We start from the raw sequence: 57671 nt of genomic DNA, 5'->3' as shown, positions 1-57671 counted from the left end.
TCCAGCAGCGGGCCGAGCCGGTGCCACTGGCCGGTCTGCTGGAAGCCGACGGCCTGGCCGATCGCCTCGCGCAGCGCGGAGGGCGGGCCGGGCACCGGGGGCACCTCGGTCGCGGCGATCTTCGCCAGCACCTCGCCGCGCGCCCGGCGGGCCTCGGCGAGCGTCAGGTCGGCGCGCTGGAGCAGGTCGGCGACCTGCTGGAGGCGCTCGTGGGACTCGTCGCGCAGCCGCAGCAGGCTCTCCAGCTCGACCCGCACGTCGTCCAGCCGGCGGCCCATCCGGTCGAACCCGGTGGTGTCCACGGCGCCGGTGGGGGAGGCCCAAGCGGCGTCCTCGGCGGCCCGGCCGCGCTGCGCGGGCACCCGGCTGGGCCGCCACAGCGCCAGCGGGTCGGCCACCACCAGGGCCCGCAGCGCGGTCAACTGCCGGGCCAGGTCGTCGAGGTCGTCGGCCAGCGGGTGGCCGCCGGGGCGCACCCCGACCGAGCCGGCCAGCATCTGGACCCGGCCGAGTTCGGCCAGCAGCAGGTCGATCCGGGCGGGCAGCGCCGACCAGACCGCGTCGACGGCGCTCACCACCTCGATCACCACCGCGTACCAGCCGTTCATCCGCTCCAGCAGCTCGCCCAGCGTGACCTGCTCCACCAGCCGGGCGGAGGAGGCCAGTTGGCCGGACGGGTGGGGGAGCCGGCCGCCGGAGACGGTCACCGAGCGGCCGGCCAGCAGCTCGCCGAGCTCGGTGAGTTCGGCGGCGGTGGGCCGGGTGCGCCGGGAGCGGACCGCACGGGCGGAGGCCAGCGCCTCCGCGTACCGGTCGAACAGCGCCCACAGCAGGGCCACGCCGCCCTCGGCGACCGCCCAGCGCTCCCGGGTGCGCCCGGACAGCTCGGCGCCGGTCAGCAGCCGCAGCCCCGGGTGGTCCTGGAGCGCCAGCAGCGCCGCCTCGACCGCGTCGCGCTCGGCCCCCAGCCGGGCCAGCGCGCGGTCGACCTCCTCACGGTTCATCACCGGGCGGGTCGTTCCGGCCAACGCGGTTCCTCCTCTCGGCCACGGTCGTGGTGACGGGGCGCCGGTCCTGTGGAGGTCCGGGTGACGGCCCGTCGGCCGCCAGTCTCCCCGACGACCGGCACCGGGCGGACGGCGGTCCCCCGGATTCCCGTTCCGGGGCGGCCGTCCGCCCGCCGCTCCCCGGGCCGTCACCGCTGCCGTCACCGCCGCCGTCCCCCGGGCCGCCACCGCCGCCGTCCCGCCGCTCACCACGGCCGGTACGGGCCGGGATCCCCCATGGTGGGCCGCAGCCACTTGTCGTAACTGGCTTGCCAGCCACCGCTGTTGCGCCAGTCGACGAGCACCTGGTTGACCCAGGCGACCAGGTCGGTGTCCTGCTTGTTCATGCCGACGCCCATGTACGTGGGCAGGAAGGAGCCGTCGACCAGCTGCATGGTCTGGTCCTGGGCGACCATCGCGTAGGCCAGCGAGCTGTCCGACAGGGTGGCCTGCGCCTCGCCGAGCTCCATCAGCACCAGGCAGTCCAGCTGGTTCTCGGGCGTCAGGACCTTGCGTGCGCCGTGCCGGTCCTGGTCCAGCGCGGCGGCCGAGGAGGAGTTCTCCGCCACGCAGACGTCCTTGCCGCGCAGCGCCTGGTCCACGGTGCCGGCGTGCGCGGACTTCGGCGCCACCACCCGCTGGGAGACGTTGAAGTACGGCGCGGAGAAGGCGATCTGCTTCAGCCGGTCGCAGGTGATGGTCATCGCGCGGGCGATCATGTCGACCGGCCGGTCCGGGGCCTGGAGCAGGGCGACCCGGTCGGCGGTGGCGACGGCCTTGAGCCGGACCTTGTCCGGGTCGCCGAGGACCGACCCGGCGACGGCGTGCGCCAGGTCGATGTCGAAGCCCTCGATCCGGCCGGTCTGGGAGTCCCGGTAGCCCCAGTTGTAGGCGCTCTGGTCGATGCCGACGATCAGGTAGCCGCGCTCGCGGATCGCCCGGATCCGCGACCCGACCTGCTCCTTGGGCGGCAGCGACGCCCCGGTGTCGCAGCCGTCCGCCTCCACCGCGTTCCCCGGCGCGTTACCCGGCGCGTTCTCCGATGCGTTCTCCGGCGCGTTCTCCGGCGCCCCGGCCGCGAGGTGCACCAGTGCCTCCCCGCGCCCGCCGCCCGCCCTACCGCCCGCCGTACCGCCCAGCGGGCCGCCCGCCCCGGCGGCCGAACCGCCGGTGCCGAGCAGGCCCGCCAGCAGTGCCCCGGCCGCGAACAGCGTTCCGATCCTCGCTCCGCGCATCCTTCGCTCCCCCGTCACCGGTACTCGGCCAGTCGGCGGCCGAGGCCGCGCACCGTGCCGCCGACCGCCAGCGCGGCCAGCAGGCCCGCCGCCGCGGCCTGGACCCCCAGCGCGCCGTCGATGCCGCCCGCGGCCGCCTCGAACGCGGCCTGCTCGGCCCGGGCGGCCTGCTCCCACTGCTGCCCGGCGGCGTCGAACGCGGCCCGGGCGGTGTCGTCGCGGCCCGGGGCCAGGGTCGCGCCCAGCGCCTGCTCGTACGCGTCCTTCGCGCTGCCCGCGCCGAGCTGCCCGGCCGCCGCGTGCCGCTGCTGCCACACCTCGAACCAGTGCCGGGCGTCGGTCAGGTGCTGCCGGGCCCGGTCCGGCGGCGCGGCCAGCAGGCCCGCCACCGAACCGGCGCCGCCGGCCGGGTCGGCCAGCGTCCCCGCCAGCGCCTGCCAGTCGCCCTCGAACTTCTTGGTGGCGCCGCGCGAGACCAGGTCGAGGACCTCCGCGGTGTGCGCCCGCAGCGCCTCCACCCGGACCCGGTTCAGGTCGCGCAGCGGGGCGATGCCCTGGGTGCGGGCCCCGTGCAGGCCGGTGCCGGCCGACACGGTGCCGGCGGCCGTCCACACCAGCGCGGTCAGCACCGCGGCCGAGGCGGTCAGCAGGCCCGGGTTGAACACCCGGTTGGTGCGCCGGAACAGCACCACCTGGTAGTGGCCCAGCGCGCCCAGCAGCAGCACGCCCAGCACCAGCGCCGCCCACGGCACCGCGGCCGCCGCGTCGTAGTCGCCGTCCAGGGCGGCGGCCTCGGCGTCGGCGAGCCGCTGCGCGTTCGGCAGCACCTGCTCCTGCAGGTACGCGGAGGCGTACCGCAGGTAGGCCCCGCCGAGCGGCAGGCCCTCCCGGTTGATCGCCCGGGCGCTCTCCACCAGGCCCGCGTAGCGCGGCAGTTGCCGGCCCAGCTCGGCCAGCAGCCGCTGCGCCTCGGCGGAGGTGCCGCTGCGCGCGGCGGCCTGCGGGATCAGCCGGGCCGCGGTGTCCAGGTCGGCCTGGTACTGCGCGTGCACCTCGGGCGGCTCGGCGGACGCCATCAGGAAGCCCGCGGCGGCGGTCGCGTCGGCGTCGGCCAGCGAACGGTAGAGCTCGGCCGCGTCCTGGCTGAGCGGTTCGCTGCGGGACGCCAACTGCCGGGCCGCCGCGGCCCGGTCCGCGGACTGCCAGGCCGCCGTGACGCCGAACAGCAGCGTCAGCGCCACCAGCACCGCGGCCGCCGTGCGCAGCCGCCCCGGCGGGGTGCGGGCCGCCCGCCGCAGCCGCGCCAGCGGGCCGGACGACCGCCCGCCCGGCCCGCCGCCGCCAGGCACCGCGACCGGCCCGCCGGCGGGGGCGGGCGCGAGGACGCTCCCCTGAGTCTGTGCGGCCACCGTTCCCCCCTCGGCTCCACCGGCCACGTCTCCGGGCAGTATCACCACGCGGAACGGCCGCCCGGCCGGAGTTGGCCTGCTGTTCGCCGGGCGGTGACCGACTTGTGCCCGACGGACCGCGCCGACGGCTCCGGGCCCGGAGGCCCGACGGGTGACGGGTGACGGGTTCGGCCGCCGGGCACCTGACGGGCTCGGAGCCGATCGTCGGGGCGCCGACCGCTTCGGGCCCGGCCGCCGGGTGCCTGACGGCTCGGTGCCTGACGGGTTGACGGGTGACGGCTCGGGGGCCGGACGCTTGGCGGTTCGGACGCGGTCGGCAGGTGTCTGACGGGCTCGAAGCCGATCGCCGGGGCGCCGACGGCTCCGGGCCCGGACGCCGGATGTCCGCCCGGCAGCCTCGCGCCCGCCCGGCAGCACCCCGGCGTTCGTCCGGCCGCCCTCCGCCTGCCCGGCCGCCCCACGCCTGTCCGGCAGCACCCCGGCGTTCGTTCGGCAGCCGCCCGCCCGCCCGGCCGTCCTCCGCCCGCCCTCCGCCCGCCCTCCGACCGCCCGGTACCCGTCCGGGCGGGATTCGCGGTCCTCGTAAGCTGGGCGCCATGCGTCTGACCGGAACCGTCACCCCCGACCGCCCGCTGCTCGTCGTCGCCCTGCCCGAGGAGGCCGCGCACCTCGGCGGCGGCCTGCCGGTGCTGCTGACCGGCATGGGCAAGCTCAACGCGGCCGCCGCGCTGGCCGCCCTGCTGGCGGGGGGCGAACGGCCCGCCGCCGTCGTCAACCTGGGCACCGCGGGCGCGCTCAAGCCGGGCCTCGGTGGCACCCACGAGATCGGCCGGGTGCTCCAGCACGACCTCGACACCGCCCTGTTGGAGGGGCTCACCGGCCGTCCGATGGACGGCCCGATCGACCTCGGCCCGGCCGGGCCGGTGCTCGCCACCGGCGACCGCTTCGTCTCCGCCGACGCCGAACGCGACCTGCTGGCCCGCACCGCCGACCTGGTCGACATGGAGGGCTACGCGCTGGCCACCGTCGCCCGCCGCGCCGGGCTCCCGGTCCGGCTGGTCAAGCACGTCAGCGACGAGGCGGGCGACGGCGCGGTCCGCAGCTGGCAGGAGTCCGTGGACGACTGCGCCAAGCTGCTCGCCGACTGGGCCCGCACCCACCTCGGCTGAAGCCCACCGGGCCCGGCCCGGAAACGACGGAGCGCCCGTCCGGACCGCACGCGGCGGTCGGACGGGCGCCCGGTACGACCTGGGCTCAGCCCTGGTACGGGTTCGCGCCCGGGGCCTGCGGGTACTGGCCCGGCGCCTGCGGGTACTGCGCGGCGGGCTGCTGGGGCGGGTACGGGGCGGCGGCCGGGGCCTGCGGGTACTGGCCCGGGACGGGCGGCGCGGCCTGGTACTGGCCGGGCGCCCCCTGCTGCGGGTACTGGCCGGGAACGCCCGGGCCGCCGCCGAGCAGGCCGTTGACGAAGGTGTCCATCTCGGCCCGCCAGACGCGGTGGATGTTCATCCGGGTCGGCTTCGGCTCGTTCGGCAGCTGGAAGCGCAGCGAGCTCCACAGGGTGTTGCGGCGGACGTCGCTGAGCGAGGCGCGGGCCTGGTCCAGCGGGATCACGTACAGGACTTCCTGCGGGCGGTTGCTGATCCGGGAGGTGCGGTGGATGACGACCACCCGGTGGGTCAGCGTGACGAAGTAGTACTTGATGAACAGCTGGGCGATCAGGCCGATCACGCCGTTCGTCAGCCAGGGGCTCGGACCGGTGACGGTCTGGATGGTGGCGACCGGGCGGTCGTTGGGCTCGATCGAGGCAATCGCCTGGGCGACCTGCTCCTGAATCGTGGACTTGAGGATCGCCATCTGGCGCTGCTCCCGGCTGTTCCAGGCGCACGCCCCCGTCGGACGCGCTGTGAGCGCGTGACTCTAACCAACCGGCCCTGGGGCCTTCAACGGACAGAACAGGCATCCCGGGCGCCATTGCCAGATTTTCACCGAACTGATACCGGGCGCGGGAACTCGTCAGTAATGTGACGTAACGTCACCTCCGGGCCCGGGTTCGCCCGGTGATCCTCCCCCGGCGGGCCGGGCCGGTCGCGCGCTGAGGCTCCGCCAGCCGTTGCGGCCGGTGGGGTCAGACCGTGCCGAACCCGCCGGTCGCGGTGGCGGCGACGAAGGCGGCCCAGGTGGTGGGGGCGAACTCCAGGTGCGGGCCGCCGGGGTCCTTGGAGTCGCGGACGTGGCCCGGGTTCGCGTCGTCGACCTCGATGCACACGCCGCCGTCGGAGTTGCTGTAGCTGCTCTTACGCCACTGGCGAGGTGCTACGGGAGGCTGAGGATCAGGGCGCATCTGCGGTCATTCCTTCCAGCATGGCCCCGAGCACGCGCTCGGTGTCACGGGGGGACAGTGCCTGAGCCCGCAGCAGGTTGTAGAGGGCTCCACGCTTCTTGACTTCCTCGGCTTCTTCGAAGATCCGCCCGGCGTGGCTGCTCTCCTCGTAGGCCACTCGCGTGCCGTCCCTCAGGGTGAACAGCCAGAGCGCCGCCACCTCCGAGTGTCCGCCTGCGGCGAAGGGCAGCAACTGGATCGTCACGTTGGGCAGCTTCGCCGCGTCAAGGACGGCCTGCAGCTGCCCGGCCATCACTTCGGGGCCACCGTAGACCCGGGCGAACGCGCTCTCGTCCAGGATGAACCAGTACTGGCATGCCTGGCTGTTACGCATACGAGCCTGCCTGCCCAGCCTGAAGCGGACTCGCTCCTCGACTTCCTCGGCCGGGCCGAAGGGCAGCCCGGCTTGCAGGGCGCACCGGGCGAACGACTCGGTCTGAAGCAGGCCGGGCATGCTGGGGCTGTAGGACTCGTCGATCAAGGCCTGGTCGGCGAGGGCAAAGAACTCCTGATAGTTCGAGGGACGGTTTTCCCGCCGGGCCAGCGGCAGCAACCGCATGAAGTGACCACCCGTCTCGAAGACCCGGTCCAACTGCTCGGACAGGCCCTCTGGAACGCGGTACTCCCCACTCTCCACCCGGGACAACGTGGCGGGGGAGGAGAGCGCCTCAGCGGCCAGGCGGGCCAGGGACCATCCCCGTTCCTCGCGGAGCCGCAAGACCTCGGATCCGTAGAAGTGACGGACGCTCAGCGCCGGATCAGGTCGCTTCTTCTGGAAGGCCATTGCTGCCCTCTCCTCCCCCACCCGTTGCGCGTGTCGTCCGCAACGGGCCCCAGGAACCCAGGCGTTCCAGCCACCGGGAGGAACGCGTCTCTCCTGTTCAGGTTAGCTCCGGTCGGCAACTCTCGGAGCACAGAACGTGACATTCGCGTAGCGAGGAAACGGGCGGTGACCGCCGGAGCCGGCTCCCCACCCGCCCGCCGGGGCACCCGTCCCACTTGCCGCGCCCACCTCCGGCCGCCCGCCGCGCCCACCGACGGCGCACTGCCCGGCCGGGCGCGCCACCGCTGCTTACGCTCGCCCCGCCCGGACCGGGCGATGGCACGTGCAACGGGAGAGCGGATGACTGGACGGATGCGCACGGCGGTGCGCGGGCTGGTGGCACTGCTGCTGGCGGCGGGCCCGACGGTGGCCGCGCCGCATGCGGTGGCCGATCCGCCGACCGGCGGGACGGTGATCGTCAACGAGACCTTCGAGGGCTCCTCGGTGTCGGACCCGTCCTGGGTGCCGCTGGGCACCACCTGTCTGACGGGTGCCCCGGCGGGCAGCACGCCCGCTCCCGGCGCCGCGCAGATCCCCGCCTGCCCGACCGGCGGCACTCCGGCCGCGCCGGTGCCCGGCGCGCTGCCCGGCTACCTGCAACTGAACGACTCGGCCGGGTTCGTCGGCGGTTCGATGCTGTACCGCCGCCCGGTGCCCTCCTCGGCGGGCCTGTCGGTGACCTTCGAGCAGTACCAGTACGGCGGCACCCAGGCACCCGGTGACGGCATCGGCTTCTACCTGGTGGACGGTGCGACCCCGCTCAACTCGAAGGGCGCGGACGGCGGCAGCCTCGGCTACGCGCAGCGCAACCTCAGCCCGGGCGTGGTCGGCGGGTACCTCGGCGTCGGCCTCGACATGTACGGCAACTTCTACAACGACGGCGAGAAGCGGGGCTCGGACTGCCCGGTCGGCCAGCGGTCGCCGGTCAAGCAGGACGGCCAGGTCGCGCCCAACGTGATCACCCTGCGCGGCCCGGGCGTCGGCATCTCCGGCTACTGCTACCTGGCCTCCACCACCCAACCCCCGGTCGGCAACCCGCCCAGGGCCGCGACCACGCTGCCCGGCAGCCTGGGCGCGCCGTTCGGCACCACCGACCCGGCGGTCGCCAAGCGCACCGTCAACGTGCAGATCACTCCGGCGCCCTCGCCCCGGGTGATCGTCCAGGTGGACTTCCAGGACGGCACCGGCTGGCACCAGGTGCTGGACGAGCCGGCCCCGGCCGGGCTGCCGTCCACCTACAAGTTCGGCTTCAGCGCCTCCACCGGCGGCTCCACCGACGTCCACCTGATCCGGAACGTCAACGCCTCCTCGATCCTGCCGCTGGGTGCGCTCGACCTGGTCAAGCAGGTCGACCGGACCGGTACCCCGCTGCCCGCCGTGATCACCGCCGGGACGGTCATCCCGTACCAGTACGTGGTCACCAACGGCGGTGACATGCCGATGAGTTCGCTGTCCGTCACGGACGACAGGCTGGCACCGGTGAGCTGCCCGACCACCATCCTGCCACCCACCCCCGAGCCCGGCTCGACCGTGGTGTGCACCGGCAGTTACACCGTCACGGCCGCGGACGTCGCCGCCGGACAGGTGGTCAACACCGCGAACGCCACCGCGACCCCGGTGGGCGGCGGCCAGCAGCACGCCGGACCGTCCACCGTCACGGTGCCGCTGACCTCCTCGATGACGCTCGTCAAGCAGGCCGTCACGCCCGTCCCGCACCTCGTCGGCGACGTGGTCGCCTACACCTTCACCGTCACCAACACCGGCGGCTCCACGCTCTCCACCGTCGTCGTCCAGGACCCGAAGATCACCGACGTGTCCTGCCCCGCCTCGGTGGTGCAGCCCGGTGACAGCATCGTCTGCACCGGCAGCCACACCGTCACCGCAGCCGACCTGGTGGCCGGCTGGTTCACCAACACCGCCACCGCCGGCGCCGTCTCCCCGATCGGGCAGACCGTCACGGCCGTCCCGTCGACCGTGACCATCCCGGTGGGCCCCGCCGAAAACTTCGCCGACCTCGGCGTCACCGTCGCCGCCGACCCGACGGTGCTGCCGGTCGGCTCCGCCACCACCTTCACCGTCACCCTGCACAACTACGGGCCGCACGAGGCGACCAGCGCGGTCGTCGCCAACCCGGTGCCCGTCGGGACGACCCTGCTCACCGCGACGCCCGCCGCCGGTACCTCGTACGACCCGGCGACCGGCACCTGGAAGGTGCCCGTGCTGGCCAAGGACGGGGAGGTGCGGCTGACCCTGCTGGTCCGCTTGGACGCGGCCGCGCCGGCCACCGACACCGCCACCGTCACCGGCGCCAACCAGTACGACCCGGTGAAGGAGAACAACACGGCCAGTGCCACCGTCCAGGCGCTCAACGAGACCGACATCGCGATCGGCAAGAGCGTCGACCCGACCCGCCAGACCGTCGGCGGGCAGACGGTGTTCACCGTCACCGCCACCAACAACGGCCCGGCGCCCGCCACCGGGCTGACCGTCGACGACCTGCTGCCCGCCGGGCTGGAGCTGGTCTCGGCCGCCCCGAGCACCGGCAGCTACGCGGCCGGCACCGGGGTGTGGACGATCGGGAACCTCGCCGTCGGCGACCAGGCCCGGCTGCTGCTGACCGCCCGGGCCGCCGAGCCCGGCGCCCGCACCAACACCGCCGAACTGGGCGAGCTCGACCAGGAGGACACCGACCCGTCCAACAACAGCGCGAGCGCCACCGTGACCGTCGACGCCCCCAGCCCGTCGCCGAGCCCGAGCCCCAGCCCGTCGCCGAGCCCGAGCCCGTCGCCGAGCCCGTCGCCGGAGCCGACCCCGACCCCGAGCCCGAAGCCGACGCCCACCAAGCACCCGCACCACCACGGCCCCGAGCTGCCCGGCACCGGCGTGTCGGCCACCACCGCGGGCGCGGGCGCGGCCGCGGTGCTGCTGCTGATCGGCGGCGGCGTGCTGTTCGCGGCCCGACGCGCCCGCGGCCGCCGGAGCTGACGCCGGGGACAGGACGCACCGGGTAGCACGGAAACCGCCGGCGGGAGCGGTCGAGGCATGTGCGGTGCCTCGACCGCCCCGCCGGCGGCGTTTCCCACGGGCGCCCGGCCGGTCAGGCCGCTATCGGGCGGGCCGTCGGGTACGCCTCGCGCAGCCGGCGGTGCGCGGCGGGGGCCGCGCCCAGCTGGTCCAGGCCCAGCAGGGCCGCGCCCAGCACCGGCGGGGCGACCACCACGCGCGGTTCGGCGAGCGGCGCGTCGGCCGCCAGCCGGGCGGTCAGGTTGTCCAGCAGCAGCGGCTGCCGGGAGGCCAGCACCCCGCCGCCGAGCACCACCGGCACCGGCTGTTCCAGCAGGTCGAGCCGGGTGAGCGCGACCACGGCCAGCCGGGCCACCTCGTCGGCCTGCCGGTCGATCAGGGCGAGCGCGATCGGGTCGCCCGCCTCGCCCGCCGCGAACAGCACCCGGGCGACCTCGTGCAGCCGGGGCCGCTCGATCAGGCCCAGGTGGACCGCCTCGGCGACCGCGTTGGCGCCCGCCAGTCCGAAGTGGGCGCCGATCATCGGGGAGAGCAGGGTGGCCTCGCCGCGGCCGTCCTCGGCGCGGGCCGCGTGCCACATCGCCTCCTCGGAGAGCCCGCCGCCGCCGCCCCAGTCGCCGGTGATCTTGCCGAGCGCGGGCCAGCGGGCGGTGCGCCCGTCCGGCCGCAGCCCGACGCAGTTGATGCCCGCGCCGCAGACCACCGCGACGCCCAGCGGCCCGTCGGTGCCGGCCCGCAGCAGCCCGAAGGTGTCGTTGGCGACGTACACGGACGGTGCCCAGCCGTAGCCGGATATCGCCTCGTGCAGCTGCTGCTCCTCGACCGGCAGGTCGGCGTTGGCCAGGCAGGCGCTGACGTGGCCGGTCAGCGGCCGCCCGCCGGGCCGCCAGTCGGCGCCGGCCTGCCGGGCCAGGTCGTCGACCAGCGGGGCGAGCGCGGCGACGGCTGCGGCCGGGCCGGTGTGCTGCGGCTGGAAGCCGCTGCCGCGGGCACTGGCCAGGACGGTGCCGTCGGCGCCGACCAGGGCCAGGTCGGTCTTGCTGTTGCCGGCGTCGATGGCGAGGACGCCGGGCAGGAGTGCGGAGTGGCTCATCGGCCGTTCCCCCCGTGGTGGTGCTCGGTGCTGGGGCGGTGGTGCACGGTCATTGTGCCGGTCACGCCCAGCTCAGGTGCGCGCGGTTGTGCGCCAGCAGCCGGTCGGTGAGCTGGTCGGCGAGCTCGATCTGCCCGATCAGCGGGTGGGCGAGCAGCGCGTCGAAGACCCGGTCCCGGCCGCCGTGCAGCGCGGCGTCCAGCGCCAGGTGCTCGTACGCGGTGACGTTGGCGATCAGGCCCGCGTACAGCGGCTCGACCGGGCGCTGCGGCAGCGGGCGGACGCCGGTGGCGTCGACCTCGGCCGGGACCTCGATCACCGCGTCGTCGGGCAGGAACGGCAGCACGCCGTCGTTGCGGGTGTTGACCACCTGGACGGTGGTGCGGCCGTCGGTGCCCAGCAGCGAGGCGATCAGCTGCACGGCGGCCTCGGAGTAGAACGCGCCGCCGCGCTTGCCGAGCAGCTCGGGCTTGGTGTCCAGGGCCGGGTCGGCGTACATCTCCAGCAGCTGCTGCTCGATCGCGGCGACCTCGGCGGCCCGGGATCCCTTGACCTTCAGCTCCTCCACCACCAGGTCGTGCTGGTAGAAGTACCGCAGGTAGTAGGAGGGGACGACGCCGAGCCGGCGGAACACCGGCAGCGGCAGGTGCAGGTCGGCGGCGATCGCCTCGCCGTGCTCGGCGAGCAGCTGCGGCAGCACCTCGCGGCCGGTGGCGGCGCCGGGGGAGTCGAGCAGGGTGACGCCGCGCTCCCAGGTCAGGTGGTTCAGGCCGACGTGGTCCAGGCGCACCAGCTCCGGGTCGACGCCCAGGTGGGCGGCGAACTTGCGCTGGAAGCCGATCGCCACGTTGCACAGGCCGACGGCCTTGTGGCCGGCGGTCTGCAGGGCGCGGGTGACGATGCCGACCGGGTTGGTGAAGTCGACGATCCAGGCGTCCGGGTTGGCGGCGCGGACCTGCTCGGCGATGTCCAGCACCACCGGGACGGTGCGCAGCGCCTTGGCGAGGCCGCCCGCGCCGGTGGTCTCCTGGCCGACGCAGCCGCACTCCAGCGGCCAGGTCTCGTCCTTGTCGCGGGCCGCCTGCCCGCCGACCCGCAGCTGGAGCAGCACCGCATCGGCCCCCTGGACGCCCGCGGTGACGTCGGTCGCGGTGGTGACGGTGGCGCCGTGGCCCTGCTTGGCGAAGATCCGGCGGGCCAGCGCGGCGATCAGCTCCAGGCGGTCGGCCGCCGGGTCGATCAGCACCAGTTCCCCGATCGGGAGGGTGTCGCGCAGCCGCGCGAACCCGTCGATCAGTTCCGGCGTGTAGGTGGAACCGCCGCCGACGATTGCCAACTTCAGTGCGGACATCAGCCCTTGACCCCTGTCAGTGTGACGCCTTCGATGAAGGCGCGTTGTGCGAAGAAGAACAGTACGATCACCGGCGCCAGCACCAGCAGCGTGGCCGCCATGGTGAGGTTCCAGTTGGTGTGGTGGGCGCCCTTGAAGGACTCCAGCCCGTAGCTGAGGGTCCAGGCGCCCGGGTTCTCGGACGCGTAGATCTGCGGTCCGAAGTAGTCGTTCCAGCAGCAGAAGAACTGGAACAGCGCGACGGCGGCGATCGCCGGCTTGGCCATCGGCAGCACCACCCGCAGCAGGGTGCGCAGTTCGCCGCAGCCGTCGAGCCGGGCGGCCTCCATGTACTCCTTGGGGATGGTCAGCAGGAACTGGCGCAGCAGGAAGATGGTGAAGGCGTCGCCGAAGGCCATCGGGATGATCAGCGGCCACAGCGAGCCGGTCAGGTGCAGCTGCTTGGCCCAGAACAGGTACATCGGGATGACGGTGACCTGCGGGGGCAGCATCATCATCGCCACCACCGCCATCAGGGCGAGGCCCCGGCCGCGGAAGCGGAACTTGGCGAGCGCGTACGCCACCGGGAGGCTGGAGAGCACCGTCAGCAGGGTCCCGAGGCCCGCGTACAGCAGGGTGTTGCGCCACCAGGTGAGGAAGCCGGGGGTGCTCCACACCTTCGCGTAGTTCGACCACTGCCAGTGCTGCGGCCACAGGTCGGAGGTGAGCGCCTGGCGGTCGGTCATCACCGAGGTGAGGAAGACGAAGACGAACGGCAGCAGGAAGAACAGCGCGGCGGCGACCGCCGTGGAGTGCACGGCGACCCACTGGAGGGCCGCGCGGCGGCGGGCGGCCCGGGCGGCCGCCGAGGCGGGGGCGGTGCGCTTGCGGGGGAGAGCGGAGACGAGGGTCACGGGGCCTCAGTCCTCATTCATGAAGCCGGACTTGTGCCGCAGCAGGATCGAGGTGAACGCCATCGAGAGGGCGAACAGGATGACGGCGACGACGCAGGCCGAGCCGGTGTCGAAGCGCTGGAAGCCGAGGCTGTAGACCATCTGCGGCAGCGTCCAGGTGGAGCCGTGCGGGTAGCCGGGTTCGAACTGCTGCCCGGAGCCGCCGATCACGCCGGAGGCGACCTTCCCGGCGACGATCGCCTGGGTGTAGTACTGCATGGCCTGGATCACGCCGGTGACCACGGCGAACACCACGATCGGCGAGATGTTCGGCAGGGTGACGTACCGGAAGCGCTGGAAGCTCCCGGCGCCGTCGAGCTCGGCGGCCTCGTACTGCTCGGTCGGCACGTCGAGCAGCGCCGCCATGAAGATCACCATCAGGTCGCCGATGCCCCACATCGCCAGCATCGTCAGGGCGGGCTTCGACCAGGACGGGTCGGTGAACCAGCCCGGCTGCGGCAGGCCCAGCTCGCCCAGCAGGTGGTTGACCGGCCCGGTGCCCGGGTTCAGCAGGAACGCGAACGCCATCGTGGCGGCCACCGGCGGGGCCAGGTACGGCAGGTAGAAGGCGGTGCGGAAGAACCCGGCGCCGGACTTCACCTTGGTGATCAGCAGGCCGATGCCGAGGCCGAACGCCACCCGCAGGCTGACCATCACCACGACCAGCCAGAGCGTGTTGCCCAGGCCCTTCCAGAAGAAGGGGTACTCGGTGAAGACGTAGGTCCAGTTCTGCAGGCCCGCGAAGGTCGGCGCGCTGAACCCGTCGTAGTGCATGAACGAGAAGTAGACCGTCGAGACCAGCGGGTACAGGAAGAAGAACCCGAACCCGACCAGCCACGGGGAGAGGAAGGCCAGGGTCCTGGCCCGCTCCCGCCGGCGCTTGCGGCGCAGCGCCGGCGGGACGGTGGAGTTCACGAGCGCCATGTCACTTCGCCTGGTCGACGGCGGCGTCGATCTCCTCGGCGGTGGCCCTCAGGCCCGCCCCGAGGTCGTTCTGCTTGCCGGACTCCACCTCGTAGCTGAGGTTCTGCAGCGACACCTGGTAGGAGCCGCCGTTGACGCTGGCCGGGGTGGTCGAGGAGTTCGGGTTCTTCGCGACGTCGATGAAGGTGCGGAAGTTCGCGTCCGCCGTCAGCTTCGGCGAGTCCAGCGCGGCCAGGGTGCTCGGCACGTTGTGGATCGCGTTGGCGAAGGAGACCACCGCGTCGGTGTCGGTGGTCAGGTACTTGACGAAGGTCCAGGCCGCGGTCTGCTTCTTCGAGCCGTTGGCGATGCCGACGATGGTGCCGGTCTGGTAGCCGCGCCCGTAGGTGGCCGCCTGGTCGTCCGGCACCGGGAACGGCGCGGTCGCCCACTCGAAGTCCGGCTTGTCGTCCGCCAGCGAGGCGGTCCGCCACTCGCCGTCCAGGCTCATCGCGACCTGCCCGGTGGTGAACGGGTTCTTGGCGCTGAACTCGTCGCCGAAGGCGGTCCGGTACTTCTCCAGCTTCTCGAACCCGCCGAGCCTGTCGACCAGTTGCTTCTGCCAGGTCAGCGCGGCGGCCACGGTCGGGTCGGTGGCCACGTTCGACTTGCCGTCCGGGCCGAAGTACGTGCTGCCGTACTGGCCGAGGTAGTGCGCGATCGCCGTCTCGTAGCCGTGGTAGTTCGGCATGAAGCCCAGCTGCTTGTACGAGTCGCCGTCGGCGACCGTCAGCTTGGCGGCGTCCTCGGCGAACTCGCCGAAGGTCTTCGGCGGCGCGGTGATCCCGGCCGCCGCGAACGCGGTCTTGTTGTAGTACAGGCCGTAGGCGTCGCCGAGCAGCGGCAGCGCGCACTGGTTGCCCTGGTACTGGCTGTACTTGAGCATCGCGCTCGGGAAGGTCTTCGCCGGGTCGACGCCGTCCTTGCGCAGCATCGGCCCGAGGTCCGCCCACACGTGCGAGGCGCAGAACTTGCCGACGTTGTCGGTGGAGAACGAGGAGACCACGTCGGGCGCGTCCGGGCCGCCCGCGCGCAGCGCCTGCTCGACCTTGTCGTCGGCGATGTTGCCGACCACCTTGACGTGGATGTTCGGGTGCAGCTTCTCGAAGGCGGCGACGTTGTCGCCGATCGCCTTCACCTCGTTGTCCTGGCTCCAGCCGTGCCAGAAGGTGATCGTCACGTCCTGGCCGGAAGCCGAACCGTCCTGCCCGCCGGCGGAGTTGGTGCCGGTGCAGGCGGTGGCCAGCAGGGCCGTGCAGGCGGCGGCGGTGAGCGCGGCCAGCGGGCGGCGGGCGAGCGGGGATCTGCGGGTGGTGTCCACGGAAGTCGTACTCCTGTGAGGGGGGCGGGGGCAGGACGGCATGGCCCCGCGGCCCGTGGGGGCCGGGGGAGCGGGGGCGTGCGTGCGTCAAGGCGTCAGTGCGTGCTGAACAGGACGTCCCGGGTGCTCGCCAGCGCGCGTTGCAGCGCGCCGGTCAGGACGGGCGACCCGGGCACGGCCGACAGCCGCACCTCCGGCCGCGGGATGGACATCCGGCCCAGGGCCTCCTGGACCAGCTCGCGCAGGCGTTCCCCGCCCGCGGTCGGCGTCCCCCCGGAGAGCACCACCAGCTCCGGGTCCACCACCGAGGCGATCACCGCCAGCCCGACCGCCAGCCGATCGGCCAGCTCGGCCAGGAAGGCGTCACCCCCGGCACTGCCCAGGGCCCCGGCCACCGCCTGCGCCGCGTCCGCGCCGCGCAGCCTGTGCTTGCGGGCCAGCGCCAGCACGGCGGGCTCGCCGGCCAGGTCCTGGAACCCGCCGGAGACCTTCCGGCGGGAGCCCAACGACACCGGGGCGTCGGGCACCGGCATGTAGCCGACCTCGCCCGCACCCCCGGTGAAACCCCGGTGCAGCCGGCCCGCGATCACGATCGCCGCGCCGATGCCCTCCTCGGCCCACAGCAGCACGAAGTCCTCGCACCCCGCCGCCGCGCCGCCGGCCTGCTCCGCCACCGCGGCCAGGTTCACGTCGTTCTCGATCGACACCGGCGCGCCCAGCGCCGCCTCCAGCTCCTCCACCAGCCGCGGCGAGTGCCAGCCCGGCAGGTGCGAGGCGTAGCGCAGCTTCCCGGTCACCGGGTCCGGCGCGCCGCCGATCCCGATCACCACCTCGCGCAGCGCCCCCGGGGCGAGCTGCGCCCGGCGCGCCGTCTCCGCGACCGCCTCGGCCACCCGCGCCACCGTCTCCGCGGCGGTCCAGCCCTTGGTCGGCACCCGGTGCTCGGCCAGCGTCGTCCCGGTGATGTCCGCGACCGCGACCCGCACCGTCGTGCTGGTCACGTCCACGCCGGCGACGTGGCCCGCGGCCGGATTCACCTGGTACAGCTGGGCGTTCGGCCCCGGCCCGCCGGCCGTGGTGCCGACCGGCACCACCAGCCCCACCGCCTCCAGCCGGGCCAGCAGCTGCGAGGCGGTGGGCTTCGAGAGCCCGGTCAGGCTCCCGATCTGGGTGCGGGAGAGCGGGCCGTTCGCGAGCAGCAGCTCCAGCGCGGCGCGATCGTTGATGGCCCGCAACAGGCTCGGGGTACCGGCGAGCGGGGAACGGGGCGTCTTTCGGGTGGTCACGGCCCGATCCTCCTCTGCGTACGCCGTTGCGGCCAACTGTTAGGAAAGTTTCCAATTCTGGAGCGCGGATGTCAACGGTCCGACGCCGGTTCGTTGTGCGAAAGGGGCGGGGAGGGGCCGCAGCCCCTCCCCGCACCTCACCGCCCGCCCCGGCGCGCCGTCACCAGGGCAGCGGCCCGTCCTCGTTGAAGAAGGCGCCGCTGGGCCCGCCGTCGGGCAGCGTGGCCAGCCGGACGGCGACCCGCGCGCCCTGCGCGGGGGTGCGGGTGCCCCGGTGGCCGTTCAGGTCGGTGTCGCAGTAGCCGGGGCAGCCCAGGTTGACCAGGACGCCGGTGCCGCGCAGCTCCTTGGCGTACTGCACGGTCACCGCGTTCAGGAAGGTCTTGGACGGCGCGTAGGCCGCCGAGATCGGGCCGGTCTCCCCGGCCGGGTCGGACTGCAGGGTCAGCGAGCCCACCCCGCTGGACATGTTGACGATCCGCGGGGACGCCGAGCGGCGCAGCAGCGGCAGCAGCGCGTTGGTCACCCGGACCACCCCCAGCACGTTGGTCTCCATCACCAGCCGGATCTCCGCCAGGTCGACCACGGTCGGTTCCTGCGGGACGCCCCCGGTCACCGCCGCGTTGTTGACCAGCACGTCCAGCCGCCCGAAGCGCTCTTCCAGCAGCGCGGCCGCGGCCGCCGCCGAGGCGTCGTCGGTGACGTCCAGCGGCACCCCGAAGGCGTCCGCGCCGCCCGCCCGCAGCGCCTCGACGGCCGCCGCGCGCCGCTTCTCGTCGCGGGCCCCGACCCCGACCCGCCAGCCCAGCGCGCCGAGGCCCGCCGCGATCTCGTACCCGATGCCCTTGTTCGCGCCGGTGACCAGCGCGACCGTCCTGTCGTCCGTCGTGTTCTCGCTCATGCCCCCATGCTCCGGCCGCCGCCCGGCCGGTGGCCAAGACCGATCCGGGCACCCGGCGATACCCGGCGGGTATCGCCGTAGGCTGGACGGGTGGAGACCAGGGAACTGCGGTACTTCGTGGCCGTCGCCGAGGAGTTGAACTACGGCCGGGCGGCGGCCCGGCTGGGCATGGCGCAGCCGCCGCTGTCGCGGGCGATCGCCCGGTTGGAGCGGCGGCTGGGCACCGTGTTGCTGGAGCGCGACAGCCACGGCACGGCGCTGACCGGCGCGGGCCGGGTGCTGCTGCGCGAGGCCCGGATCGCGCTGGACGCGGTCGCGGCCGCCGAGGCCCGCACCCGCCGGGCCGGGCAGCCGGGGCTGGTGCTGGCGGCGAAGGCCGGGGCGTCCACCGAACTGCTGGCGAAACTGCTGGCCGCCTACGCCGCCGAGCCCGGATCGGTGCCGGTGGACGTGCGGCTGTGCCAGTACGGCGAGCAGGGCGCCCTGCTGCGGCGCGGCGAGGCCGACGCGGCGCTGCTGCACCTGCCGTTCGACTCCACCGCCGGCCTGGACACCGAGGAGCTGCACACCGAGGGCCAGGTCGCCCTGCTGCCCGCCGGGCACCCGCTGACCGTCCGCCGCGAACTGCGCCTGGCCGACCTGGCCGACCTGCCGGACCTGCCCGCCCCCCGCTACCCGCGCCCCGACGGCACCCACCCCGACGGCCCGGGCCCGGCGATCCGCGACCACACCCAGCTCTACCAGCTGGTCGCCCTCGGCCGGACGTGCGCCGTCCTGCCCGACTCCTGCCGCGCCCTGCTCCGCGACGACGTGGTGGCCCGGCCCGTCCCGGACGCCCCCCGGGTCACCACCCTCCTCGCCTGGCCCCCCGACAGCCGCTCCCGCCCGCTGGCCGACCTGCTGCGGGTGGCGGCGGACGGCTGATCAGCTCTGCGTCGGTATCGGCTTCGCGGCCAGCGAGCGGGCCGAGTTGGGGTCGGCGAGGGCGGACGGCGGGAGGATCTCGGGGGCGGTGGGCTGGACCGGGACGGTGGCGGCAGCCTCCTCCTGGAGCTTGACGCCGGCCAGGTCGAAGGCGGCCTTCAGGCGCAGCCGCAGGGCGCGCGAGACCTGGGCGGACTTCCCGGGCGTGCAGCGGGCCTGGACCCGCAGCTGGACGGAGTCGACCGAGACCGACTCGACGCCCAGCACCTTGACCTGGCCCCAGATCAGCTCGTCGTACGGGCTCTCCTTGGCGAGCTGGTCGGCGGCCTCGGCGACCAGCAGCCCGACCCGCTCCAGGTCCTCCTTGTAGCCGACCTGGACGTCCACGGTGGCGGTGCCCCAGCCCTGGCTCATGTTGGCGATCCGCTTGACCTCGCCGTTGCGGATGTACCAGATCTCGCCGCCCGCGCCGCGCAGCTTGGTGACCCGCAGGCCGACCTCCAGCACGGTGCCGGAGGCGACGCCGGTGTCGATCTCGTCGCCGACGCCGTACTGGTCCTCCATGATCATGAAGACGCCGGAGAGGAAGTCGGTGACCAGGTTGCGGGCGCCGAAGCCGATCGCCACGCCGGCCACGCCGGCCGAGGCCAGCAGCGGGGCCAGGTCGACGCCGAGCACCGACAGGGCCATCAGCGAGGCGGTGCCCAGGATGGTGAAGGAGGCCACCGAGCGCAGCACCGAGCCGATCGCCTCGGAGCGCTGCTGGCGCCGCTCGGTGTTGACCACGCCGCTGTTGGCCAGCAGGCCGCCGAGCACCCCGTGGTCGTTGTCGGCCTCCGCGGGCCGCCCCATCCGGGTCACCAGCTTGTGGATCACCTTGCGGACCACGGCCCGCAGCACCAGGGCCAGCCCGAGGATGAAGACGATCCGGACGCCGTCCACCACCCAGCCCTGCCAGTTCTCGTCCAGCCACCCGGCCGCCTGCCGGGTGGTGTCGGTCACATCGGCGGCGGTGGTGGGGATGGTGAACGTCGGCGCGGTGCTGTCGGCAGCGGAATCGGCGAGCATCGCCCCACTGTAGCGAGCCCCCCACCGGCCCGTTCACCCGCTCGGACGGCCCGTCAGCGGGGCCGGTCCGGTTCCGGCCACGCACCGCACCGGCCCCCGCACGGTACGTGCAGGAGTGCCGCGAGCTGGGCATACCGGCTATGGCGGAACGTGCGCGGGCCCACCGCACGCGCGCGGCCCGTTCACGGAGAAATGGTGGCGTCGTACGTCGACGTAAGGCGACACTGAGGGAGATCACGCCCCGCGCGCGGGGCGAGGTCACCCGCTCGACTCGGCGCGAGCCACGCGCCGCAGGCGTCCAAGGAGGCCCCGTGCCGCATGTCCTTGTCCTCAACGCGTCGTACGAGCCACTCGGTGTCGTCTCGATGCGACGCGCCCTCATCCTCGTCCTCAACCACAAGGCGATCGCCCTGGAGGATGCGGGCACCACTCTGCACAGCGCCACCGGTGCCGTCCAGGCACCGTCCGTCGTCAAACTGACCCGCTTCGTGCGGGTCCCCTACCGAGGCCCCGTACCGCTGACCAGGCGGGCGCTGTTCGCCCGCGACCACGGCCGGTGCGTGTACTGCGGGGCCGCCGCCACCAGTGTCGACCACGTCATCCCGCGCAGCCGGGGCGGCCAGCACCGGTGGGACAACGTGGTGGCGGCCTGCCGCCGCTGCAACCACACCAAGGCCGACCGGCACCTCGCCGACCTCGGCTGGCGGATGAAGCGCCCCCCGGCCGCGCCCAGCGGCCTGGCCTGGCGGGTCATCGGCACCGGGATCAAGGACCCGCGCTGGCGGCCCTACCTGGAGCCGTACGGCGGCCTCGACCAGTTCCGGGACTTCGAGCACCACGACCATCCGGACCCGGTCCTGCCCGTCCCCGTCCCCGTCCGCACCCGTCCGATCCGCCGCGGCGAGCAGCACGCACCGCTCTCCGCCTGAACAGACAAGGGCCTGCCCGACACGACAACCGGTACGCCTCATGGGCCGCCGCCGCCCCCGCAACGGGAGCGTCGGCGGCCCGCCGCGCTACGGCGCCGGCACGGCGTACAGCTCGACGCCGGACAGCGCGTACCCGTACCGGGTGGCCCGGGCGGTGCCCTGCACCCGGAGGTACCGGGCGTCCGGCGCGTCGAAGCGGACCGTCTCGGTGCCGCCCTGCCCGTTGCCCACCTCGGCCACGGTGGTCCACGCCACGCCGTCGGCGGAGGTCTGGATCCGGTACGCGGAGGCGTACGACGCGCCCCAGTGCAGCACCACCGAGCCCAGCCGGGCCGGCTGCGGCAGTTGCAGCTGCACCCAGGCGTCGTCCCGGGCCGGGGAGCTCCAGGAGGTCTTCGGGTCGCCGTCGGCGACCGCCGCCGCCGGGGTCCTCGCGCTGTCGTCGCCCGAGGACGAGGCGGTCGCGGTCGGCGCCAGGTCCGGCCCGCCGGTCGGCGGCACCACGTGCACCAGCAGCTCCTGGCGGACGGTCAGCGCGCCCGCGGTGAACACCAGCGGCACCCGGTAGGTGCCGGACGGGGTGTCCGCGGCCGCCGTGAGCAGCAGCGGCGCGCCCACCTGGCCGCCGCGCGGCACCGTCACCGCCGCGGCCGGGGCCACCACCAGCCCCTTGGCCACCGCCGGGACCTCGGCCGCCAGGGTGCCGGTCAGCGGGTCCGGCCGCCCCGACTCCACGGTGGCCACGGCCTGCGCGGGCGCGGCGGCGCCCGCCACCACGTCCAGCGTCGGCTCGGCCAGCGTCAGCCGGGCCGCCGGGACGTCCGCCCACCACGGGATCACCTGGTTGACCACCGGGGCCTCGCCGCCCGGGCGCCACACCAGCCGCAGCGCCTCCACCGGCCCGCCGTCGGCCCGCAGCTCGTTGTAGCCGGGCCGGACCGGGCCCAGGTCGGCCCAGCTGCCGTCCGGGCGGCGGACCTGCGCGGTCGCCTCGGCCCGCACCGCCGGGTCGGTCAGCACGGTCAGCCGGTCCAGCGGCCGGGCCGTGCCCAGCTCCACCGTCAGCGGGGCGTCGCCCTCGGCGGGCGGCGCGGCCGCCCGGAACGCGGAGTCCGGGTCGCCGGAGAGCACCGCCTGCGGGGAGGAGCCCGGCGCGGCCGGCGGGCCGGAGACCGCGGTGTCCACCGCGTCCGGCGCGTCGGCGGTGAACTCCCGCACCGCGACGGCGGTCTGCTGCCCGGAGGTGGCGCGCAGCCGGACCGCCTTGGCGACCGTGCCCGCCGGGGCGGTCGCGCTGACCGTCCGCTGCCCGTGCACGGTGGCCAGCCGGTGCCAGCCGCCCGTGCCGCTCCAGTACTCCAGCACCCCGTCGTGCAGGTAGTCGTCGGCCGCCGACCGGGCGTCCGGCTCGTCGCCCCAGCCGCCCATCAGCACCGTCACCGAGCCCAGCGGCTTCGGGGTGCCCAGGTCCAGGCCGAAGCTGTCGCCGACCTGCGGCGGCGCGGAGGACCAGTAGAAGGTCTGCCCCGAGCCGTCCGCCATCAGCGCCGGGCCGTGGTCGTGCGCGGTGCCCAGGGTGCTGGTCGGCGCGGCGCCCGCGGTGATGCCCGACCAGGTGTCCGCGGACTTCGCCGCCCGGTCCAGGAAGGCGTCCAGCACGCCCTTGCCGACCGTCACCGGGTTCTGCTCCAGCACCCCGCGCTGGCGCCCCAGCTCCAGCCGGGCCTGCCAGGCCGCGGTGCCGTCGCCGCCCTGCTGGGCCACCAGCATGTCCACGGCCGCCCGGCCCGCCGCGCCGTAGGCCGACAGCCGGGCCAGCCAGGGCGCCGCGTCCTGCGCCAGCGGGTCGCCCGCCAGCGTCCGCGGCGCGTCCGCCATCACGCCGAACGCCTCGCGCAGCGGCTGCGCGGCCGCCCGCAGCCCGGCCGGGTCGGCGGGCGCGCCGGAGGCCGGTTCGGCCGCCGCCCAGAACCGCTCCACCAGCGGCGCCAGGTACGCCGACTCCCGGCCGTCCAGCGGCGAGGAGGAGCTGTTGCCCGCCAGCGCCGCCGCCGCGGCCTGCTGCGCGGGCCCCGCGGTCAGCAGCCGCAGCGCCCCGGCCAGCGATTCCTCGGGCCGGTAGCCGTCCGGCTGCCAGCCGAAGTCGGCGGCCGTCGCCAGCGGGATCCGGGACGCCACCGGCTGGCTCATCGCCGCGGTCAGCAGCACCGCCGAGCGGCGCGCCACCTCGGCGTCCCGCCCGGCGTAGCCGCCCAGGAACAGCCGGTCCGGCGCCGAGTCGTTCACCGGGTAGTTGTCCATGGTGACCAGCGGGCGCCCGAACAGGCCGGCGGTGGAGTCGATCTGATCGCCCGTCACCTTCCCGGGGATCGCCGCGCCGCCGCTCCACGCCACCCGCACCCCGTCCGGCAGCCCGGCCGCCAGCGCCGCCCGGTACGGCGTGGTGCCCTGCTTCAGGTACTCGGTGGGCACCACCGACAGCGGCGCCAGCTCCGGGTGCCGCTCCAGCAGCCGCTGCCGCACCGTCGCGACCAGCGCGGCCTGCGCCTTCGCCGCCGCCACCGGCCCGGTGCCGAAGGTGCGCCGGTCCGCCCCGCAGTGCCACTCGTCGTACGACACGTCCAGGAAGTCCAGTTGGAACTCCCGCACGCCCAGCCCCCACAGCCCGTCCAGCTTGGCGACCAGCGCGTCCGCGTCCTTGCCCGAGGAGAAGCAGAACGACTGCCCGGGGGCGACCGAGTACGCCACCGTCACGTGGTTGGCCCGGGCCCGCGCCGTCAGCTCCGCCAGCTCGGCGGCCTCCCGCCGCGGGTACGCCTCCCGCCAGCGCTGCGAGCGGTACGGGTCGCCGCCCGGCGCGTACAGGAAGTAGTCCTGCTTGGTGCGGCCCAGGAAGTCCACCAGCGCCAGCCGCTGCGCGGAGCTCCACGGCGCCCCGTAGAACGACTCCGCGGTGCCGCGCCGGGCCGCGCCCGAGGGCCAGTCCCGCAGCAGCAGGCCCGGGAAGCCCCGGTCGCCCCCGCCGCCCTGCCCCTGCCCCGGGCCGATCGGGGCGAGCAGCTGGGCCAGGCTCTGCGCCGCGTAGAAGGTGCCCGCGCCGTCCACCCCGGCCAGCACCACCGCGCCGTACGCGCCGCCGTCCGCGGGCAGCCGGCCGGCCGCCAGCAGGTAGCCGCCCGAGGGCAGGCCCGCCAGTTGCGGCACCTCGGTGTCCTTCAGCCCGTCCGCCACCGCGATCTGCCGCAGCGCCCGGTCGACCGCCCCGCCCGCGCCCTCGTACGGGCCGCCGACGTACACCACCAGCGACCCGGCCGCCGGGTGCTCGGGGGCCTGCGCCGCGGTCCGCACCTCGGTCGCGCCCGCCCGGGTCAGCAGCGCGCGCACCGCGTCCACCGCCGGGCCGTCGGCGGAGTCCGCCAGCACCACCGTCACCTGCCGGGGCACCGCCACCGGCTCGCCGCCGACCCGCGACTCCTGCGGGCGCGGGAACACCCGGGGTTCGGTCAGCGAGCCCAGCGGCGGCGCCTCGGCGGCGGGCGCGGCGTCAGCGGTGTCCGCGGCGCTGCTGCCCGAGGCCTGGCGGAGGTCCGGCTCCGCCGCGAAGCCCGGCGCGGGGAGCAGCAGGCCGCCGACCACCGCCGCCGCCGACAGGGTGGCCGCGATCCGCAGCGCGCTGCCCCGCCGGCCGGCGCGGCGCTCGGCGCGCACCGAGGCCAGCAGCGGTTCGGTGCCCTTGAGGTCGGAGATCAGCCGGTCCGCGGTCCGCGGCGCCACCTGCCGGGCCGTCCGCGCCGCCGTCCGGCGGGCCGCCAGCGCCGCCGGGTGGTTCAGCACCTCGCGCAGCGCCGCGCTGCGCTCCAAACCCTGTCGCAGCCGCCGCCCGGCCGCCACCGACACCCGCGCCTGCACCGGAGCCTCCTCGCCCGAAACGCCCAGCTCACCGGCCCCCCGCCGCTCCGGCCCGGCCCCCCGCGGCCGTCCGGCCCGCCCACCCCACCAGCTACCCGCGCCGCTGTCAACGCCCTTGGCAGCTATGTCCGTTATCGACCGAAAAGGACGGAGGTCCGCCGGGTCGGCAACCGGGCGGGCGGACGTTCACCCGACCGGTGCGGGGCGCGGGCCGTGTCGGTCGGGGTCGGCGGGCGGCGGCGCGGGTAGGACTGTGCCTGTCTACATCGTCGGCGTCGGGGAGCAACCCGAGGACGGAGTGCGCCTGGTGGCCGCATACCTTGACCGGGAGCAGGCGGGATTCGAACAGGTCCCGGCGGAGGACAACCCGCCGGCCCCATCGGAGTTGACGGCGCTCGCGCACGCCCACGGGGTGGACACCTGCTACGACGCCGGGGCGGGCCCGGTGCAGGTCGGGGCGCGGACGCTGACCGCCGTGCTGGCCGCGCTCGGGATCGACGCCGGGACGCCCGAACTGGCCGCCGAGGCCCTGGAGCGGCACCGCGCGGAGAGCGCCCGGCGCCTGCTGCCGCCCACCGTGGTCGCCTGGCAGGGGCGGCGCACCGCGCTCGACCTGCCGGCCGGGGCCGAGGTCCGGATCGAGCTCGAACAGGGCGGCGAACCCTGGGAGTTGACGGTCGAGCACGCGCACTGGCTGCCCGAGGACCTGCCGCCCGGCCGGCACGTCCTGGCCGTCCGGGCGGACGGGCGCGCCGCCCGCGCCGCCCTGGTGGTCGCCCCGCCGCGGATCCCCGAACCGCAGGGCCGCAGCTGGGGCTTCCTCGCCCAGCTGTACTCGGTGCTGAGCGAACGCTCCTGGGGCATGGGCGACCTGGCCGACCTCGCGGAGCTCGCCCAGTGGGCGGGCGCCGAACTCGGCGCGGGCTTCCTGCAGATCAACCCGCTGCACGCGGGCATGCCCGGCGCCCCCTCCGACCCGTCCCCGTACCGCCCCTCCTCGCGCCGCTTCGCCGACCCGGTGCACCTGCGGATCGAGGCCGTCCCCGAGTACGCCCGGCACGAGGAGGCCCGCGAACTCGCCCACCGGGCCCGGCTGCTGCGCGAGGAGGTGCTGGAGCACGACGCCCTGATCGACCGGGACTCGGTGTGGTCGCTCAAGCGCCGGGCCCTCGAACTGCTGCACACCGTGCCGCGCGGGGTCGGCCGGGAGGCCGCGTACCGGGCGTTCGTCCGGCGCGAGGGCGAGTGGCTGGAGCGGTACGCGGTGTGGAACGCGCTGGCCGAGACGCACGGCGCCGGCTGGCACTCCTGGCCCAAGGGCCTGCGCCACCCCGCCAACCCGCAGGTCGCCGCCGCCAAGGCCGAACTGAAGGACCGGATCGAGTTCCACCGCTGGCTGGCCTGGCTGGTCGACGAGCAACTGCACGCCGCCCAGCGCGCCGCCACCGACGCGGGCATGCCGATCGGCCTGATCCACGACCTCGCGGTCGGCGTCCACCCCGACGGCGCCGACGCCTGGGCCCTGCAGGACGTGCTCGCCGCCGGCATCTCCACCGGCGCCCCGCCGGACGCCTTCAACGCCCACGGCCAGGACTGGGGCCTGCCGCCCTGGCGCCCCGACGCGCTCGCCGAGGCCGGGTACGCCCCGTTCGCCGCGCTCATCGCCTCCGCCGCCCGGCACGCCGGCGCGATCCGGATCGACCACGTGATGGGCCTGTTCCGGCTCTGGTGGGTCCCCGAGGGCGCCCTCCCCACCCAGGGCACCTACGTCCGCTACGACGCCGAGGCGATGCTCGCCGTCCTCGCCCTGGAGGCCCACCGGGCCGGCACCGCCGTCATCGGCGAGGACCTCGGCACCGTCGAACCCGGCGTGCGCGAACGCCTCGCCGACCACGGCGTGCTCGGCACCTCCGTGCTCTGGTTCGAACGGGACTGGCAGGCCGACGGCGCCGTGCTGCCCCCCGAGCACTGGCGCCCCGGCTGCCTGGCCACCCTCACCACCCACGACCTGCCCTCCACCGCCGCCCGGCTCACCGGCGAGCACGTCGAACTGCGCCACCGCCTCGGCCTGCTGGCCCGCCCGCTGGCCGAGGAGCAGGACGCCGCCGCCGCCGAACTCGCCGACTGGCAGCGCGAACTCGTCCGGATCGGGCTGCTCGCCGAGGGCGAACCGGCCACCCCCGAGGCGCTGTACGCCTACCTGCTGGCCACCCCCGCCAAACTGGTCGGCGTCTGGCTCCCCGACACCGTCGGCGACCCCCGCCCGCAGAACCTCCCCGGCACCTGGGACCAGTACCCCAACTGGCGCCTCCCGGTCGCCGACGCCACCGGCACCCCCCGCACCCTCGACGCGCTGGCCGCCGCCCCCGGCACCGCGGGCATCGCCGCCACCCTCGCCCCGCTGAACACCCCGCCCGACCTCCCGCCGCCGGGACACGCCGACAGGCGCACCCCGCCGGGCGCAGCGGTGTAGGGGGCCGGTACCTTGGGAAACGTGGACAAGAGGAACGCAATGCGCGCCGGTGCGGTCACCGCGGCGGCCACGCTGATGATGGTCATGTCGTCCCCCGCGATGGCGCTCACGCGCGACGACGGCGACAACCCGGGTGCCGGCCTGAGCGTCGGTCAGACCCTGGGCCTGTTCGTTGCCCTCCCGATCGTCGCCTTCGCGGTGATCGCGGGCCTCTGCATGATCCCGGGCAGCAAGAAGAAGTAACCGCAGCGGCCCCGTCAGGGGCCCGGCTGTGAACGGCGGGAGGCGAAATCAGGGGCCCGGGGAACGGCGGGTCCGTGCCGCTGCGTGTCTTCGACGGAACCGGAAGCCGATGCGCGCTCCGGCAGTGAACCGTCAGCAGACCCGGGCTCGCCGTTCCCCGGGCCCCTGGTTTTCCCAGCCCGCCGTCGTCTCCTGCCGCCCGTCCGGGTGGATCGCCAGCGCCCGGACGCCCTTCGCGGCGAGCCAGTGCAGGCCGCGGGGGGCGCCCATCGCGAACGCCGCGGTGGCGAGGGCGTCCGTGCGGGTGAGGTGGGGGCCGACCAGGGTGAGCGAGGCGTAGGAGTCCGCGGGCAGGGCGGTGTGCGGGTCGATGATGTGCGGGCCGCGCTCCGCGGTGCCGGAGGTGGCGACGGCCAGGTCGTGGCCGGTGACGACGCGGGCGACGGCCCCCTCGCGGTGCGGGTCGGCGATCCCGATCCGCCACGGACCGCCCGCGGTCTGGACGTCCCCGCCGCCGCTGACGCAGTGGTGGGCCGAGCCGGACCCGCGCAGCGTGCGGGAGGCCTCCTCGACGGCCCAGCCCTTCACGTAGCCGCTGGGGTCGAGCCGACCGCCGGGCCGCGCGGTGAAGTACCCGCCGGTCTCCGCGGTGAGTTCCGCGCACCGGGCCAGCACCCACCGCACCTCCGGGGAGGCGTCGGCGAGGGCGAGTTCCCCGCGGTCGATCCGGCTGACCTCGCTCTGCGGCCGGTAGGTCGAGAACACCGCGTCGATCCGGTGCAGCCGCTCCACGATCCGCCGGATCGCCGGGCCGGTCTCCGGCCCGGGGTCGCGGACGGCGATGGAGAACACCGTCCCCATCACGTGCTCGACGTGGTTGGCGGTCACTTCTTCGCCTGGTCGAGCGCGCTCTGCAGGGAGCGGGTGTAGCCGTCGCTGGTGTACGTCGCGCCGGAGACCACGTCGATGTCGGCGCTCTGCGCGGCGAGCGCCTCCTGGTTGAGGACCGGGATGGCGTAGCTGTTGATCTCCTGGTCGCGGCGGTCCCGGGTGGGGTACTGGAGCACGTCGATCTTGCTGATCTTCCCGCCGTCCAGGGTGACCTTGACCTGCACCGGCCCGTACCGGGTGTTGACCGCGGTGCCGGTGGCGGTCCGTGCGGCCCCGCCGCCCTGCGCGGTGTCCGTGGCGCCGCCGGTCGGGCCCGGGCCCGTCCCGGCGCCGGTGCCGCTCCCGGTGCCCGCGGCGTTCCCGGTGTTCGCGTTCGAGGCGGAGATGGCGTGCGCGGGGGAGGCGTCGTGGGGCTTGAGGGAGAGCAGCAGGACGACCCCGGCGGCGGTCGCGGAGGCGGTGATGACGGCGCGTCGCATGGCGGGGGCTCCTAGAAGGCGAAGGACTCGTGGTGGATGCGGTCGGCCCGGACCCCGGCGGCGCGCAGCGCGCGGACGGCGTCGGCGGTGAACTCCTCCGGGCCGCACAGGTAGACCTCGTGCCGGGCCAGGTCGGGGACGAGCCGGCGCAGCGCCGCGCCGAGGTCGCCCACCTCGGCCCGGCCGCCGAGCAGTTCGTGCACCCGGACGCCGCGCTGCGCGGCGACGGCGGCGAGCTCGCGGCGGAACAGCACGTCCTCCGGGCGGCGGGCGCGCTGCACCAGGGTGAGCCTGCCGGGGAGGGTCTCGACCAGCGCGCGCAGCGGGGTGACGCCGACGCCCGCGCCGAGCAGCAGCACCGGCCCGCCGCGGTGCCGCCGCTCGGTGAAGGCCCCGTACGGTCCCTCGGCGCGGACCTTGGTGCCGGGGGCGAGCGCGGCGAGCGCCGCGCTGTGGGCGCCCAGGCCCTTGACGGTGAAGCGCAGGAAGCGCGGGTGCGGGGGAGCGGAGAGCGAGTACGGGTTGGCGGCCCAGCGCAGCTGCGGGGTGAGGAACTGGAGCCGGAAGAACTGCCCGGGTTCGGCGCGCAGTTCGTCCAGGTGCCGGCCGGTGAGGAAGACCGAGACCACGCCCGGGCCCTCGGCGCGCACCTCGGCGACCTCCAGCCGGTGCCGCCGGTCGCGCAGGTACGGGCTGAGCAGCCGGTACCAGCCCAGGACGGCGGCGGTGCCGAAGTACAGCAGGTACCAGCCGGCCTTCGCCGGGCCGTCGGTCAGGTCGGCGCCGGTGGTGAGCTGGTGGGCGAAGCCGAGCGCGACGGCCAGGTAGGTGGCCAGGTGCAGGTAGTACCAGACCTCGTAGCCCATCCGGCGGCGGGCGGCCCGGGCGGAGACCGCGCCGGTGCCGAGCAGCAGCAGGGTGGCGAAGGTGGCCTTGAGCATGTCGGGGAAGTGGAACACGATCTCGACGCCCTGGTCCCACAGGCCCTGCCCGTCGGTCAGCGCGTAGCCCCAGATCACCGTCAGCACGTGCACGGTGACCAGCGAGACCAGGTAGCGGCCGCCGTACGCGTGCCAGCGGGCCAGCCGGTCCGCGCCCACCTCGCGCTCCAGCAGCGGGACCCGGGCCATCAGCAGCAGCAGGACGGGCGCGGCGTAGCCGGCCAGCAGGCCGGTGATCCGGCCCGCGTTGGTGAGCCAGTCGGCGGCGCCGGCCACCCGCGGGGTGTCGGCCCACCACAGGGCGAGGACGCCGAGCGCGCCGAGCACGATCAGGGCGAGCGCGCCGCGCCGGACGGCGTCCGGGGGCAGGGCGCGGCGGCGGGGTGCGGCGCGCCGGGCGGCCCGGGCGGGGGTGGAGACTGCGGTCAACGGGCCCTCCTTCGGTGGTGCCGGGCCCACGGTGTCACCGGAAGCTCTCAGTTCCCTATGAACCGATCGTCCTACCGGGCGTCCGGGAAGGGTATCGCCGCAGCTCGGAGCAGTGGTACCAAGGCTCCGCACGGTCCGACGATCTCACCGCTTTCTCATCCCGGAACGGCAGAATGCCCCCATGCAGCACGCGGACACCCCCTGGCGGGTCCTGGTGGTCGACGACGAACCCGACCTGGTCGAGGTCCTCTGCGGCGCGCTGCGCTACGAGGGCTGGCAGGCCCGCGGCGTCACCGGCGGCCTGGACGCCGTGGCCGCCGCCGCCGAGTGGCACCCGCACGCCGTGGTGCTGGACGTGATGCTCCCCGACTTCGACGGACTCGAAGTGCTGCGCCGCGTCCACACCACCGACCCCGAGGTCCGGGTGCTCTTCCTCACCGCCCGCGACGCCGTCGAGGACCGGATCGCCGGGATCGCGGCCGGCGGCGACGACTACGTCACCAAGCCGTTCAGCCTGGAGGAGGTGGTGGTCCGGCTGCGCGGCCTGCTGCGCCGCACCGCACCCCCCGGACCCGCCGCCCCCGGCACTCTCGCCGTCGGCGACCTGCGGCTCGACCCCGCCACCCGGGAGGCCCGCCGCGGCGGCGAACCCGTCGACCTCAGCCCCACCGAGTTCGCCCTGCTGCGCTACCTGATGGAGCACCCCCGCCAGGTGCTCAGCAAGGCCCAGATCCTGGACGCCGTCTGGTCCTACGACTTCGGCGGCCAGGCGCACGTGGTCGAGCTGTACATCAGCTACCTGCGCCGCAAGATCGACGCCGGCCGGACCCCGATGATCCACACCGTCCGCGGCGCCGGCTACGTCCTGCGGGCGGCCACCGGATGAGCCGCCCGGCCCCGCGCGTCCCCGCCCCGCGCACCCTGCGGGCCCGGCTGGTGGCCGGTGTCCTGGTCCTGCTGGTGCTGATCTGCGCCGGCGTCGGCCTGGCCACCTGCGAGGCGCTGCGCCACTTCCTGGTCGACCGCCTCGACCAGCAGCTCTCCGCCGCCGGCGGCCGCTACGCCGCCAGCCTCGAACACCCCGGCCAGAGCGGCCACGACACCCGGGCCCAGTCGCCCGGCACCTTCGGCGCCCGGCTGGTCGACGGCGGCCTCACCCACGCCGCGGTGGTCGGCGGCGTCCCGCCCGGCGACGACGACCCCGTCCCGCTCGCCAGGAACTCCGCCGACGCCGCCGTCCCGCTGGACGCCGCCGACCTGGGCGCGCTGCGCGCCCTGCCCGCCGACGGCCACCCGCGCGACCTCGACCTCTCCGCGCTCGGCCACTACCGGGTCGCCGCCGTCACCGGCTACGACCACGACACCCTGGTCACCGGCCTGCCGCTGCACCCCGTCGACGAGACCGTGCGGCACCTGCTGCTGATCGAACTCGTGGTCTTCGCCGCCGCGCTCACCGCCGCCGCGGCCGCCGGCACCCTCGCCGTCCGGCTCGCCCTGCGCCCGCTGGACCGGGTCGTCGCCACCGCCGAACGGGTCTCCGCGCTGCCGCTCGCCAGCGGCGCCGTCGACCTCGCCGAACGCGTCCCCGACGACGACCCGCGCACCGAGGTCGGCCGGGTCGGCACCGCCCTCAACCGCCTGCTCGGCCACGTCGCGGACGCCCTGACCCGCCGCCAGAACGTCGAGGAGCGCCTGCGCGCCTTCGCCGCCGACGCCAGCCACGAACTGCGCAACCCCGTCGCCACCGTCCGCGGCCACGCCGAACTCGCCCTCCGGCACCCCGGCCCCGTCCCCGCGCCGGTCCGGCACTCGCTGGAACGGATCAGCGCCGAGTCCCGCCGGATGGGCGACATCGTCGAGGACCTGCTGCTGCTCGCCCGCCTGGACGCCGGCCGCCCGCTCGCCGTCCAGGACACCGACCTCACCCGGATCGCCCTCGACTGCACCGCCGACGCGAAGGCCGCCGCCCCCGGCCACCGCTGGCTGCTCGAACTCCCCGCCGAACCCGTCACCGTCCCCGGCGACCCGCACCGCCTCGCCCAGGTCGTCACCAACCTGCTGGCCAACGCCCGCACCCACACCCCCGACGGCACCACCGTCACCCTCGGCCTCGCCCCCGACGGCCGCCTCACCGTCACCGACGACGGCCCCGGCATCCCCGCCGAACTGGCCCCCCACGTCTTCGACCGCTTCACCCGCGGCGACCGCGCCCGCTCCCGCCGCACCGGCTCCACCGGCCTCGGCCTCGCCATCGTCCAGGCCGTCGTCCACGCCCACCACGGCACCGTCACCCTCGACAGCACCCCGGGCCGCACCACCTTCACGGTGATCCTGGGGGCGAAATAGGGGCCCGGGGAACGGCGGGTCCGTGCTGCGCATGGGCCCCGACAGGGGCCCGGGGAACGGCGGGTCCGTGCTGCTGACGGCCGGAGCCCATCGAAGGTCCGTGCTGCTGCGTGCCTGAAACAGAACCAGAAGCCGAAGCACGCAACAGCAGTGAACCGTCAGCAGCCACGGACTCGCCGTTCCCCGAGCCCCTGACTTCGCGTCAGCGGTCCGCGGCCTGCGCCTTCAGTGCCCGCTCCACGCCCGCCCGCGCCTCGACGACCTGGCGGCGCAGTGCCGGCGCCGGGTCCGCGGCGGCGAGCCAGGCGTCGGTGGCGTCCAGGGTGGCCCGGGAGACCGCGTAGGAGGGGTAGAGCCCGCCGATGATCTGCTGGGAGATCTCGTGGCTGCGGGTCTCCCACACCTGCTTGACCGAGGCGAAGTACTTCTCGGTGTAGGCGGCCAGCAGGTCCCGCTGGTCGGGCTGCTGGAAGCCGGCGATGACGGCCTCCTGGACGTAGTTGGTGAGGGTGTCGGACTCGACGACCGACGCCCAGGCCGCGGCCTTGGCCTCGGCGGTGGGCCGGGCCGCGCGGCAGGTCGCGGCGTGCTCCTGCCCGGAGGAGGTGTTGTCGCGGGCGAGTTCGGCGTCGATCGCGGCCTCGTCGGCGCGCCCGGTGGCGGCCAGTCGGCCGAGCAGGGCCCAGCGCAGTTCGGTGTCGACGGCGAGGCCGTCGATCTCCACGCTGCCGTCCAACAGCCCGGCGAGCAGGGCGAGTTGGTCGTCGGTGCGGGCGGCGCCGGCCAGCGTGCGGGCCCAGGCGAGCTGGTGGTCGCTGCCGGCGGGGGCCTCGCGCAGGGCGGTCTGGGCGGCGGCGGCCCAGCGCTGCAGGCCCTCCTCGCGCCAGGCGGGGTCGGCGTACAGCTCCAGGGCGAGCTTGACCTGGCGCTGGACGGACTGGACCACGCCGATGTCGCTCTCGCGCTGCAGGCCGGAGAGGGCGAGCGCGAGGTAGTCGCGGGTGGCGAGTTCGCCGTCGCGGGTCATGTCCCAGGCGGAGGCCCAGCACAGGGCGCGCGGCAGCGAGTCGGCGAAGTCGCCGAGGTGCGCGGTGACGACGGCGAGCGAGTCGGCGTCGAGCCGGACCTTCGCGTAGGAGAGGTCGTCGTCGTTGAGCAGCAGCACGGCGGGCCGCGGCCGGCCGGTCAGCTGCGGGACGGCGGTGCGCTCGCCGTCGACGTCGAGCTCGATCCGGTCGGTGCGCACCAGCTTGCCGTCGACGAGCTCGTACAGGCCGACGGCGATCCGGTGCGGGCGCAGCACGGCCTCGCCGCGGGCGCCGGCGGGCAGCGCGGGGGCCTCCTGCAGGACGGCGAAGGACTCGACGGTGCCGTCCGCGGCCACCGACAGCTCGGGGCGGAGCACGTTGATGCCGGCGGTCTCCAGCCACGCGGTGGACCAGGTCCGCAGGTCGCGGCCGCTGGCCTCCTCCAGGGCGCCGAGCAGGTCGGCGAGCCGGGTGTTGCCCCAGGCGTGGCGCTTGAAGTAGGCGCGCACGCCCTGGAAGAAGGCGTCCTGGCCGACGTAGGCGACCAGCTGCTTGAGCACCGAGGCGCCCTTGGCGTAGGTGATGCCGTCGAAGTTGACCTGGACGTCCTCCAGGTCGTTGATCTCCGCCATGATCGGGTGGGTGGAGGGCAGCTGGTCCTGCCGGTACGCCCAGGTCTTCATCTGGTTGGCGAAGGTGGTCCAGGAGTGCGGCCACTGGGAGGCGGGGGACTCGGCCTGGCAGACGACCTCGGCGAAGGTGGCGAAGGACTCGTTCAGCCACAGGTCGTTCCACCACTCCATGGTGACGAGGTCGCCGAACCACATGTGGGCGAGCTCGTGCAGGATGGTCGCGGCGCGGGCCTCGTAGGAGGCGTCGGTGACCTTGGAGCGGAAGACGTACTGGTCGCGGAAGGTGACGGCGCCCGCGTTCTCCATCGCGCCGGCGTTGAACTCCGGGACGAACAGCTGGTCGTACTTGGCGAAGGGGTAGGGGAAGTCGAACTTCTCCTGGAAGTAGTCGAAGCCCTGCCGGGTGACCGCGAAGATCGCGTCCGCGTCCAGGAACTCGCGCAGCGACGGCCGGCAGTAGACGCCGAACGGCACGTGCTGGGCGCCGTTGTCGTAGCTGTCGAAGACGCCGACGTACGGGCCGGCGATCAGCGCGGTGATGTAGGTGGACATCCGGGGGGTGGGCTCGAAGGTCCACACCCGGGTGTCGCCGTCGCCGGTCGGTTCGGGGGTGGGGGAGTTGGAGACCACCACCCAGCCGGCGGGGGCGGTGACGGTGAAGGCGAAGGCGGCCTTCAGGTCGGGCTGCTCGAAGTTGGCGAAGACGCGGCGGGCGTCCGGGACCTCGAACTGGGTGTACAGGTAGGTCTCGCCGTCGGCGGGGTCGACGAAGCGGTGCAGCCCCTCGCCGGTGTTGGTGTAGGCGCAGTCGGCGACGACCCGCAGCTCGTTCTCGGCGGCCAGGCCGGGCAGCGCGATGCGGCTGTCGGCGAAGTTCTCCAGCGGCAGGGCGCGGCCGTTGAGGACGATCTCCGTCACGGCGGGGGCGACCAGGTCGATGAAGGTGGAGGCGCCGGGTTCGGTGCTGGTGAAACGGACCACGGTGGTGGACCGGAAGGTGCCGCCCTCGCGCGCGGAGCTCAGGTCGAGCTCGATCTCGTACGCGTCCACGGCCAGGAGTGCGGCCCGGGTGCGGGCTTCCTCACGGGTCAAGTTGGTGCCAGGCACTCGCAGGACTCCTTCGTCAGGGCTCGGGTTACCGGGAATCCTCCCATGCGGGTAACGATCCGTGTTCGTGCTTGACTCCCCCTCCGAGCAGTACCGGAGCATAGAGTTCAGAAGTTGAAGCTGAACTTCGGACGAACCGCAAGTGCGCCCTGGAGGGTGGAACATGTCGACGGACACACCGGGATCGCAGTCCTCACTGCACCGGGCGAATCTCGAACGGGTGCTGCGAGCCGTGCGGATGGCCGGATCGCTGACCCAGGCGGAGATCGCCCGGGGCACGGGGCTGTCGGCCGCGACGGTGTCCAACATCGTCCGCGAGCTCAAGGAGTCCGGCACCGTGGTGGTGGCCGACACCTCCTCGGGCGGGCGGCGGGCGCGCAGCGTGTCGCTGAGCGGGGACGCCGGGATCGTGGTGGGCGTGGACTTCGGCCACACCCACCTGCGGGTGGCGGTGGGCAACCTGGCGCACCGGGTGCTGGCCGAGGAGAGCGAGCCGCTGGACGTGGACGTCTCCGCGCAGCAGGGCTTCGACCGGGCCGAACGGATGGTGGAGCGACTGCTGGGGCAGGCCGGCTTCCCGGCGGACAAGGTGATCGGGGTGGGCCTGGGCGTGCCGGGCCCGATCGACGTGGAGACCGGGGCGCTCGGTTCGACCGCGATCCTGCCGGGCTGGACGGGCGTGATGCCGGGCCAGGAGCTGTCCGGGCGCCTGGGCATGCCGGTGCACGTGGACAACGACGCCAACCTGGGCGCGCTGGGCGAGCTGGTCTGGGGGGCCGGGCGGGGCCTGGGCGACCTGGCGTACATCAAGGTGGCCAGCGGTGTCGGCTCCGGCCTGGTGATCAACAGCCAGATCTACCGGGGGCCGGGCGGCACCGCGGGCGAGATCGGCCACATCACGCTGGACGAGGCGGGGCCGGTGTGCCGCTGCGGCAACCGCGGCTGCCTGGAGACCTTCGTGGGCTCCCGCTACCTGCTCAACCTCTTGAACGCCAACCACCCGGGCGAGCTGAGCCTGAGCAAGGTGGTGCAGCTGGCCCAGCAGGGCGACCTGGGCTGCCGCCGGGTGATCGCCGACGCGGGCCGGCAGATCGGCATGGGCGTGGCGACCCTGTGCAACCTGCTCAACCCCCGCCGGGTGATCCTCGGCGGGGACCTCGCCGAGGCCGGTGACCTGGTGCTCTCCCCGATCCGGGACTCGGTGGCGCGGTACGCCATCCCCAGCGCGGCCCGGCAGTTGTCGGTGGTCCCGGGGACGCTCGGCGGCCGGGCCGAGGTGCTCGGCGCGCTGGCCCTGGTGATGAGCGAGATGGGGGAGACGGGGGTGCTCTGAGCCCCGCGCGGATCGTCCTGGAGGCTCGCTCGGTATCGAGTCAGCCTTCAGGAAGATAACGAAAGGGTTTGGATCTGGGGCCTACCGGTTTTACTTATTGACGTCAAGCTTCGTCACGGGGTTGACTCCTGCCCACCTCGCCGCAACATTTCGCGGCTCTGTCAGGGAGGCTCCCCCCACCATGAACGCAATGATGCGTCGCGTCGCCGTCGGCACTGTCGCTGTTTCGATGGCTCTGACCATGGCCGCCTGCGGCAAGGCCGGCGACGACAAGAAGAGCAGCGACGCAGGTTCGAGCAACAACAAGTCGATCGGCCTGCTCCTGCCGGAGAACGCGTCCTCGACCCGTTACGAGTCCTTCGACAAGCCGTTCATCGAGGCCAAGGTCAAGGAGCTGTGCGCCGACTGCAAGGTCGAGTACAACAACGCCGAGGGCTCCGCCTCGAAGCAGAAGCAGCAGTTCGACACCCTGATCGCCCAGGGCGTCAAGGTGATCATCCTCGACGCCTTCGACGCCAAGTCCACCCAGTCGTGGGTCGCCGAGGGCGCGAAGAAGGGCGTCAAGGTCATCGCGTACGACCGTCTGGCCACCGGCCCGGTCTCCGCGTACGTCTCCTTCGACAACGAGAAGGTCGGCGAGCTCCAGGGCGAGGCCCTGGTCACCGCGCTGGGCGACAAGGCCGCCGACGCCAACGTCGTGATGATCAACGGTGACGAGGCCGACCCGAACGCGGCCCAGTTCAAGGCCGGCGCCCACAAGGTGCTGGACAGCAAGGTCAAGAAGGTCGTCTACGAGCAGAGCGGTGAGTGGAAGCCCACCGTCGCGGGCCAGAAGATCGGCGCCGCCATCACCCAGCTCACCAAGGACGGCTTCCAGGCGGTCTACTCCGCCAACGACGGCATGGCCGCCGCGATCATCACCCAGCTGAAGTCCCAGGGCATCAACGTCCCGGTCGGCGGCCAGGACGCGGGCCTCGACGCCATCCAGCGCCTCGTCTCCGGCGACCAGGCGTACACCATCTACAAGGCGTACAAGCCGCTGGCCGACTCGGCCGCCGAGCTCGCGGTCAACCTGCTGCAGGGCAAGGACATCAAGTCCGTCGCCACCTCGACCGTCGACAGCGACACCGACAAGAGCATCCCGGCCAAGCTGCTGGACGCGAAGGTCGTCACCAAGGCGAACATCAAGGACACCGTGATCGCCGACGGCCTGTACAAGGTCGCGGACATCTGCACCGCCGACTACGCCGCCGCCTGCACCGCGGCCGGCCTGCAGTAACACCCGCCGGGCGGGGGCTCCCTGACCACACGGGAGCCCCCGCCCGCACCGCTTCACCCCCCCGAGCAGTAAGCACTACGCACTACCCCGCGTGCCCGGCCCGGCACGCGGGACGGCCGTGCCGGAAACGTCAGGTCCGGCACGGGACTCAAGGAGTTGGTTCACGTGACAGGCGCACCCGTACTGGCGTTGCGCGGGGTCTCCAAGCGCTTCGGTGCCGTCCAGGCGCTCACCGACGTGCACTTGGAGGTCCACGCGGGCGAGGTCGTCGCCCTGGTCGGCGACAACGGTGCCGGTAAGTCCACCCTGGTGAAGACCATCGCGGGCGTCCACCCGATCGACGAGGGCGTCATCGAGTGGGAGGGCAAGGCGGTCAGCATCAACCGCCCGCAGGACGCCCAGCAGCTGGGCGTCGCCACCGTCTACCAGGACCTCGCGCTCTGCGACAACCTGGACGTGGTCGGCAACCTCTTCCTCGGCCGCGAGATCAAGCGCTTCGGCACCCTGGACGAGGTCGCGATGGAGAAGCGCGCGCGCGAACTCCTCGACACCCTCTCGATCCGCATCCCCAGCGTCCGCATCCCGATCGCGGGCCTGTCCGGCGGTCAGCGCCAGGTGGTCGCGATCGCCCGCGCCCTGGTCGGCGACCCGAAGATCGTCATCCTGGACGAGCCCACCGCGGCCCTCGGCGTCGAGCAGACCGCCCAGGTCCTGGACCTGGTCGAGCGGCTCCGCCAGCGCGGCCTCGGCGTGATCCTGATCAGCCACAACATGGCCGACGTCAAGGCCGTCGCGGACACCGTCGCGGTGCTCCGCCTGGGCCGCAACAACGGCAGCTTCGAGGTGGCCGGCACCTCGCACGAGGAGATCATCTCCGCCATCACCGGCGCCACCGACAACGCGGTGACACGTCGTCAGGCCCGAATCGCGGAGGAAGCCAAGTGAGCACCGAATCCACCACCACGACTCCCGTCGAGACGGCCCCGCCGGCCATCGACCCGCGCCTGCTGGTCCGCAAGGAGGGCCTGGCCGGGTACTTCGACGAGTTCACCCGCAAGATCCGCAGCGGTGAGCTCGGTTCGCTGCCGGTGGTCATCGGCCTGATCATCATCGCCGCGATCTTCCAGTTCAAGACCGGCTCCTTCCTCAACGCCGACAACCTCACCAACATCACCAAGTGGATCGCGGGCCCCGGCCTGATCGCGGTCGGCGTGGTGTTCGTGCTGCTGCTCGGCGAGATCGACCTCTCGCTCGGCTCGGTGGCCGGCGCCACCGCCGCCATCACCTCGGTGCTGTCGGTCCGCCAGGGCCTCAACGAGTGGCTCGCCATCCTGCTGGCGGTCGCCTCCGCGGTCGCCATCGGCGCCCTGCACGGCTACTTCTTCGCCAAGATCGGCGTCCCCGCGTTCGTCGTCACCCTGGCCGGCATGCTGGCCTGGAACGGCCTGCAGATGCTCGTCCTGGGCACCCTCGGCACCGTCAACAACCCGATGGACGGCGTGGTCGCCAACCTGGACACCTACTTCCTGGGCGACGGCGACATCATCTGGGCCTGGCTGTTCGCGATCGTCACCATCGTGCTGTTCGCCGGCGGCCAGCTGCTCGACTCCCGCCGCCGCGCCGCCGCCGGCCTGCCCGCCCGCCCGCTCAGCGAGATCGCGCTGCGCACCGGCGTGATCGGCGTCGTCGTGCTGGTCGCCGCCTACATGCTCAACCAGGACAGCGGCCTGCCGCTGCCGCTGGTGATCCTGGTCGGCGTCGTCGCGCTCGGCGACTTCGTGCTGCGCCGCACCGGCTACGGCCGGCAGATCTTCGCGGTCGGCGGCGGCATCGAGGCCGCCCGCCGCGCGGGCATCAACGTCGCCTGGGTCCGGATCTCGGTCTACATGATCTCGGCCGGCCTGGCCGGCTTCGGCGGCCTGTTCATCGCCTCCCAGCAGGGCTCCGCGGACAAGGCGCTGGGCAGCGGCAACGTGCTGATGAGCGCCATCGCCGCCGCCGTCATCGGTGGCACCAGCCTCTTCGGCGGCCGCGGCAAGACCTGGTCCGCGCTGCTCGGCGCGCTGGTCATCCAGTCCATCACCACCGGTCTGGACATGGTCCACGCCCAGCAGGCCATCCAGTACATGATCACCGGCGCGGTGCTGCTCGCCGCGGTGGTCCTGGACTCGGTCTCCCGCCGGACCCAGAAGTCCCACGGCCGCGGCTGACCCCCGGCCCCACCCCGAACCGCGCGCCCGCGCCCCCATACCAGGGGCCGGTCGCGCGGTTCGGCGCGTTCCGCGCACGGCCACCCGAAGAGCTGGTCGGGTTGCCCGCCGCACTACGGGCCGGTAATGGACATTAGACTCAAGCGGGGCGTACGCCCTCCGGGCCCATGCGGGCGCGAGAACTTGGACGAGGAGGAACGGGTGGCCCTGCTGACCCGCATTCGGGGACCGCGCGATCTCGATCGACTCACGCCCGCGCAGCTGGCGGCGCTCGCCGAGGAGATCCGCGGCTTCCTGGTGGAGGAGGTCTCCAAGACCGGCGGCCACCTCGGCCCCAACCTCGGCGTGGTCGAGCTCACGCTCGCGATGCACCGGGTCTTCGACTCCCCGCGCGACCGCATCCTCTTCGACACCGGCCACCAGAGCTACGTCCACAAGTTGCTGACCGGCCGGCAGGACTTCTCCCGGCTCAAGATGAAGGGCGGCCTGTCCGGCTACCCCTCGCGCACCGAGTCCGAGCACGACGTGATCGAGAACTCGCACGCCTCCACGGTGCTCGGCTACGCCGACGGCCTGGCCAAGGCCAACAAGATCCAGGGCCACAAGGACCGCCCCGTGGTCGCCGTGATCGGCGACGGCGCGCTCACCGGCGGCATGGCCTGGGAGGCGCTCAACAACATCGCCGACAGCCGCGACCTGCCGATCGTCATCGTCGTCAACGACAACGAGCGCTCCTACTCGCCGACCATCGGCGGCCTCGCCAACCACCTCTCCACGCTGCGCACCACCCAGGGCTACGAGCGCTTCCTGTCCTGGGGCAAGGACGCCCTGCAGCGCACCCCCGTGGTCGGCCAGGCGATGTTCGACACCCTGCACGGCGCCAAGAAGGGCCTGAAGGACTTCATCGCCCCGCAGGGCATGTTCGAGGACCTCGGCCTCAAGTACATCGGCCCGATCGACGGCCACGACCTGCAGGCCCTGGAGTCCGCCTTCACCAAGGCGCGCGGCTTCGGCGGCCCGGTCATCGTGCACTGCATCACCGAGAAGGGCCGCGGCTACCACGCCGCCGAGAACAACGACGAGGACCGCTTCCACGCGGTCGGCGTGATCCACCCCGACACCGGCCTGCCGGTGAAGACCTCCGGCAAGGACTGGACGTCCGTGTTCGGCGAGGAGATGGTCGCGCTCGGCCGCGAGCGCCGCGACATCGTCGCGATCACCGCCGCGATGCTGCACCCCGTCGGCCTGGCCCCGTTCGCCAAGGCGTACCCCGAGCGGATCTTCGACGTCGGCATCGCCGAGCAGCACGCCGCCGTGTGCGCCGCCGGCCTGGCCACCAACGGCCTGCACCCGGTCGTCGCGGTCTACGCGACCTTCCTGAACCGGGCCTTCGACCAGGTCCTGATGGACGTCGCCCTGCACCGGCTCGGCGTCACCTTCGTGCTCGACCGGGCCGGCGTCACCGGCACCGACGGCGCCTCGCACAACGGCATGTGGGACATGTCCATCCTCCAGGTCGTCCCCGGCCTGCGGCTGGCCGCCCCGCGCGACGCCGAACAGGTCCGCCTGCAGCTGCGCGAGGCCGTCGAGGTGGCCGACGCCCCCACCGTGGTCCGCTACTCCAAGGGCAGCGTCGGCCCGTCGGTGCCCGCCGTCGGCAAGGTCGGCGGCATGGACGTGCTGCGCCGCCCCGAGCAGGACTCCGCGGACCGGGCCGCCGACGTGCTGATCGTCTCGGTCGGCGCAATGGCCCCGATCTGCCTGGAGGCCGCCGAACTGCTCGCCGAGCAGGGCGTCACCAGCACCGTCGTCGACCCGCGCTGGGTGAAGCCGGTGGACGCCGCGCTGCCCGGCCTGGCCGCCCAGCACCGCCTGGTGGTCACCGTCGAGGACAACGGCCGGGCCGGCGGCGTCGGCTCCGCGATCGCCCAGGCCCTGCGCGACGCCGACGTGGACGTCCCGCTGCGCGACTTCGGCATCCCGCAGGAGTTCCTCGACCACGCCTCGCGCGCCGAGATCATGACGGAGATCGGGCTCACCGGCCCGGCGATCGCCGCGAAGATCGAAGCACTGATCAGCGCCCGCTCCTTCGCCCGGAGCTGATCCTCCGGAACCTCCGTGGGCGCACCGTCCGGGAGCCGCAACGACGGCCCGCCGGTGCGCCCATTGTCGGACCGTCATACTCATTCCTGGACTGGTGCTCCTCCGCCCGTTCGCGCCCGGTAGGTTGTCATCCGTGTCCAACACCGCCACGAGCCGCCCACGCGCCTTCGCCGACCGCCTCCACGGGCACGTCCGCGCCGGGTACTGGACCAGACTGGTCCCGCTGCTCGCGGTCCTGGCCACCGTCACCCACCTCCCGTCCTTCCTCCGCCCGGTGTGGAGCCCCGACGAGGGCTACCTGGCCACCCAGGCCCGGATGCTCGCCGACGGCGGCGTCCTCTACGACACCGTCGTCGACCGCAAGCCCCCGCTGCTGCCCTGGCTGTACGAGGCGTGCTTCGCCCTCTTCGGCTCCGTCTCGCTCTGGCCGCTGCGCGCCCTGGCGATCGGCGCCCACCTCACCACCGCCGTCCTGCTCGCCTCCATCGCCCGCGGCCGCTGGGGCGACCGGGCCGGACGCTACGCCGGCGCCCTCTACCTCCTGGTCTCCATCGGCCTCTCCCCGGAGGACACCCAGGCCGCCACCTTCGAAGTCTTCATGCTGCCCGCCATGGTGCTCGCCTTCCGCTACGCGGAACGCCGCCGCTGGCTGGCCGCCGGCATCGCCGTCTCCCTCTGCTCGCTCACCAAGCAGACCGGCGGCGCCGTGATGCTCCCGGTGCTCTGGATGCTCCTCCAGGACACCCGCCGCCGCGGCGTTCCCTGGCCGCAGGCCCTCGCCAAGATCGGCTTTGGCTTCGCCCTGCCGATAGCGCTGGTCGCCGCCATCCTCACCAAGCCCAAGGGCTTCCTGTTCTGGGTCGTCACCGGCTCCGGCGACTACGCCGGACTCGGCAACAACTGGCCGCAGATGCTCGGCCGGGCGCTCGGCAACTCGGCGATCCTGATGAGCGCCGCCCTCGCCTTCCTGCTGCCCCACGCCCACCGCCTGTGGCTGCGCCGCCGCCGCCGGCCCCTCCCCGCCCGCGGCCCCGAACGCGGATCCACCGCCGACCTGTGGGTGTGGCTGCTCTCTTCGGCCATCGCCGTCTCGGTCGGCTTCCACTTCTTCGGCCACTACTACCTCCAGCTGATGCCCCCGCTGGTCCTGCTCGGCGTCGGCGCGGTCGCCACCTCCACCGTCCCCTGGCGCCCGGTCGCCGCGTACTCCGCCCTCGCCAGCACCTCCTTCCTCGCCCTCGCCGTCTTCTGGCCCGGCCAGCGCCTCACCCAGACCACCGAGGTCGCCACCGCCGTCGCCGCCCAGACCACCCCCAAGGACACCGTCCTGGTCTGGGGCATGCACCCCGAGCTCTACTGGCTCGCCGACCGCCGCCCCGCCAGCCGCTACCTCACCGCCGGCTTCCTCACCAACTTCAGCGGCGGCAAGGGCGGCGAGAAGGTCGGTGAGGAGTACTCCGTCTCCGACGCCTGGCAGACCTTCGACACCGAGATCACCACCAACGGCCTCCCCCGTGTCTTCGTCGACGACTCCGGCACCGCCCCCTACCAACCCGACAAGGTCCCGCGGATCGCCAGCCTCCTCGACACCTACTACGAGGTCGTCGGCGTCACCGGCGACACGGTCATCTACCGCCTCAAGGGCAAGTAGCCGAGAACGGCGAGAGGCGAAATCAGGGGCCCGGGCAACTGTCGGCAGACGGGCATGCACCACCAGGGGCCCGGGGAACGGCGGGTCGATGCTGCTGACGGCCGGAGCCCATCGAAGGTCCGTGCTGCTGCGTGTCTTGAACAGAACCGGAAGCAGACGCGCGCCACGGCAGTGCACCGCCAGTAGCCTGGGCCTCGCCGTTCCCCGAGCCCCTGGCACCAGCACGTGCCCCACGCCCCCTCGTCCGGAAAGGCCGGCAGCATACAGAAGAGCCGCCGGGCGGCACCCCTTCCGCAGTGGAACGGGTGCCGCCCGGCGGCCTCGCGGTGTCGCGTCAGGCGGGGACCGAAGCCAGGCCGGGGGCCAGGAACTTCTTGCCGTTGACGCGCTCGGAGACGCCCTCGCGGTCGAGGTAGGGGGTGATGCCGCCGAGGTGGAAGGGCCAGCCGGCGCCGGTGATCATGCAGAGGTCGATGTCCTGGGCCTCGCCGACCACGCCCTCCTCCAGCATCAGGCCGATCTCCTGGGCGACGGCCTCCAGGGCGCGGGCGCGCACCTGCTCCTCGGTGAGGACGCTGTCGCCGATGGTGAGGAGGGCCAGCACCTCGGGGTCGAGGACCTGGGCGCCGTCCTGCCAGACGTAGAAGCCGCGCTTGCCGGCCTCGACGACCTTGCCGAGGTTCGCGGAGACGGCGAACCGCTCCGGGAAGGCACCGTGCAGGGTCTCGGAGACGTGCAGGGCGATGGCCGGGCCGACCAGTTCGAGCAGGGCGATCGGGGACATCGGCAGGCCGAGCGGCTTGACCGCGGCCTCGACGGTCTCGAACGGGGTGCCCTCGTCGATGATGCTCTGGATCTCGCCCATGAAGCGGGTCAGGATCCGGTTGACCACGAACGCGGGGGCGTCCTTGGCGAGCACCGCGGTCTTCTTCAGCTTCTTGGCGACGCCGAACGCGGTGGCCAGCGAGGCGTCGTCGGTCTGCTCGGCCCGGACGATCTCCAGCAGCGGGAGGATCGCGACCGGGTTGAAGAAGTGGAAGCCGACCACGCGCTCCGGGTGCTGGAGCTTGGAGGCCATCTCGGTGACCGACAGCGAGGAGGTGTTGGTGGCCAGCACGGCGGTCGGCGAGACCACCGCCTCCAGTTCGGCGAACACCTTCTGCTTGACGCCCATCTCCTCGAAGACGGCCTCGATCACGAAGTCGGCGTCGCCGAACGCGACGGCCTTGTCGAGGTGGCCGGAGACCAGGCCCTTGAGCTTGTTGGCCTTGTCCTTGCCGATCCGGCCCTTGTCGAGCAGCTTGTCGATCTCGGCGTGGACGTAGCCGACGCCCTTGTCGATCCGCTCCTGGTCGATGTCGGTGAGCACCACCGGCACCTCCAGCCGGCGGGCGAACAGCAGCGCCAGCTGGGAGGCCATCAGGCCGGCGCCGACCACGCCGACCTTGGAGACCGGGCGGGCCAGCGACTTGTCCGGCGCGCCGAACGGCCGCTTGGCGCGGCGCTGCACCAGGTTGAAGGCGTACAGCCCGGCGCGCAGCTCACCGCTCATGATCAGGTCGGCGAGCGCGGCGTCCTCGGCGTCGAAGCCGGCCTGCAGGTCGCCGTCCTTGGCCTGCTGGATGATGTCCAGCGCCTTGTAGGCGGCCGGGGCGGCCCCGTGCACCTTGGCGTCGGCGACCCAGCGGCCCCACAGCACGGCGTCGTCCCACGCCTTGCCGCGGTCGAACTCCTCGCGCTCGACGGTGACGCCGCCGGTGAGCACCTTCGCGGCCCACAGCAGCGACTGCTCCAGGAAGTCGGCCGGCTCGAAGATCGCGTCCGCGATGCCGAGCTCGAACACGTCCTTGCCCTTGAGCTGCCGGTTCTGGGCCATCGCGTTCTCGACGATGACCTTGACCGCCTTGGCGGGGCCGATCAGGTTCGGCAGCAGGGTGCAGCCGCCCCAGCCGGGCACCAGGCCGAGGAAGACCTCGGGCAGCGAGAACGCCGGGACGCCCGCGCTGACGGTGCGGTAGGTGCAGTGCAGGCCGACCTCGACGCCGCCGCCCATCGCCGCGCCGTTGTAGAACGCGAAGGACGGGACGGGCAGCGCGGCGATCCGCTTGAAGACGTCGTGGCCGCCCTTGCCGATGGCCAGCGCGTCGGCGTGCTCGGTGAGCAGCTCGACGCCCTTGAGGTCGGCGCCGACCGCGAAGATGAACGGCTTGCCGGTGATCGCGACCGCGACCACCTTGCCCTCGGCCGCCTCCGCCTCGACCTGGTCCAGCGCCTCGGAGAGCTTGGCCAGCGAGCCGGGGCCGAAGGTGGTCGGCTTGGTGTGGTCGAAGCCGTTGTCGAGGGTGATCAGCGCCAGCTTGCCGGCCCGCAGCGGCAGGTCCAGGTGGCGCACGTGCGCGGTGGTGACGACCTCGCCGGGGAACAGCCCGGCGGCGCGCTGCAGCAGTTCAGTGGTGCTCATGGTCACTTACCACCCTCGAAGTGGGGGTTCTCCCAGATGACGGTGCCGCCCATGCCGAAGCCGATGCACATGGTGGTGATGCCGTAGCGGACGTCGGGACGCTGCTCGAAGCGGCGGGCCAGCTGGGTCATCAGGCGCACGCCCGAGGAGGCCAGCGGGTGGCCGAACGCGATGGCGCCGCCGTACGGGTTGACCCGCTCGTCGTCGTCCGCGATGCCGTAGTGGTCCAGGAACGCCAGCACCTGCACCGCGAAGGCCTCGTTGACCTCGAACGCGCCGATGTCGTCGATGGTCAGGCCGGCCTTGGCCAGCGCCTTCTCGGTCGCCGGGACGGGGCCGATGCCCATCACCTCGGGCTCGACGCCCGCGAACGCGTAGCTCACCAGGCGCATCTTGACCGGCAGGCCCAGTTCGCGGGCCACGTCCTCGGCGGCCAGCAGCGAGGCGGTGGCGCCGTCGTTCAGGCCGGCCGCGTTGCCCGCGGTGACGTTGCCGTGCGGACGGAACGGGGTCTTCAGGCCCGCCAGCGACTCCATCGTGGTGCCCGGGCGCAGCGGCTCGTCCACCGTCGCCAGGCCCCAGCCGGTCTCGCCGACCTCGGGGTTGGTGTTGCGGACCGCGATCGGCACCAGGTCCGGCTGGATGTCGCCGTTGGCGTACGCCTTGGCGGCCTTCTCCTGCGAGCGCACCGCGAACGCGTCGCAGCGCTCCTTGGTGATGTGCGGGAAGCGGTCGTGCAGGTTCTCCGCGGTCATGCCCATGAACAGGGCGGACTCGTCGACCAGCTTCTCCGAGACGAACCGCGGGTTCGGGTCCACGCCCTCGCCCATCGGGTGCCGTCCCATGTGCTCGACGCCACCGGCGACCACGACGTCGTACGCGCCGAAGGCGATGCCGCCCGCGGTGGTGGTGACCGCCGTCATCGCTCCGGCGCACATCCGGTCGATCGCGTAGCCCGGGACGGACTTCGGCAGGCCGGAGAGCAGCGCGGCGGTGCGGCCGATGGTCAGGCCCTGGTCGCCGATCTGCGTGGTGGCCGCGACGGCGACCTCGTCGATCCGCTCGACGGGCAGGCTCGGGTTGCGGCGCACGAGCTCACGGATGCACTTGACGACCAGGTCGTCGGCGCGCGTCTCGTGGTAGATGCCCTTCGGGCCGGCCTTGCCGAACGGGGTGCGGACGCCGTCGACGAAGACGACGTCCCTCGCGGTACGAGGCACGGGGGCTCTCCTCCCAGGGGGACATGACAGTGAGCGCACGCACCAGCGGCGCCGCTACGCCCACCAATCTACCCATGAGTAACAACGCCCGGCAAGAACAGCGGGGTGCGCATTCAGGGGCCCGGGGAACGGCGGGTCCGTGCTGCTGACGGCCGGAGCCCGTCGAAGGTCCGTGCTGCTGCGTGCCGTAACAGGAACCAGAAGCCGATGCGCGCCACGGCAGTGAACCGTCAGCAGCCACGGGCTCGCCGTTCCCCGAGCCCCTGGTTTCGCCTCCCGCCGTTCTTGCCGGGCCCCTGCACGCGCGCTCCGCCGAGCACCGGCAGGCTTACGCGGACGCCTCCCGGAACGCCTTCTCCAGAGCCGGCCCCACCAGCTCGGTCTGCCAGGCGCGGGCGCCCAGCGCGCGCAGGGCGAGGCCGATGGTCTCGGCGTCCGGCTCGGCCGGGGGCTCCCAGGCGACGCGGCGGACCAGGTCCGGGGTGATCAGGTTCTCCGCCGGGAGGTGGTGCTGTTCGGCGAGGGCGGTGACGGCGGCCCGGGCGCCGCTGAGCCGGGCCGCGGCGACCGGGTCCTTCTCGGCCCAGGCGCGCGGCGGCGGCGGCCCGTCGTGCGGGGCGGTCGCGGGCGGCAGCGCGGCCTCGGGGATCTCCCGGGCGCGCTCGATCGCGGCCAGCCACTGGTCGAGCTGGCGGCGGTTGACCCGGGGCCCGAAGCCCTGGACGGCGATCAGCGCGGGCGCGTTGGCGGGCATGGCGAGCGCGGCGTTCACGATCGCGGCGTCGGGCAGCACCCGGCCGGGGGAGACGTCCCGCTCGCGGGCGATCCGGTCCCGGGTGAGCCACATCTCGCGGACGGCGGCCAGCTGCCGGCGGCGGCGGACCTTGTGCAGCTGGGAAGTGCGCCGCCAGGGGTCGACCCGCGGGGCGGGGCGGGGCGCGGCGGCCAGCGCGGCGAACTCCTGGTGGGCCCAGTCGAGCTTGCCCTGCCGGTCGAGCTCGGCCTCCAGCGCGTCCCGCAGGTCGACCAGCACCTCGACGTCCAGCGCGGCGTAGCGCAGCCAGGGCTCGGGCAGCGGGCGGGTGGACCAGTCGACCGCGGAGTGCTCCTTGGCCAGCGACAGGCCCAGCACGTTCTCGGTCATCGGGCCGAGGCCGACCCGGGGGAACCCGGCGAGCCGGCCGGCCAGTTCGGTGTCGAAGAGCACGCCCGGGTGCATGCCGACCTCGAACAGGCAGGGCAGGTCCTGGGTGGCGGCGTGCACGACCCACTCGGCGTCGGCGAGCGCGGTGTTCAGGCCGGTCAGGTCGGGGCAGGCGATCGGGTCGATCAGCGCGGTGCCCGCGCCCTGGCGGCGCAGCTGGATCAGGTAGGCGCGCTGGCCGTAGCGGTAGCCGGAGGCGCGCTCGGCGTCGACGGCGACCGGCCCGGTGCCGCCGCGGAGGGACTCGACGACGGCGGCGAGGGTCGCTTCGTCGGACACCACCGGTGGGAGTCCGTCCCTGGGTTCGAGGAGCGGAACCGGGGCGGTCTCTTCGGGGATGGAGGCTACGGCGTCGGTCACCCCCCAAGGGTACGTCGTGTGTCGCCGCCGGGAGTGTTGTCTGACTGGTCGGACGATGTTCGGACATATGCCAGCCCCGGTTGGTCCGGGGCCCGGGGGCCGCGCCGGTGCGGTGCGCGGTCCCGCTGACGGGCCGTCACGGTCGGCGCGGAGGCCCGCCGCGGGGCGGGCCCGGGGCGGGTGCCGGGCGGGCACGGCGACGGCCCGGAGGAAACGTTCCTCCGGGCCGCCACCAGCGACGATGCGGGTCAGTGGATGATGCCGGTGCGCAGCGCCACGGCCACCATGCCGGCCCGGTCGCCGGTGCCCAGCTTGCGGGCGATGCGCGCCAGGTGGCTCTTCACCGTCAGCGCCGACAGGCCCATCGCCACGCCGATCGCCTTGTTCGACTGGCCCTCGGCGACCAGGCGCAGCACCTCCACCTCGCGGCCGGACAGCTCGCGGTAGGCGGACGGCTGCGCGCCGGGCGCACCCGGGGCGCCGGGGGCGGCACCGGGCTGGCCGGGGGCGCCGTGGTGGCCGGGCGCACCGGGGTGGTGGTGGCCGGGGATGCCGGGGCGGCGCATCCGGCCGGCCAGGCCGGCGCCGATCGGCAGGCCGGGGCGGCCGGGCATCGGCATGTTGGTGCGGGTACCGGTCACCACGTAGCCCTTGACGCCGCCGGCCAGCGCCGAGCGGACCGCGCCGATGTCGTCGGCGGCGGACAGCGCCAGGCCGTTGGGCCAGCCCGCGGCGCGGGTCTCGGCCAGCACGGTCAGGCCGGAACCGTCGGGCAGGTGCACGTCCGCGATGCAGATGTCGCGCGGGGTGGAGACCCGCGGCCGGGCCTCGGCGATCGAGGAGACCTCGATGACGTCGCGGACACCGAGCGCCCATAGGTGCCGGGTCACCGTGTTCCGGACCCGGGGATCTGCGATGACCACCATGGCGGTGGGCTTCGTCGGACGGTAGGCGACCACGCTTGCGGGGTGCTCAAGAAGGACCGACACCTGAGGCCTCCGGGGGGAGTGGCGGACGAACCCCGAGGGGGCGGTCGGAGCGTTCCGCGTCTGGAAAGGGTCACTGACACCTTCGGCATCAACCGTGCCCGGCTTTAGCGGGTGATCACGATCTGGTGAGTAACAATACGGACAAATCGCGCAGATGACCGGTACGACATGCCTGGAAATCGCACAGGTTCGATCGATATCGACGACATGTCGATCGTGAACGCGCAGGTAATTGACCAAGAGTGCCAGGGAAGTCACACTCCGTCAGTCCTGCGGGTGGCACCGGTCCCGGGGCGCGGGGTTGTCCCCCTGAGGTGTCCGGAACGCCTGACGGCCGCTCAGCGGCCGGTGGCCGCCGACGGGGTCGGCGGCCACCGGGGGAGCGGACGGGACCGGGGCCGGCCGGGCCGGCGGCGCGGTCGGGGTCAGTGCGAGTTGCGCGGCCGGCGGCGGGCCGGCATCGGCACCACTCCGCCCAGCGCGACCGGCCCGTCGGCCGGCAGCGGCGCCGGCGCGGACGGCGGCAGCCCCGCGCACACGCACAGCAGGTCGGCCCAGGCGGCCAGGTGCCGCTCGAAGCGGCGGTCGGCCGGAGTCCAGGACGCCCGCAGTTCGATCTCGGTGGACGCGCCGCGCTCGGCCAGCGCCCCGAAGTACTGCGAGTGGCACCTGGTCACCGTGCCGGACGGCTCGGCGTACCCGGCGGCCTGCGCCTGCAGCGCGTCCAGCAGCCAGGTCCAGCCGACCTCGGACAGCAGCGGGTCGCCCGCCATCTCCGGCTCCAGCTCGGCCCGGGTCATGGTGACCACCCGGAAGTCCCCGTTCCACGCCTCCGGCGCGGCCGGGTCGTGCAGCAGCACCAGGGTGCCGTCCGCCAGTTCCTCGCCGTCCACCTCGACCGAGGCGGAGAGCGCGAAGGAGTACGGGGCCAGCCGACGGGGGGCGGGCTGCGGGGACAGCCGTACCTCGGGACGCAACCGCGCCCCGGTCAGCGCCTCGACCGCGTCGCGGAACTCGATCGGCGCCGACTCCCTGCCCGTTCCTCCACCCTGCGCGGATTGCCCGCCGACCGCTGCCATGACCGGAAGCCTAGGCGGCGCGGACCCGCAATCCGAGCACTTTCGTACCTCCGGCGTGCCGAAAACCCGGAAATCGACCAGGTCGCGACCGCCGCTCGTGCGAGCACCGTCCGAGGTGTCCGTTTTGCCGGTCCGCGCCCTCCGTCCGGACGGGGGCGCACCGGCCGCGTGCGAGGATGTGACCCGTGAGTGAGACCCCCGCAGCCCAGTCCGGTCAGCGGCCCCGCGGCGCCGCGTACGACTCCGTCTTCCTGCGCGCCGCCCGCAACGAGCCGGTGCCGCACACCCCCGTCTGGTTCATGCGGCAGGCCGGCCGCTCGCTGCCCGAGTACCTCAAGGTGCGCGAGGGCGTCCCGATGCTCGACGCCTGCATGCGGCCCGACCTGGTCCAGGAGATCACCCTGCAGCCGGTGCGCCGGCACAAGGTCGACGCGGCCATCTTCTTCTCCGACATCGTCGTCCCGCTCAAGGCCGTCGGCATCGACGTCGAGATCAAGGGCGGCGTCGGCCCGGTCATCGCCGACCCGATCCGCACCCGGGCGGACCTCCAGCGGCTGCGCCCGCTCGAACCCGACGACATGCCCTACATCACCGAGGCGGTCGGCCTGCTGGTCGCCGAACTCGGCGCCACCCCGCTGATCGGCTTCGCCGGCGCGCCCTTCACGCTGGCCAGCTACCTGATCGAGGGCGGCCCCTCGAAGTCGTACGAGAACACCAAGGCGATGATGTACGGCGAGCCGGAGCTGTGGGCCGAGCTCGTCGACCGGCTCGCGCAGATCACCTCCGCCTTCCTGAAGATCCAGATCGAGGCGGGCGCCTCGGCGGTCCAGCTCTTCGACTCCTGGGCGGGCGCGCTCGCTCCCGACGAGTACCGCCGCTCCGTGATGCCCGCCAGCGCGAAGGTCTTCGACGCGGTCGAGCCCTACGGCGTCCCGCGGATCCACTTCGGCGTCAACACCGGCGAACTGCTCGGCCTGATGGGCCAGGCCGGCGCGGACATCGTCGGCGTCGACTGGCGCGTCCCGCTCGACGAGGCCGCCAACCGGGTCGGTCCCGGCAAGGGCCTGCAGGGCAACCTCGACCCCGCCGTCCTCTACGCCCCCACCCACGTCGTCGAGACCAAGGCCCGCGAAGTCCTGCACGCGGCCCAGGCCCTGGGCGGCAGCCACCACATCTTCAACCTCGGCCACGGCGTCATGCCCACCATGGACCCGGACGCGCTCACCCGGCTGGTCGCCTTCGTCCACGAGGCGAGCGCGAGGTAGGGCTCTTCGGAGAGCACCTCCAGGGGCTCGGGGAACGGCGAGGCCCAGTCCGCTGACGGTTCACTGCCGGAGCGCGCATCGGCTTCCGGTTCTGTTCGAGAAACGCAGCAGCACGGACACTCCGATGGGCTCCGGCCGTCAGCAGCACGGCCCCGCCGTTCCCCGGGCCCCTGATCGCGCATCCCGCCGTTCGTACTGCTCTATTCGTCCGCGCCGAGGTGGGCGAGGACGGCCAGGACGCGGCGGTGGGTGTCCTCGGCGGGGGGCAGGTCGAGTTTGAGCAGGATGCTGCCGATGTGCTTGGAGGTCGCGGCCTCCGAGACCGTCAGGCGGCGGCAGATCTCCGCGTTCGAGCAGCCCCGGGCCATGAGTTCGAGGACCTCGCGCTCGCGGGGGGTGAGCCGTTGCAGCGGGTCGCGGCGGCGGGTCAGCAGGCGGCGGACCACCTCGGGGTCGACCACCGTGCCGCCCGCGGCGACGGTGTCGACCGCGGCCAGGAACTCCTCGACGTGGCCGACCCGGTCCTTGAGCAGGTAGCCGACGCCCGAGCCGTCGCCGCTGGCCAGCAGGTCGGCCGCGTAGGAGCGCTGCACGTACTGGCTGAGGACCAGGACCGGCCGGGCCGGCTCCTCGGCGCGCAGCCGCAGCGCGGCGCGCAGGCCCTCGTCGGCGAGGCCGGGGGGCATCCGGACGTCGGTCAGGACCAGGTCGGGGCGGTGCTCGGCGACCGCCGCGAGCAGGGCGTCCGCGTCGCCGACCGCCGCCGCGACGGAGTGGCCGAAGCGCTCCAGCAGGCCGATCAGGCCCTCCCGGAGGAGGACGGAGTCCTCGGCGAGGACGAGGCGGAGCGGTCGTCGGTCGTCGGGGTGCACGGGATCTCCACACGCAGCAGGGTCGGGCCGCCCGGCGGGCTGCTGACGGACAGTCTGCCGCCCACCACCGCGACCCGGTCGGCCAGCCCCGTCAGCCCGGTGCCGCGGGCGGGGTCGGCGCCGCCGGTGCCGTCGTCCGCGACGTCGAGCCGCAGGCGGCCGGCGGACCAGCGGCCGTGCACCCGGGCCGTCGACCCGCCGCCGTGCCGGGCCGCGTTCGCCAGCGCCTCGGCGACCGCGAAGTAGCCCGCCGACTCGACGGCCGCCGGCAGCCGGCCCGGGAGCGAGACGTCCACCGCGACGGGCAGCACCGAGCGGTCCGCCAGGTCGGCGCAGGCGTCCGGCAGGCCGCGGTCGGCGAGCACCCGGGGGTGGATGCCGTGCACCAGCTCGCGCAGCTCGGCCAGCGCCGCGTCCGCCTCGGCGTGCGCCGCGGCCAGCCGGTGGGCCAGCGGACCGCCCGGTGGCGCGTCCAGCCGGGCCAGGCCCAGCGACATCGACAGGGCGACCAGCCGCTGCTGCGCGCCGTCGTGCAGGTCCCGCTCTATTCGGCGGCGCTCGGCCTCGAACGCGTCCACCAGCCGGGCCCGGGAGCGGACCAGCTCGCCGACCCGCTCCTGACCGCCCGCCAGCAGCCGGGCCAGCGCGGCCCGGGCGCCCGCCGCGACCGTCAGCGGGTACCCGGCCAGGGCCAGCAGCGCCGCGCCCGCCGCCGCCACCGCCCAGGCCGGGCCCGCGGCGTGCAGCTGCCAGACCTTCAGCACGTTCACCTGCTCGCCGTCCAGGGCCAGTTGGAGCGGCGTCGTCACCAGCCAGGCGGGCAGCAGCAGCGCCCCCGCCACCACCGAGAGCTCCAGCGGCCAGAGCAGGAACGCCGACAGCGCCGCCCCGCCGGCCTCCCGCCAGGTCGCCGCCTCGGCGTACCGGGCGCGCAGCCAGGCCCGCGGGCCCGGACCGTCGGGCACCCGGTGCGGATCGGGCACCGGCGGCCCGCCCATCCAGCGGGCCAGCCGCCGCTCCCACGCCCCGGACACCAGCCCCGCCAGCGGCAGCGCCGCCAGCAGCGGCACCCCCACCAGCAGCACCGACAGCACCCCGCCGACCGCCGCCCACAGCAGCAGCACCGCGCACAGCACCGCCCCCGACAGCCCGCAGGCCAGCAGGTACGCCGCCGAACGCCACGGCCAGGCCGTCAGCAGGAACCCCGGGCGCCGCAGCGCCCGCCAGCAGCCGGACACCCGGCACCTCCCTCCACGAGACGGTCCCACCCTAGGAGCCCGCCCGGGCCGCTGTCGGTAGGGCTGTCTCCACTCTTCGGGGTGGACCTGGCGTCAATGTGCGGGCGGCCGCCCGCCGCTTGGCTGGAGCCCATGACGACCGCACTGACCAGGATCGCCGTGCGCTCCCCGCACGCCGGACGGACCGCCCTGCTCGGGGCGTTCACCGCGCTCGCCCTCGGCGTCGCGCTGATCGCCGCCACCCTGTCCGGCCTCGCCGCGGCCGCCGGCCTGCCGCCCGGCGAGGACCGCACCGCGCTGATCGCCCAACTCGGCACCACCTGCGGGGTCAGCCTGTTCACCGCCGGGTTCGTGGTCGCCTCCACCGCCTCCTACGGGATCGCCCGGCGCCGCCGCGAGTTCGGCCTGCTCCGCCTGGCCGGCGCCACCCGCGGCCAGCTCACCCGCACCGTCCTGCTGGAGTCCGGGCTGCTCGGCCTGCTCGCCGCCGCCACCGGCTGCGCGCTCGGCCGGGCCGCCGCCCCCGCCCTGGCGCACGCGCTCGGCGCCGCCGGCCTCGCCCCGGCCGGCTTCCGGACCGGCACCCCCGGCTGGCCGTCGGCCACCGCGTTCTGCACCGGCCCGCTGATCGCCCTCGCGGGCACCGCCGTCGCCGCCCGGCGGGCCGGCCGGGTCCGCCCGCTCGAAGCGCTCCGCGAGGCCGACGTCGACCGGGGGGTGATGACCGCCGGCCGCCGGCTGGCCGCCCTCGCGCTGCTCGCCGGGTACGCCGCCGTGGTGACCGCCGCGCTGGTCGGCGACCCCGCCGAACTGCTGCACCGCAAGACCTACACCCTGCAGCCGATGCTGCTGATCGCCGCCACCGCGCTGCTCGCCCCCGCGCTGGCCCGCCCGCTGCTGCGCCTGCTCACCGGCCCCGCCGTCCGGCCGCCCCGGCTGGTCCGGGCCGCCGCGCTCGGCGGCCTGCGCCGCACCGGCGCCACCGCCGCCCCCGTCCTGCTCGCCACCGCCCTGGCCGGCACCCTGGTCGGCGCCCCCGCCACCGTCGCCGCGGCCCGCGCCGCCGAAGCCCGCACCCGCACCGCCGCCGAACTGCTGCTCACCCCCGGTGCCGACGGCGCCGACCGGCTGACCGCCGCGCTGCGGGCACTGCCCGGGGCGGTCGTCTCGCCGAGCGCCGCGACCCCGCTCGCGGTCGTCGAGGCCGACGGGACGGCCGTCCGCGCCGAGGGCCGGGCCGTCGCCGACCCGGCCGCGCTGACCGCCACCACCCGGCTGCCCGTCGCGGCCGGCGACCCCGCGGCGCTCGACGACGACAGCGTGCTGATCGCCGCGGAGTGGGGGGACCCGCGGGTCGGCGACCGGGTCCGGGTGGTGCTCGCCGACGGCACCCGGCGCGAACTGCGGGTCGCCGCCGTCCTGCGCGAGGGGACGGGCGGCAACCCCGTCTACGTCACCCCGCGCAACGCGCCCGGCGCCCGGACCGACCGGATCGACGTCCTGGGCGCCCCCGCCGGAGCGGTCACCGCCCTGGCCCGGACGCACGGCGCCGCCGCCGAGACCCGCGCGGCCTGGCTGGCGGCCCACCACCCGGCGGACGACCCGCAGCGGATCCGCCGGATCGCCGCCGTCCTCGCCCTCGCCCTGCTCTACACCGCGATCGCCCTCGCCCACACCGCGCTCACCACCACCACCGACCGCCGCCGCGAGTTCGGCCTGCTCCGCCTGGCCGGCGCCACCCGGGCCCGCGTCCTGCGGCTGGTCGCCACCGAGACGCTCCTCGTCACGGCGGTCGGCGCCCTCCTCGGCACCGCCGCCACCCTCACCACCCGCGCCACCATGGACGCCGCCCTGCACCGCGCGGGCGCCCCCGTCCCGTTCGTCCTCCCCTGGACCGCCCTCGCCGGCACCGCCCTGCTCTGCGCCCTGGTCACCGTCCCGTGCGCGGCGCTCGCGGCCCTGCGCGCCACCAAGGGCCGTGCGGTGGAGGCGAGTTAGGCGGCCGGGGGCGGCAGCGGCCCTGTTTACACCGAGCGCCCGGCTGGCTACCGTGCCTCAGGGGGAGGGGTCATGAGCTGTCTGCTGCGGTTGCTCGGCCTGGCGGGGATCCTGTGGATGTTCGGCAGGGGGGTCTTCGGCGACGACTGGTCGCTCGCCGGGCTGGTCATGCCGGTGTCGACCTTCGTGCTGTTCGTCGCCAACCAGGTGGACCGGAGCGAGGCCCGCCGTCGGGAGGCGGAGGCGGAGCGGAAGGCGCCCGCCCGGCCCCCGGCCCGCCCCGACGGGGACGGGCCGGACGCGACCCCCCACTGACCGGGCCGCCACCCGGGTCACGCCCTGCCGTCGGCACCCCCGCCAGCGCCCTGGTCGGCGTCCGCGTCCGCGCCGGTGTCCGCGTCGGCGTCCGGCGCGTGCGTCGGGCGGGGCGGGACGGCGGGGGCCCCGGCGCGGCGGGAGCGCAGGCGGCGCCGGAGCAGCCAGGCGAGCGGGGCGAGCAGGACGAGGAACGGGGCGACGGCGGCCAGCGCCATCAACAGGCCGCGGACCAGGGCGACCAGGGCGTGCCAGCCGGCCGCGAGGGCGTGGGCGACGGAGCCCCAGAAACCGGTCCGCTCCTCGTGCGGCGCGACGTGCGGCCGGGCGGGCGTCACCAGTTGCAGGGTCACGGTGGACAGCGAGGTCCGGGAGGACAACTGCTGCTGCTGGCGCTGGAGGGACTCCAGGTCGGACTCGCGCCGGGTCAGTTCGCTCTCCAGCGACACCACCTCGGACAGGCTCTTCGCGTCGGCCATCAGCGCCCGCACCCGGTCCACGCTGGCCTGCATCGACTTGAGGCGGCTGTCGACGTCGGCGATCTGCTGGGTGAGGTCGTCCGCCTTGCTGGTGAGGCTGAGCTGCTTGCCGAGCGCGGCCAGCCCGTCCAGGGTGCCCTGGTAGGACGCGGACGGGACCTTGAGGGTCAGGGTGGACCGCACGTCGTCGCCCTTGCCGCCGCGCAGCTCCTCCCCGGCGACGTACCCGCCCGCCCCGGTGACCAGGTCGACGGCCTCGGTGCGGGCCCCGTCCACCGAGTCGACCTGCACGGTCAGCTGCGCCTGGTAGGCGATCCGACGGTCGGTCGCCGCCGGCCCGCCGTCCGTCCCCGGGGCGCCCGCGGCGCCCGTCGTGCCCGCCGTGTCGCCGGCCCCGGGCGCGGTGTCGCCCTTGCCGGGGGCGTCCGCCGCCGGGCCCGCCGCCCGCT

The 57671-nt window shown here is 74.3% G+C and carries 44 protein-coding genes (1 of these 44 running past the window's edge); 17 read left to right on the top strand and 27 right to left on the bottom strand.

From position 1 onward, the window contains the following. The 3 genes from ACWEO5_RS13610 to ACWEO5_RS13600 form a co-directional block, all read right to left on the bottom strand. Nucleotides 1-1004, bottom strand: partial view of a hypothetical protein gene (locus tag ACWEO5_RS13610; RefSeq protein WP_452162572.1) — the 5' portion only. Its footprint begins 412 nt before the window's first position; only the first 1004 of its 1416 coding nucleotides appear in the window; its start codon is at nucleotides 1002-1004; its stop codon lies off the left edge, out of view. Nucleotides 1005-1252: 248 nt separating this feature from the next. Further along, nucleotides 1253-2281: a glutamate ABC transporter substrate-binding protein gene (locus ACWEO5_RS13605; protein WP_452162567.1), complete on the bottom strand. Its 1029-nt coding sequence runs from the start codon at nucleotides 2279-2281 to the stop codon at nucleotides 1253-1255. A gap of 14 nt (nucleotides 2282-2295) precedes the next feature. Beyond that, nucleotides 2296-3690, bottom strand: coding sequence for a hypothetical protein (locus tag ACWEO5_RS13600; protein ID WP_452162566.1), 1395 nt, complete (start codon nucleotides 3688-3690; stop codon nucleotides 2296-2298). Nucleotides 3691-4286: 596 nt separating this feature from the next. Between ACWEO5_RS13600 and ACWEO5_RS13595 the strand changes: the two genes are divergently transcribed. Then, a complete protein-coding gene (locus ACWEO5_RS13595) occupies nucleotides 4287-4859 on the top strand; it encodes a nucleosidase (protein WP_452162565.1) in 573 nt (190 codons plus the stop codon). 85 nt (nucleotides 4860-4944) lie between these two features. On the opposite strand, the gene ACWEO5_RS13590 is transcribed toward ACWEO5_RS13595, so the two are convergent. The 3 genes from ACWEO5_RS13590 to ACWEO5_RS13580 form a co-directional block, all read right to left on the bottom strand. After that, nucleotides 4945-5547 carry a hypothetical protein gene (locus ACWEO5_RS13590; RefSeq protein WP_452162564.1) on the bottom strand — a complete coding sequence of 201 codons (603 nt, stop codon included), beginning with the start codon at nucleotides 5545-5547 and terminating at the stop codon, nucleotides 4945-4947. 271 nt (nucleotides 5548-5818) lie between these two features. Continuing rightward, entirely contained in the window at nucleotides 5819-6034 is a 216-nt protein-coding gene (locus tag ACWEO5_RS13585; RefSeq protein WP_452162563.1) for a DUF397 domain-containing protein, read from the bottom strand. Beyond that, on the bottom strand, nucleotides 6024-6857 hold the full coding sequence (locus ACWEO5_RS13580) for a helix-turn-helix domain-containing protein (RefSeq protein ID WP_452162562.1): 834 nt from the start codon (nucleotides 6855-6857) through the stop codon (nucleotides 6024-6026). The genes ACWEO5_RS13585 and ACWEO5_RS13580 overlap by 11 nt, the downstream gene beginning before the upstream one ends. Nucleotides 6858-7196: 339 nt before the next feature. On the opposite strand from ACWEO5_RS13580, the gene ACWEO5_RS13575 reads away from it, so the two are divergent. Further along, nucleotides 7197-9881 (top strand): DUF7507 domain-containing protein, encoded by a 2685-nt coding sequence (locus tag ACWEO5_RS13575; RefSeq protein ID WP_452162561.1) that lies wholly within the window; start codon nucleotides 7197-7199, stop codon nucleotides 9879-9881. A 112-nt stretch (nucleotides 9882-9993) separates the two neighbouring features. Here ACWEO5_RS13575 and ACWEO5_RS13570 read toward each other — a convergent pair whose 3' ends face one another. The 7 genes from ACWEO5_RS13570 to ACWEO5_RS13540 form a co-directional block, all read right to left on the bottom strand. Then, complete coding sequence (locus tag ACWEO5_RS13570; protein ID WP_452162560.1) at nucleotides 9994-11013, bottom strand: N-acetylglucosamine kinase; 1020 nt, start codon at nucleotides 11011-11013, stop codon at nucleotides 9994-9996. A gap of 61 nt (nucleotides 11014-11074) precedes the next feature. After that, on the bottom strand, nucleotides 11075-12355 hold the full coding sequence (locus ACWEO5_RS13565; protein WP_452162571.1) for a 6-phospho-beta-glucosidase: 1281 nt from the start codon (nucleotides 12353-12355) through the stop codon (nucleotides 11075-11077). A gap of 8 nt (nucleotides 12356-12363) precedes the next feature. Beyond that, complete coding sequence (locus ACWEO5_RS13560; protein ID WP_452162559.1) at nucleotides 12364-13257, bottom strand: carbohydrate ABC transporter permease; 894 nt, start codon at nucleotides 13255-13257, stop codon at nucleotides 12364-12366. 6 nt (nucleotides 13258-13263) lie between these two features. Further along, nucleotides 13264-14220, bottom strand: coding sequence for a carbohydrate ABC transporter permease (locus tag ACWEO5_RS13555; RefSeq protein ID WP_452162558.1), 957 nt, complete (start codon nucleotides 14218-14220; stop codon nucleotides 13264-13266). Between the two features lies 1 nt (nucleotide 14221). Then, complete coding sequence (locus ACWEO5_RS13550; RefSeq protein ID WP_452162557.1) at nucleotides 14222-15580, bottom strand: ABC transporter substrate-binding protein; 1359 nt, start codon at nucleotides 15578-15580, stop codon at nucleotides 14222-14224. A gap of 95 nt (nucleotides 15581-15675) precedes the next feature. Beyond that, the gene (locus tag ACWEO5_RS13545; protein ID WP_452162556.1) at nucleotides 15676-16866 is read right to left on the bottom strand and encodes an ROK family transcriptional regulator; all 1191 of its coding nucleotides are present in this window, start codon (nucleotides 16864-16866) and stop codon (nucleotides 15676-15678) included. 160 nt (nucleotides 16867-17026) lie between these two features. Continuing rightward, nucleotides 17027-17767 (bottom strand): SDR family oxidoreductase, encoded by a 741-nt coding sequence (locus ACWEO5_RS13540; protein WP_344552949.1) that lies wholly within the window; start codon nucleotides 17765-17767, stop codon nucleotides 17027-17029. Nucleotides 17768-17857: 90 nt separating this feature from the next. Between ACWEO5_RS13540 and ACWEO5_RS13535 the strand changes: the two genes are divergently transcribed. Next, a complete protein-coding gene (locus tag ACWEO5_RS13535) occupies nucleotides 17858-18691 on the top strand; it encodes a LysR family transcriptional regulator (protein WP_452162555.1) in 834 nt (277 codons plus the stop codon). On the opposite strand, the gene ACWEO5_RS13530 is transcribed toward ACWEO5_RS13535, so the two are convergent. Next, a complete protein-coding gene (locus tag ACWEO5_RS13530) occupies nucleotides 18692-19759 on the bottom strand; it encodes a mechanosensitive ion channel family protein (protein WP_452162554.1) in 1068 nt (355 codons plus the stop codon). It lies immediately after the preceding gene. 311 nt (nucleotides 19760-20070) lie between these two features. On the opposite strand from ACWEO5_RS13530, the gene ACWEO5_RS13525 reads away from it, so the two are divergent. Continuing rightward, nucleotides 20071-20688 carry an HNH endonuclease gene (locus ACWEO5_RS13525; RefSeq protein WP_452162553.1) on the top strand — a complete coding sequence of 206 codons (618 nt, stop codon included), beginning with the start codon at nucleotides 20071-20073 and terminating at the stop codon, nucleotides 20686-20688. 87 nt (nucleotides 20689-20775) lie between these two features. On the opposite strand, the gene ACWEO5_RS13520 is transcribed toward ACWEO5_RS13525, so the two are convergent. Next, nucleotides 20776-24597, bottom strand: coding sequence for a beta-N-acetylglucosaminidase domain-containing protein (locus ACWEO5_RS13520; RefSeq protein WP_452162552.1), 3822 nt, complete (start codon nucleotides 24595-24597; stop codon nucleotides 20776-20778). A 307-nt stretch (nucleotides 24598-24904) separates the two neighbouring features. Here ACWEO5_RS13520 and malQ point away from each other — a divergent pair, with 307 nt between their 5' ends. Continuing rightward, nucleotides 24905-27070 carry a 4-alpha-glucanotransferase gene (gene malQ, locus ACWEO5_RS13515; RefSeq protein WP_452162551.1) on the top strand — a complete coding sequence of 722 codons (2166 nt, stop codon included), beginning with the start codon at nucleotides 24905-24907 and terminating at the stop codon, nucleotides 27068-27070. A 21-nt stretch (nucleotides 27071-27091) separates the two neighbouring features. Continuing rightward, complete coding sequence (psbW, locus tag ACWEO5_RS13510; RefSeq protein ID WP_452162550.1) at nucleotides 27092-27313, top strand: photosystem II reaction center protein PsbW; 222 nt, start codon at nucleotides 27092-27094, stop codon at nucleotides 27311-27313. Between the two features lie 132 nt (nucleotides 27314-27445). On the opposite strand, the gene ACWEO5_RS13505 is transcribed toward psbW, so the two are convergent. Genes ACWEO5_RS13505 through ACWEO5_RS13495 form a run of 3 tightly spaced genes read right to left on the bottom strand, consistent with a single transcriptional unit; the run spans nucleotide 27446 to nucleotide 30053 of the window. Then, on the bottom strand, nucleotides 27446-28174 hold the full coding sequence (locus ACWEO5_RS13505; RefSeq protein WP_452162570.1) for an FAD:protein FMN transferase: 729 nt from the start codon (nucleotides 28172-28174) through the stop codon (nucleotides 27446-27448). 23 nt (nucleotides 28175-28197) lie between these two features. Beyond that, nucleotides 28198-28683, bottom strand: a complete 486-nt coding sequence (locus ACWEO5_RS13500; protein WP_452162549.1) for an FMN-binding protein — start codon at nucleotides 28681-28683, stop codon at nucleotides 28198-28200. 11 nt (nucleotides 28684-28694) lie between these two features. Then, complete coding sequence (locus tag ACWEO5_RS13495) at nucleotides 28695-30053, bottom strand: ferredoxin reductase family protein (protein WP_452162548.1); 1359 nt, start codon at nucleotides 30051-30053, stop codon at nucleotides 28695-28697. A gap of 181 nt (nucleotides 30054-30234) precedes the next feature. On the opposite strand from ACWEO5_RS13495, the gene ACWEO5_RS13490 reads away from it, so the two are divergent. Further along, entirely contained in the window at nucleotides 30235-30939 is a 705-nt protein-coding gene (locus ACWEO5_RS13490; protein WP_452162547.1) for a response regulator transcription factor, read from the top strand. After that, entirely contained in the window at nucleotides 30936-32399 is a 1464-nt protein-coding gene (locus tag ACWEO5_RS13485; RefSeq protein ID WP_452162546.1) for a sensor histidine kinase, read from the top strand. Before ACWEO5_RS13490 ends, ACWEO5_RS13485 begins: the two co-directional genes overlap by 4 nt. 202 nt (nucleotides 32400-32601) lie before the next feature. Here the strand turns inward: ACWEO5_RS13485 and pepN are convergent, their stop codons facing one another. After that, nucleotides 32602-35166 carry an aminopeptidase N gene (pepN, locus tag ACWEO5_RS13480; RefSeq protein ID WP_452162545.1) on the bottom strand — a complete coding sequence of 855 codons (2565 nt, stop codon included), beginning with the start codon at nucleotides 35164-35166 and terminating at the stop codon, nucleotides 32602-32604. Nucleotides 35167-35329: 163 nt separating this feature from the next. On the opposite strand from pepN, the gene ACWEO5_RS13475 reads away from it, so the two are divergent. The 6 genes from ACWEO5_RS13475 to ACWEO5_RS13450 all read left to right on the top strand — a co-directional run bounded on the left by ACWEO5_RS13475 (nucleotide 35330) and on the right by ACWEO5_RS13450 (nucleotide 43742). Further along, nucleotides 35330-36499, top strand: a complete 1170-nt coding sequence (locus ACWEO5_RS13475) for an ROK family transcriptional regulator (protein WP_452162544.1) — start codon at nucleotides 35330-35332, stop codon at nucleotides 36497-36499. A 181-nt stretch (nucleotides 36500-36680) separates the two neighbouring features. Further along, nucleotides 36681-37778, top strand: coding sequence for a sugar ABC transporter substrate-binding protein (locus tag ACWEO5_RS13470; RefSeq protein ID WP_452162543.1), 1098 nt, complete (start codon nucleotides 36681-36683; stop codon nucleotides 37776-37778). A 156-nt stretch (nucleotides 37779-37934) separates the two neighbouring features. After that, a complete protein-coding gene (locus ACWEO5_RS13465) occupies nucleotides 37935-38723 on the top strand; it encodes an ATP-binding cassette domain-containing protein (protein WP_380238701.1) in 789 nt (262 codons plus the stop codon). Further along, nucleotides 38720-39988: a sugar ABC transporter permease gene (locus ACWEO5_RS13460; protein WP_452162542.1), complete on the top strand. Its 1269-nt coding sequence runs from the start codon at nucleotides 38720-38722 to the stop codon at nucleotides 39986-39988. The genes ACWEO5_RS13465 and ACWEO5_RS13460 overlap by 4 nt, the downstream gene beginning before the upstream one ends. Nucleotides 39989-40189: 201 nt before the next feature. Beyond that, complete coding sequence (dxs, locus tag ACWEO5_RS13455; RefSeq protein WP_452162541.1) at nucleotides 40190-42091, top strand: 1-deoxy-D-xylulose-5-phosphate synthase; 1902 nt, start codon at nucleotides 40190-40192, stop codon at nucleotides 42089-42091. 133 nt (nucleotides 42092-42224) lie between these two features. Beyond that, nucleotides 42225-43742, top strand: coding sequence for an ArnT family glycosyltransferase (locus ACWEO5_RS13450; RefSeq protein WP_452162540.1), 1518 nt, complete (start codon nucleotides 42225-42227; stop codon nucleotides 43740-43742). Nucleotides 43743-44076: 334 nt separating this feature from the next. On the opposite strand, the gene ACWEO5_RS13445 is transcribed toward ACWEO5_RS13450, so the two are convergent. The 5 genes from ACWEO5_RS13445 to ACWEO5_RS13425 all read right to left on the bottom strand — a co-directional run bounded on the left by ACWEO5_RS13445 (nucleotide 44077) and on the right by ACWEO5_RS13425 (nucleotide 51055). Continuing rightward, nucleotides 44077-46203 (bottom strand): 3-hydroxyacyl-CoA dehydrogenase NAD-binding domain-containing protein, encoded by a 2127-nt coding sequence (locus ACWEO5_RS13445; protein WP_452162539.1) that lies wholly within the window; start codon nucleotides 46201-46203, stop codon nucleotides 44077-44079. A gap of 2 nt (nucleotides 46204-46205) precedes the next feature. Next, nucleotides 46206-47423 carry a thiolase family protein gene (locus tag ACWEO5_RS13440; protein WP_033255076.1) on the bottom strand — a complete coding sequence of 406 codons (1218 nt, stop codon included), beginning with the start codon at nucleotides 47421-47423 and terminating at the stop codon, nucleotides 46206-46208. A gap of 328 nt (nucleotides 47424-47751) precedes the next feature. Then, nucleotides 47752-48987 (bottom strand): HRDC domain-containing protein, encoded by a 1236-nt coding sequence (locus tag ACWEO5_RS13435; RefSeq protein WP_452162538.1) that lies wholly within the window; start codon nucleotides 48985-48987, stop codon nucleotides 47752-47754. Nucleotides 48988-49235: 248 nt separating this feature from the next. Continuing rightward, nucleotides 49236-49976: a response regulator transcription factor gene (locus tag ACWEO5_RS13430; protein WP_033255075.1), complete on the bottom strand. Its 741-nt coding sequence runs from the start codon at nucleotides 49974-49976 to the stop codon at nucleotides 49236-49238. Nucleotides 49977-50401: 425 nt separating this feature from the next. Continuing rightward, nucleotides 50402-51055: a DUF3000 domain-containing protein gene (locus tag ACWEO5_RS13425; protein WP_452162537.1), complete on the bottom strand. Its 654-nt coding sequence runs from the start codon at nucleotides 51053-51055 to the stop codon at nucleotides 50402-50404. Between the two features lie 185 nt (nucleotides 51056-51240). Between ACWEO5_RS13425 and hemE the strand changes: the two genes are divergently transcribed. Further along, nucleotides 51241-52320: a uroporphyrinogen decarboxylase gene (gene hemE, locus ACWEO5_RS13420; protein WP_452162536.1), complete on the top strand. Its 1080-nt coding sequence runs from the start codon at nucleotides 51241-51243 to the stop codon at nucleotides 52318-52320. Nucleotides 52321-52520: 200 nt separating this feature from the next. On the opposite strand, the gene ACWEO5_RS13415 is transcribed toward hemE, so the two are convergent. Together ACWEO5_RS13415 and ACWEO5_RS13410 are read right to left on the bottom strand one after the other, a co-directional pair. Continuing rightward, nucleotides 52521-53192, bottom strand: coding sequence for a response regulator (locus tag ACWEO5_RS13415; RefSeq protein WP_452162535.1), 672 nt, complete (start codon nucleotides 53190-53192; stop codon nucleotides 52521-52523). After that, the gene (locus tag ACWEO5_RS13410) at nucleotides 53120-54430 is read right to left on the bottom strand and encodes a sensor histidine kinase (RefSeq protein WP_452162534.1); all 1311 of its coding nucleotides are present in this window, start codon (nucleotides 54428-54430) and stop codon (nucleotides 53120-53122) included. The genes ACWEO5_RS13415 and ACWEO5_RS13410 overlap by 73 nt, the downstream gene beginning before the upstream one ends. Nucleotides 54431-54562: 132 nt before the next feature. On the opposite strand from ACWEO5_RS13410, the gene ACWEO5_RS13405 reads away from it, so the two are divergent. Both ACWEO5_RS13405 and ACWEO5_RS13400 read left to right on the top strand, forming a co-directional pair. Beyond that, nucleotides 54563-56428 carry an FtsX-like permease family protein gene (locus tag ACWEO5_RS13405; protein ID WP_452162533.1) on the top strand — a complete coding sequence of 622 codons (1866 nt, stop codon included), beginning with the start codon at nucleotides 54563-54565 and terminating at the stop codon, nucleotides 56426-56428. A gap of 72 nt (nucleotides 56429-56500) precedes the next feature. Next, complete coding sequence (locus ACWEO5_RS13400) at nucleotides 56501-56743, top strand: hypothetical protein (RefSeq protein WP_452162532.1); 243 nt, start codon at nucleotides 56501-56503, stop codon at nucleotides 56741-56743. Between the two features lie 17 nt (nucleotides 56744-56760). Here ACWEO5_RS13400 and ACWEO5_RS13395 read toward each other — a convergent pair. After that, on the bottom strand, nucleotides 56761-57671 hold a 911-nt coding region (locus ACWEO5_RS13395; protein ID WP_452162531.1), incomplete at its 5' end, for a DUF4349 domain-containing protein.

The organism is Kitasatospora sp. NPDC004272 (assembly GCF_053603035.1).
Note: the sequence above shows the minus strand (reverse complement) of the source record. Positions and strands in the feature narration are given on the sequence as shown.

What these genes read in the sequence shown, in the direction of transcription:
- ACWEO5_RS13605 (WP_452162567.1), bottom strand. Translation starts at nt 2,281, where the DNA reads ATGCGCGGAGCGAGGATCGGAACGCTGTTCGCGGCCGGGGCACTGCTG.
- ACWEO5_RS13595 (WP_452162565.1), top strand. Translation starts at nt 4,287, where the DNA reads ATGCGTCTGACCGGAACCGTCACCCCCGACCGCCCGCTGCTCGTCGTC.
- ACWEO5_RS13590 (WP_452162564.1), bottom strand. Translation starts at nt 5,547, where the DNA reads ATGGCGATCCTCAAGTCCACGATTCAGGAGCAGGTCGCCCAGGCGATT.
- ACWEO5_RS13585 (WP_452162563.1), bottom strand. Translation starts at nt 6,034, where the DNA reads ATGCGCCCTGATCCTCAGCCTCCCGTAGCACCTCGCCAGTGGCGTAAG.
- ACWEO5_RS13580 (WP_452162562.1), bottom strand. Translation starts at nt 6,857, where the DNA reads ATGGCCTTCCAGAAGAAGCGACCTGATCCGGCGCTGAGCGTCCGTCAC.
- ACWEO5_RS13575 (WP_452162561.1), top strand. Translation starts at nt 7,197, where the DNA reads ATGACTGGACGGATGCGCACGGCGGTGCGCGGGCTGGTGGCACTGCTG.
- ACWEO5_RS13570 (WP_452162560.1), bottom strand. Translation starts at nt 11,013, where the DNA reads ATGAGCCACTCCGCACTCCTGCCCGGCGTCCTCGCCATCGACGCCGGC.
- ACWEO5_RS13555 (WP_452162558.1), bottom strand. Translation starts at nt 14,220, where the DNA reads ATGGCGCTCGTGAACTCCACCGTCCCGCCGGCGCTGCGCCGCAAGCGC.
- ACWEO5_RS13540 (WP_344552949.1), bottom strand. Translation starts at nt 17,767, where the DNA reads ATGAGCGAGAACACGACGGACGACAGGACGGTCGCGCTGGTCACCGGC.
- ACWEO5_RS13530 (WP_452162554.1), bottom strand. Translation starts at nt 19,759, where the DNA reads ATGCTCGCCGATTCCGCTGCCGACAGCACCGCGCCGACGTTCACCATC.
- ACWEO5_RS13505 (WP_452162570.1), bottom strand. Translation starts at nt 28,174, where the DNA reads ATGGGGACGGTGTTCTCCATCGCCGTCCGCGACCCCGGGCCGGAGACC.
- ACWEO5_RS13500 (WP_452162549.1), bottom strand. Translation starts at nt 28,683, where the DNA reads ATGCGACGCGCCGTCATCACCGCCTCCGCGACCGCCGCCGGGGTCGTC.
- ACWEO5_RS13490 (WP_452162547.1), top strand. Translation starts at nt 30,235, where the DNA reads ATGCAGCACGCGGACACCCCCTGGCGGGTCCTGGTGGTCGACGACGAA.
- ACWEO5_RS13485 (WP_452162546.1), top strand. Translation starts at nt 30,936, where the DNA reads ATGAGCCGCCCGGCCCCGCGCGTCCCCGCCCCGCGCACCCTGCGGGCC.
- ACWEO5_RS13475 (WP_452162544.1), top strand. Translation starts at nt 35,330, where the DNA reads ATGTCGACGGACACACCGGGATCGCAGTCCTCACTGCACCGGGCGAAT.
- ACWEO5_RS13470 (WP_452162543.1), top strand. Translation starts at nt 36,681, where the DNA reads ATGAACGCAATGATGCGTCGCGTCGCCGTCGGCACTGTCGCTGTTTCG.
- ACWEO5_RS13445 (WP_452162539.1), bottom strand. Translation starts at nt 46,203, where the DNA reads ATGAGCACCACTGAACTGCTGCAGCGCGCCGCCGGGCTGTTCCCCGGC.
- ACWEO5_RS13425 (WP_452162537.1), bottom strand. Translation starts at nt 51,055, where the DNA reads ATGGCAGCGGTCGGCGGGCAATCCGCGCAGGGTGGAGGAACGGGCAGG.
- ACWEO5_RS13405 (WP_452162533.1), top strand. Translation starts at nt 54,563, where the DNA reads ATGACGACCGCACTGACCAGGATCGCCGTGCGCTCCCCGCACGCCGGA.
- ACWEO5_RS13400 (WP_452162532.1), top strand. Translation starts at nt 56,501, where the DNA reads ATGAGCTGTCTGCTGCGGTTGCTCGGCCTGGCGGGGATCCTGTGGATG.